The 57,671-nt window shown below is 62.9% G+C and carries 49 protein-coding genes and 2 tRNA genes (2 of these 51 only partly in view); 36 read left to right on the forward strand and 15 right to left on the reverse strand.

Features of this window, described 5'->3' with window-relative positions:
• A protein-coding gene (gene parC / locus BMY68_RS26800) for a DNA topoisomerase IV subunit A (protein WP_009041892.1) crosses the window boundary here: on the forward strand, positions 1-290 show its end. The gene continues 1,969 nt to the left of window position 1, outside the view; 290 of the gene's 2,259 nt are visible here — the last part of the coding sequence; the start codon falls outside the window, past its left edge; its stop codon occupies positions 288-290.
• A gap of 179 nt (positions 291-469) precedes the next feature.
• Complete coding sequence (locus BMY68_RS26805) at positions 470-1,183, forward strand: PqiC family protein (protein ID WP_007921414.1); 714 nt, start codon at positions 470-472, stop codon at positions 1,181-1,183.
• Positions 1,184-1,388: 205 nt separating this feature from the next.
• On the opposite strand, the gene BMY68_RS26810 is transcribed toward BMY68_RS26805, so the two are convergent.
• Complete coding sequence (locus tag BMY68_RS26810) at positions 1,389-2,933, reverse strand: AhpA/YtjB family protein (RefSeq protein ID WP_085533612.1); 1,545 nt, start codon at positions 2,931-2,933, stop codon at positions 1,389-1,391.
• 134 nt (positions 2,934-3,067) lie between these two features.
• On the opposite strand from BMY68_RS26810, the gene serB reads away from it, so the two are divergent.
• Entirely contained in the window at positions 3,068-4,282 is a 1,215-nt protein-coding gene (gene serB, locus BMY68_RS26815; protein ID WP_009041895.1) for a phosphoserine phosphatase SerB, read from the forward strand.
• A 71-nt stretch (positions 4,283-4,353) separates the two neighbouring features.
• Here serB and asd read toward each other — a convergent pair whose 3' ends face one another.
• From asd to BMY68_RS26830, 3 genes are read right to left on the reverse strand one after another with little or no spacing between them, the layout of a single operon-like run.
• The gene (gene asd, locus BMY68_RS26820; protein WP_009041896.1) at positions 4,354-5,214 is read right to left on the reverse strand and encodes an archaetidylserine decarboxylase; all 861 of its coding nucleotides are present in this window, start codon (positions 5,212-5,214) and stop codon (positions 4,354-4,356) included.
• Between the two features lie 17 nt (positions 5,215-5,231).
• A complete protein-coding gene (gene rhdA / locus BMY68_RS26825) occupies positions 5,232-6,047 on the reverse strand; it encodes a thiosulfate sulfurtransferase (protein WP_085533614.1) in 816 nt (271 codons plus the stop codon).
• A gap of 43 nt (positions 6,048-6,090) precedes the next feature.
• Positions 6,091-7,629 (reverse strand): HDOD domain-containing protein, encoded by a 1,539-nt coding sequence (locus BMY68_RS26830; protein ID WP_085533616.1) that lies wholly within the window; start codon positions 7,627-7,629, stop codon positions 6,091-6,093.
• A 166-nt stretch (positions 7,630-7,795) separates the two neighbouring features.
• Here BMY68_RS26830 and motA point away from each other — a divergent pair, with 166 nt between their 5' ends.
• Together motA and motB are read left to right on the forward strand one after the other, a co-directional pair.
• Positions 7,796-8,647 (forward strand): flagellar motor stator protein MotA, encoded by an 852-nt coding sequence (gene motA, locus BMY68_RS26835; protein WP_007921402.1) that lies wholly within the window; start codon positions 7,796-7,798, stop codon positions 8,645-8,647.
• 3 nt (positions 8,648-8,650) lie between these two features.
• The gene (gene motB / locus BMY68_RS26840) at positions 8,651-9,697 is read left to right on the forward strand and encodes a flagellar motor protein MotB (protein ID WP_085533618.1); all 1,047 of its coding nucleotides are present in this window, start codon (positions 8,651-8,653) and stop codon (positions 9,695-9,697) included.
• An 86-nt stretch (positions 9,698-9,783) separates the two neighbouring features.
• Here the strand turns inward: motB and rsgA are convergent, their stop codons facing one another.
• Positions 9,784-10,815: a small ribosomal subunit biogenesis GTPase RsgA gene (gene rsgA, locus BMY68_RS26845; protein ID WP_007921400.1), complete on the reverse strand. Its 1,032-nt coding sequence runs from the start codon at positions 10,813-10,815 to the stop codon at positions 9,784-9,786.
• Between the two features lie 107 nt (positions 10,816-10,922).
• On the opposite strand from rsgA, the gene orn reads away from it, so the two are divergent.
• Positions 10,923-11,465 carry an oligoribonuclease gene (gene orn, locus BMY68_RS26850; protein WP_009041900.1) on the forward strand — a complete coding sequence of 181 codons (543 nt, stop codon included), beginning with the start codon at positions 10,923-10,925 and terminating at the stop codon, positions 11,463-11,465.
• A gap of 170 nt (positions 11,466-11,635) precedes the next feature.
• Complete coding sequence (locus BMY68_RS26855) at positions 11,636-12,250, forward strand: trimeric intracellular cation channel family protein (protein ID WP_169915460.1); 615 nt, start codon at positions 11,636-11,638, stop codon at positions 12,248-12,250.
• Here the strand turns inward: BMY68_RS26855 and queG are convergent.
• On the reverse strand, positions 12,232-13,311 hold the full coding sequence (queG, locus tag BMY68_RS26860; protein WP_009041901.1) for a tRNA epoxyqueuosine(34) reductase QueG: 1,080 nt from the start codon (positions 13,309-13,311) through the stop codon (positions 12,232-12,234). The two genes, BMY68_RS26855 and queG, sit on opposite strands and share 19 nt — an antisense overlap.
• A 63-nt stretch (positions 13,312-13,374) precedes the next feature.
• Between queG and BMY68_RS26865 the strand changes: the two genes are divergently transcribed.
• From BMY68_RS26865 to BMY68_RS26920, 12 genes are all read left to right on the forward strand, one after another.
• Positions 13,375-14,235 carry an NAD(P)H-hydrate dehydratase gene (locus tag BMY68_RS26865; protein ID WP_085533620.1) on the forward strand — a complete coding sequence of 287 codons (861 nt, stop codon included), beginning with the start codon at positions 13,375-13,377 and terminating at the stop codon, positions 14,233-14,235.
• Positions 14,223-14,693, forward strand: a complete 471-nt coding sequence (gene tsaE / locus BMY68_RS26870; RefSeq protein ID WP_009041903.1) for a tRNA (adenosine(37)-N6)-threonylcarbamoyltransferase complex ATPase subunit type 1 TsaE — start codon at positions 14,223-14,225, stop codon at positions 14,691-14,693. The genes BMY68_RS26865 and tsaE overlap by 13 nt, the downstream gene beginning before the upstream one ends.
• A 3-nt stretch (positions 14,694-14,696) precedes the next feature.
• Positions 14,697-16,124, forward strand: coding sequence for an N-acetylmuramoyl-L-alanine amidase (locus BMY68_RS26875; RefSeq protein ID WP_202949036.1), 1,428 nt, complete (start codon positions 14,697-14,699; stop codon positions 16,122-16,124).
• The gene (gene mutL / locus BMY68_RS26880; protein WP_085533622.1) at positions 16,121-18,031 is read left to right on the forward strand and encodes a DNA mismatch repair endonuclease MutL; all 1,911 of its coding nucleotides are present in this window, start codon (positions 16,121-16,123) and stop codon (positions 18,029-18,031) included. The genes BMY68_RS26875 and mutL overlap by 4 nt, the downstream gene beginning before the upstream one ends.
• A complete protein-coding gene (gene miaA / locus BMY68_RS26885) occupies positions 18,031-19,002 on the forward strand; it encodes a tRNA (adenosine(37)-N6)-dimethylallyltransferase MiaA (protein ID WP_009041905.1) in 972 nt (323 codons plus the stop codon). The genes mutL and miaA overlap by 1 nt, the downstream gene beginning before the upstream one ends.
• A 93-nt stretch (positions 19,003-19,095) precedes the next feature.
• Positions 19,096-19,356 (forward strand): RNA chaperone Hfq, encoded by a 261-nt coding sequence (gene hfq, locus BMY68_RS26890; protein ID WP_007921378.1) that lies wholly within the window; start codon positions 19,096-19,098, stop codon positions 19,354-19,356.
• Between the two features lie 12 nt (positions 19,357-19,368).
• Positions 19,369-20,670 (forward strand): ribosome rescue GTPase HflX, encoded by a 1,302-nt coding sequence (hflX, locus tag BMY68_RS26895; protein WP_007921372.1) that lies wholly within the window; start codon positions 19,369-19,371, stop codon positions 20,668-20,670.
• Between the two features lie 96 nt (positions 20,671-20,766).
• Positions 20,767-21,936, forward strand: a complete 1,170-nt coding sequence (gene hflK / locus BMY68_RS26900) for an FtsH protease activity modulator HflK (protein ID WP_007921369.1) — start codon at positions 20,767-20,769, stop codon at positions 21,934-21,936.
• Positions 21,936-22,805 (forward strand): protease modulator HflC, encoded by an 870-nt coding sequence (gene hflC, locus BMY68_RS26905; protein ID WP_007921367.1) that lies wholly within the window; start codon positions 21,936-21,938, stop codon positions 22,803-22,805. Before hflK ends, hflC begins: the two co-directional genes overlap by 1 nt.
• Before the next feature lie 315 nt (positions 22,806-23,120).
• A complete protein-coding gene (locus BMY68_RS26910; protein WP_009046692.1) occupies positions 23,121-24,308 on the forward strand; it encodes an ATP phosphoribosyltransferase regulatory subunit in 1,188 nt (395 codons plus the stop codon).
• Between the two features lie 54 nt (positions 24,309-24,362).
• Positions 24,363-25,655: an adenylosuccinate synthase gene (locus BMY68_RS26915; protein ID WP_009041907.1), complete on the forward strand. Its 1,293-nt coding sequence runs from the start codon at positions 24,363-24,365 to the stop codon at positions 25,653-25,655.
• Between the two features lie 138 nt (positions 25,656-25,793).
• Positions 25,794-27,728: a methyl-accepting chemotaxis protein gene (locus BMY68_RS26920; protein WP_085533624.1), complete on the forward strand. Its 1,935-nt coding sequence runs from the start codon at positions 25,794-25,796 to the stop codon at positions 27,726-27,728.
• A 62-nt stretch (positions 27,729-27,790) separates the two neighbouring features.
• Here the strand turns inward: BMY68_RS26920 and BMY68_RS26925 are convergent, their stop codons facing one another.
• From BMY68_RS26925 to BMY68_RS26940, 4 genes are all read right to left on the reverse strand, one after another.
• Positions 27,791-29,356: an ABC transporter permease gene (locus tag BMY68_RS26925; RefSeq protein ID WP_085533626.1), complete on the reverse strand. Its 1,566-nt coding sequence runs from the start codon at positions 29,354-29,356 to the stop codon at positions 27,791-27,793.
• On the reverse strand, positions 29,356-30,381 hold the full coding sequence (locus tag BMY68_RS26930; RefSeq protein ID WP_085533628.1) for an extracellular solute-binding protein: 1,026 nt from the start codon (positions 30,379-30,381) through the stop codon (positions 29,356-29,358). Before BMY68_RS26930 ends, BMY68_RS26925 begins: the two co-directional genes overlap by 1 nt.
• 204 nt (positions 30,382-30,585) lie before the next feature.
• Positions 30,586-30,672, reverse strand: a tRNA-Leu gene (locus BMY68_RS26935).
• 170 nt (positions 30,673-30,842) lie between these two features.
• Positions 30,843-30,929, reverse strand: a tRNA-Leu gene (locus BMY68_RS26940).
• Between the two features lie 224 nt (positions 30,930-31,153).
• On the opposite strand from BMY68_RS26940, the gene rnr reads away from it, so the two are divergent.
• From rnr to BMY68_RS27005, 13 genes are all read left to right on the forward strand, one after another.
• On the forward strand, positions 31,154-33,760 hold the full coding sequence (gene rnr / locus BMY68_RS26945) for a ribonuclease R (protein WP_009041911.1): 2,607 nt from the start codon (positions 31,154-31,156) through the stop codon (positions 33,758-33,760).
• Positions 33,757-34,524, forward strand: coding sequence for a 23S rRNA (guanosine(2251)-2'-O)-methyltransferase RlmB (gene rlmB, locus BMY68_RS26950; protein ID WP_009041912.1), 768 nt, complete (start codon positions 33,757-33,759; stop codon positions 34,522-34,524). The genes rnr and rlmB overlap by 4 nt, the downstream gene beginning before the upstream one ends.
• 282 nt (positions 34,525-34,806) lie before the next feature.
• Positions 34,807-35,232, forward strand: a complete 426-nt coding sequence (gene rpsF / locus BMY68_RS26955; protein ID WP_007921481.1) for a 30S ribosomal protein S6 — start codon at positions 34,807-34,809, stop codon at positions 35,230-35,232.
• Between the two features lie 28 nt (positions 35,233-35,260).
• Complete coding sequence (rpsR, locus tag BMY68_RS26960; RefSeq protein ID WP_002551829.1) at positions 35,261-35,491, forward strand: 30S ribosomal protein S18; 231 nt, start codon at positions 35,261-35,263, stop codon at positions 35,489-35,491.
• A gap of 36 nt (positions 35,492-35,527) precedes the next feature.
• A complete protein-coding gene (locus tag BMY68_RS26965; RefSeq protein ID WP_009041913.1) occupies positions 35,528-36,427 on the forward strand; it encodes a hypothetical protein in 900 nt (299 codons plus the stop codon).
• 21 nt (positions 36,428-36,448) lie between these two features.
• A complete protein-coding gene (rplI, locus tag BMY68_RS26970) occupies positions 36,449-36,895 on the forward strand; it encodes a 50S ribosomal protein L9 (RefSeq protein ID WP_007921484.1) in 447 nt (148 codons plus the stop codon).
• A gap of 134 nt (positions 36,896-37,029) precedes the next feature.
• A complete protein-coding gene (gene dnaB, locus BMY68_RS26975) occupies positions 37,030-38,427 on the forward strand; it encodes a replicative DNA helicase (RefSeq protein WP_007921486.1) in 1,398 nt (465 codons plus the stop codon).
• A 226-nt stretch (positions 38,428-38,653) separates the two neighbouring features.
• Positions 38,654-40,954 (forward strand): YgiQ family radical SAM protein, encoded by a 2,301-nt coding sequence (locus BMY68_RS26980; RefSeq protein ID WP_007921487.1) that lies wholly within the window; start codon positions 38,654-38,656, stop codon positions 40,952-40,954.
• A 112-nt stretch (positions 40,955-41,066) separates the two neighbouring features.
• Positions 41,067-41,585 carry a hypothetical protein gene (locus BMY68_RS26985; protein WP_085533630.1) on the forward strand — a complete coding sequence of 173 codons (519 nt, stop codon included), beginning with the start codon at positions 41,067-41,069 and terminating at the stop codon, positions 41,583-41,585.
• Positions 41,586-41,758: 173 nt separating this feature from the next.
• Positions 41,759-45,034 (forward strand): transglutaminase family protein, encoded by a 3,276-nt coding sequence (locus BMY68_RS26990; RefSeq protein WP_085533632.1) that lies wholly within the window; start codon positions 41,759-41,761, stop codon positions 45,032-45,034.
• An 87-nt stretch (positions 45,035-45,121) separates the two neighbouring features.
• Positions 45,122-47,608: a circularly permuted type 2 ATP-grasp protein gene (locus BMY68_RS26995; protein WP_085533634.1), complete on the forward strand. Its 2,487-nt coding sequence runs from the start codon at positions 45,122-45,124 to the stop codon at positions 47,606-47,608.
• Complete coding sequence (locus tag BMY68_RS27000) at positions 47,608-48,513, forward strand: transglutaminase family protein (protein ID WP_085533636.1); 906 nt, start codon at positions 47,608-47,610, stop codon at positions 48,511-48,513. Before BMY68_RS26995 ends, BMY68_RS27000 begins: the two co-directional genes overlap by 1 nt.
• Before the next feature lie 116 nt (positions 48,514-48,629).
• A complete protein-coding gene (locus BMY68_RS27005; RefSeq protein ID WP_085533638.1) occupies positions 48,630-49,049 on the forward strand; it encodes an NUDIX hydrolase in 420 nt (139 codons plus the stop codon).
• Positions 49,050-49,073: 24 nt separating this feature from the next.
• On the opposite strand, the gene BMY68_RS27010 is transcribed toward BMY68_RS27005, so the two are convergent.
• Both BMY68_RS27010 and BMY68_RS27015 read right to left on the reverse strand, forming a co-directional pair.
• Entirely contained in the window at positions 49,074-49,259 is a 186-nt protein-coding gene (locus tag BMY68_RS27010) for a hypothetical protein (RefSeq protein WP_085533640.1), read from the reverse strand.
• A gap of 69 nt (positions 49,260-49,328) precedes the next feature.
• Positions 49,329-49,916, reverse strand: coding sequence for an LOG family protein (locus BMY68_RS27015; protein WP_085533642.1), 588 nt, complete (start codon positions 49,914-49,916; stop codon positions 49,329-49,331).
• Between the two features lie 349 nt (positions 49,917-50,265).
• Here BMY68_RS27015 and azu point away from each other — a divergent pair, with 349 nt between their 5' ends.
• A complete protein-coding gene (azu, locus tag BMY68_RS27020) occupies positions 50,266-50,712 on the forward strand; it encodes an azurin (RefSeq protein ID WP_007921507.1) in 447 nt (148 codons plus the stop codon).
• A 226-nt stretch (positions 50,713-50,938) separates the two neighbouring features.
• On the opposite strand, the gene nadE is transcribed toward azu, so the two are convergent.
• The 3 genes from nadE to BMY68_RS27035 all read right to left on the reverse strand — a co-directional run bounded on the left by nadE (position 50,939) and on the right by BMY68_RS27035 (position 54,131).
• Positions 50,939-51,766 (reverse strand): ammonia-dependent NAD(+) synthetase, encoded by an 828-nt coding sequence (gene nadE, locus BMY68_RS27025; protein ID WP_053259437.1) that lies wholly within the window; start codon positions 51,764-51,766, stop codon positions 50,939-50,941.
• 3 nt (positions 51,767-51,769) lie between these two features.
• The gene (pncB, locus tag BMY68_RS27030; RefSeq protein ID WP_007925207.1) at positions 51,770-52,996 is read right to left on the reverse strand and encodes a nicotinate phosphoribosyltransferase; all 1,227 of its coding nucleotides are present in this window, start codon (positions 52,994-52,996) and stop codon (positions 51,770-51,772) included.
• Positions 52,997-53,225: 229 nt separating this feature from the next.
• Positions 53,226-54,131, reverse strand: coding sequence for a LysR family transcriptional regulator (locus BMY68_RS27035; protein ID WP_085533644.1), 906 nt, complete (start codon positions 54,129-54,131; stop codon positions 53,226-53,228).
• A gap of 163 nt (positions 54,132-54,294) precedes the next feature.
• Between BMY68_RS27035 and BMY68_RS27040 the strand changes: the two genes are divergently transcribed.
• From BMY68_RS27040 to BMY68_RS27050, 3 genes are all read left to right on the forward strand, one after another.
• A complete protein-coding gene (locus tag BMY68_RS27040) occupies positions 54,295-55,785 on the forward strand; it encodes an L-piperidine-6-carboxylate dehydrogenase (protein WP_085533646.1) in 1,491 nt (496 codons plus the stop codon).
• Positions 55,786-55,992: 207 nt separating this feature from the next.
• The gene (locus tag BMY68_RS27045) at positions 55,993-57,276 is read left to right on the forward strand and encodes an L-pipecolate oxidase (protein ID WP_085533648.1); all 1,284 of its coding nucleotides are present in this window, start codon (positions 55,993-55,995) and stop codon (positions 57,274-57,276) included.
• 362 nt (positions 57,277-57,638) lie between these two features.
• On the forward strand, positions 57,639-57,671 hold the 5' portion of the coding sequence (locus BMY68_RS27050) for a branched-chain amino acid ABC transporter substrate-binding protein (RefSeq protein WP_007925216.1). The gene runs 1,104 nt beyond the window's last position; only the first 33 of its 1,137 coding nucleotides appear in the window; the start codon lies at positions 57,639-57,641; its stop codon lies off the right edge, out of view.

Consider the following 57,671-nt stretch of genomic DNA (forward strand, 5'->3'; position numbering starts at 1 on the left):
AAGGGCGTTTGCTGGTGTTCAAGATCAGCGACCTGCCGCAGCTGGGCAAAGGCAAGGGCAACAAGATCATCGGGATTCCGGGTGAGCGAGTGGCCAGCCGCGAGGAGTACGTGACCGATATCGCGGTACTGCCGGAAGGCGCGACACTGGTGCTGCAGGCCGGAAAACGCACCCTGTCGCTCAAGGCCGATGACCTCGAACATTACAAGGGCGAGCGCGGTCGCCGGGGGAACAAACTGCCACGGGGCTTCCAGCGAGTGGATGCGTTGTTGGTAGAAACTCTCAATTGATGCGGGTTAGAGCGTCCGATCTGCGATTTAACCGGTAGATCGGCGCTACAACACTGGAGTCATGGCGCATATTCACGGATGATATGCGCTTTCAAGCGCCGGCGTGGCTGAGCGTTATTCAGGGTTATTTTGAGTATTTACACTGTGGCTAGCCTTGTGGCCGCCACCTGGATGGGATGATGACTGCTCTGCGCCTTCCTCTTGTTTTCTTGCTCGCTGGCGTTCTTGGCCTGGCGGGTTGCAGCGTACACCAGCCGGTGTCGCTGTATCAGCTGGACAGCGGAAGTCCAGCTCAACCGGCACAAAGCGCCGGCATGGCCGTATTGCTGGGGCCGGTACTGGTTGCCGACTACCTGCAACGTGAAACCTTGCTGCAACGTCAGAACGACGGCAGCCTGCAGGCTTCGACCGACGGTCGCTGGGCCGGCAGCCTGTCTTCCGATATCGATCAGTTGCTGTTGCGTCAGGTCGCCGGCCAGCTGGACAGCCAGCGTGTAGTGCTGGCGCCGGCGAGCACCGGTTTCACTCCGGATGTGCAGGTGTTGCTGTCGATCACTCGCCTGGATTCGGGCGCCTCGCAACCGGCGGTTCTCGATGCGCAATGGCGCCTGATCGATCGTCGTGGGCAGGTTCGCGACAACCGTATCGTTCATCTGCAGGAGCAGCATGCGGGTACCACCGCGTCCCAGGTCCAGGCCCAGGGTGTATTGCTGCAACGCCTGGCCGAGCAGCTCTCGGGTGCCCTCAAGCCGCTGGCCAACCAGCCTACGGTAGCCGAGGTACCCCGCAAGGCGGCGCCTGCGCCGGCGGCAAAGCCGGCCGAGCAGGAGAAGCAGCCGAAGATTCCAATGGCCACGCCTATCCGCACGGATATGGAAGTGTTCCGCTTCTGAGTGTTGTGCTTCCAGGACAAAGCCCGCTGATCAGCGGGCTTTGTCGTTTCTGGGGGGCAGGTTGAGCCTGAGGTAATGGTGCGCCCTTGATGGAGTATCGCGAGCAAGCTCGCTCCTGCAGAGGGGCGACTGGCTTGCTCGCGACGACTGTGCCGCAGCCACAAAAAAGCCCGCATCGCTGCGGGCTTTTTGTTGGGCGGCTGGCTTACAGCTTGGCGCGGGTCTCGTGCATCCGCGCCAGTTGCCGTTCCAGCATCGATGGGTAGGGCTCCATCAGGCGTTCGACGCAGCAGGCGCCTTCCGGGCTGGCGATCGGACGGATGCGCGCGCGCTGACGAATCAGGGCGTCATCGTTGATCTTGCGCTCGACCAGCAGCAGGTTGCGGCTGTGCTGGGACAGCGCCAGGGCGTCCTGGGCGGTCTCGGTCAGCAGCAGGTCGATCTGGCTCAGGCCGAACAGCTCTTCGCCAAGGGTCAGGCCCAGTTGCAGCTGCAGGGTGATGCCGCTGTCGGCCACTTCGATTTGCAGGGCGTGGCCCAGGGCACGCAGCAACTCGCCACAGCAGATGGCGTTGGTCAGGTAGTCGTCGCCGCTGTCTTCGCTGTGGAACAGCATCAGCGTGCTGCCGTCGTTCAGGGTATGCAGTTCGCTCTGGTATAGCGAGGCGGCCTGGTCGAGGCAGTCGCGATAACGTTCCAGCAATTCCGTCAGGCGGGCGCGTGGCAAGCGGCGCAGTTGCTCCTGGGCGCCCAGTTGCACGGCCAGGACCGCGCTGTGCTGCGGCTGTGCCGGTACCGTGGGTTTCACGATCGGCTTGGCAGCGGTCGCGGTGGCCGAGCTGTCGCGAAGATCGGCGAACGGGTCTTCATCGTCGGCCAGGTCTTCTTCGGCATTGACCACGTGCCGTGGCGCGGGCTTGAGGCCGGCCACCGGAGCACTTTCATCGAAGCTCGGGTCACGCAGGTTGCGCACCTCGAAGGTCGGTTCCGCGTCTTCGCTGTCGTCGTAGTCGGTATCGTCGAGCTCGGCTTGCGGTTCGGGTTCCGGCTCGACCTTCTCTGGCGCGAAGCTGGCGTGCAGCTGGCGCGCCAGGTCGCCGATCTCGTCCTGGCGCTGGGTGGCCGGGGTGTTCTCGTCGATATCCCGCAGCCAGACCCGCAGTTGCATCAGCGGTGTGGAGATGTGCCGTCCCAGGCGCAGGCTCAAGGCCAGGGCCAAAGCCAGCAGGATCGCGCTGAGAATGCCCATGCTCTGCAGGCTGATGGTCATCGGCTGCTGGAATTGTTCCATGTCCAGGCTGATGCGCAGGTTGCCCGCGGTCACGTCCTGGAAGGTGATCTTGGTCTGGTAGACGCCTTCGGTTTCACCCAGCAGGCTGCTTTTCGGGCGCTGACCGGCTTCGGCGAGGATGCGGTTGTCCACGCTGTAGATCGCCGCATGGGCAACCAGCGGGTTCTTGGTCAGGTTATTCAGCAGCACGTTGAGGCTGAGGATGTCGTTGGACACCAACAGCTCGGTGGCCGAGGTCGCGGTCTGGGTGGTCAGGCTCTGACCCAGGGCGTCGGCTTGTTCGTGCATGGCCTGCTTGAACTGCAGGCCCATCACGCAGGCATAGATCACCAGGGCCAGGGCGACCAGGATCACGTTATGGCTGGCAATGCGCAATGCAATCGGTACACGGCGGTGACGCAGTGCACGGAAGATCAGCAGGAAGAAGTTATCGGTTTTAACTGGCGTGGGCCGGTTCACTGAGCTCGGCTCTTTTGTCCGTGAAGTTGAGGCGCAGTATAGCGACAGGCCCTAGACCGGCAAAGCGCTGGCTGTGCCCGATGGTCACTGAAAGTGGGTAGAATGCGTTTTTTTTCCACCTGCGGGGGTGCGCCTTGCGCGAAATCGTCCTGATAAACATCACTGGTGAAGACCGTCCGGGTCTCACTGCGGCCATTACCGGTGTTCTGGCCCAGGGTGGTGTGAACATTCTCGACATCGGTCAGGCGGTGATTCACGACACTCTGTCGTTCGGCATCCTGGTTGAAATTCCGGACAACGAGCAGAGTTCGTCGGTGCTCAAGGACATTCTGTTCACCGCCTATGAGCTGGACCAGCAGGTCCGTTTCACGCCGGTTTCCGAAGAGGATTACCAGCAGTGGGTCGGCGGTCAGGGCAAGAAGCGCCATATCGTCACCTTGCTGACCCGCAAGGTCACGGCCGAGCAGTTGCAGCGCGTCAGTTCGATCACCGCCAAGTACGGCTTGAACATCGACCACATCGATCGCCTCTCCGGGCGCATGCCGCTGGACACCCCGGCCGACAAGGGCAAGGGTTGCATCGAGTTCTCCGTGCGGGGCGAAGCGGCCGATCCGCAGGCATTGCGTGCCGAGTTCCTCAGCGTCGCCCAGGAGCTGAACGTCGATATCGCCTTCCAGGAAGACTCGCTGTTCCGTCGCAACCGCCGCCTGGCGGTGTTCGACATGGACTCGACGCTGATCGAGGCGGAAGTCATCGACGAACTGGCCAAGGCGGCCGGCGTGGGTGACCGCGTGGCGGAAATCACCGAGCGGGCCATGGCCGGCGAGCTGGATTTCCGTGCCAGCTTCAAGGAACGCCTGGCCTTGCTCCAGGGCCTGGACATCAAGGTGCTGGACTCCATCGGCGCATCGCTGCGCCTGACCGAGGGTGCCGAGACCCTGTTCGCCGAACTCAAGCGCCTGGGCTACAAGACTGCGATCCTCTCGGGTGGCTTCACCTACTTCGCCAAGCAACTGCAGGCCAAGCTGGGGATCGACTACGTATTCGCCAACGAGCTGGAAGTGGTCGACGGCAAGGTGACCGGTGTCGCGGTCGAGCCGATTGTCGACGCCCAGCGCAAGGCCGATCTGCTGCGCGAGCTGGCCGCCAAGGAAGGGTTGCGCCTGGAGCAGACCATCGCGGTCGGTGACGGCGCCAACGACCTGCCGATGCTGGCGATTGCCGGCCTGGGCGTGGCCTTCCGCGCCAAGCCGCTGGTCAAGCAGTCGGCCAAGCAGGCGATTTCCACCCTGGGCCTGGATGGGGTGCTTTATCTGCTGGGTTTCCGCGATCGCGACGGCCAGCTCTGAGCCGAATCCAAGGCAAAAAAAACGCCGCGATCCGCGGCGTTTTTTTATGTCCGGCTTTTTATGCCCAAGGCTCAGGACTTGGCCAGGCCGATGCCCTGGCCCATCTGCACCGGCGAGCCGGCCGCCAGTTCTTCGGCCCACTGCACTTGCTCTGGCCCGAACAGCACGATCGCGGTGGAACCCAGCTTGAAACGGCCCAACTCGGCGCCTTTTTCCAGGTGGATCGGCGCGCGGGCGGCTTCGTCGTAGCGCACGGTCTTCAGTTCGCGCTTGGGCGGAGTCACCAGGCCGGCCCAGACGGTTTCGATCGAGGCCACGATCATCGCGCCCACCAATACCACGGCCATCGGGCCGCGCTCGGTATCGAAAACGCATACCACGCGCTCGTTGCGGGCGAACAGTTCCGGCACGTTTTCCGCGGTGGTCTGGTTGACCGAGAAGATCCGTCCCGGCACGTAGACCATTTCCCGCAGGGTGCCGGCCAGTGGCATGTGCACGCGGTGATAGTCCTTCGGCGACAGGTAGATGGTGGCGAAATCGCCGCCCATGAACGGGGCTGCCAGGGCCGAGTCGCCACCCAGCAGTTCCAGCACGCTGAAGCTGTGGCCCTTGGCCTGGAATACCCGACCGTGCTCGATCGGGCCAAGTTGGCTGACCGCGCCGTCGGCTGGGCTGAGGATCGCGCCCGGGGTCTGGTCCAGCGGGCGGGCACCGTCTTTCAACGCGCGGGTGAAGAAGGCGTTGAAGTGCTCATAGGCGGTCAGGTCTTCCACCAGCGCTTGAGACATGTCCACCTGATAACGCTTGGCGAACCAGGCGGTGAAGGCATTCTTGAACCAGCGCACGCGGCACTCGGCAATGCAGCCGGCCAGGCGCGACAGCAGGTGGTGAGGCAGCAGGTACTGGCTGAGGATAAACAAACGCTTTTTCATTAACTGTCCTTAAAACCTTAAATCTCTACGGGCGTGTCAGGGTGGTTGCCCCATTCGCCCCAGGAACCGGCATAGCCTTTGACTCGCGGATAACCGAGCGCCTTGGCCACCAGATAGGTGAAGCCAGAGCGATGGTGAGTCTGGCAGTGGGTGATCACTTCTTTGTCTTTGCTGATGCCGAGCTGTTCGAGGATCTGCGGCATGTCGCTGCGGATCCGCAGGTTGCGCGCCGGGTCCATGCCTGCCGTCCACTCGAAGTTGATCGCGCCGGGAATGTGCCCACCCTTGGCGGCGAGAACTTTCTCCCCCGAGTACTCCAGGGGGCCGCGGGCATCCCAGATCGCCAGGTCGGCCGCGCCAAGACGGCTTTGCAGGTATTCGCGGGTGGCGGTCGGCTCGTCGTGCAGGGTCAGGGCGACAGGGCCGCCGACGGCCGTCGGGACTTCGTTCGAGACCGGCAGGCCGTCTGCCAGCCAGGCCAGCAGCCCGCCGTCCAGGTAGTGGTAACGGGAGTGGCCGATGACATCCAGCAGCCAGATGAACCGTCCGGCCCAGCCGCCGCCTTCGTCGTCGTAGACCACGTAGACCGCGTCCGGGTTATGCCCCAGTTCGCCGAACAGGGCTTCAAGGGCTGCCTGTGGCGGCATCAGCCCTGGCGCCGGTGCCTGACCGAGCTGAGTACGCTTGGGGTCGACGAAGTGCGCGCCGGGGATATGGCCCGCGGCATAGCGGGCGGCGCTGGTCAGGTCCACCAGAATCAGTTCGCGGGCGTCGAGGCGAGGGAGCAGGTCGCTCGGCTCGATCACCAGCGGCAAGCCAGAGAAGTCAGGCATGTGAGGTCTCCAGGGCACAAAGGGAGGGATTGTAGCGCAAGCGTCAGCGGCTGCGGTTGGTAAAGCTGTGCAGGGCCTTTTCGATGCACTGCGCGGTCTTGCCGAACCCCTGTACGGAGATTTCCGAGAAGGGTTGGCCGCCCTGGTCGGCGACGATCAGCATGATCACCCGGCCATTGCTGGGCACCGAGCGCATCAGCAGGTGCTCGCCACGAAACAGCGTGCGCAGGCTGGCGGGCAGGCGGGCGGAGAACTGGGCGTTGTTGGTCGGCGTCAGGCGCACTTGCGCCGGAGCGTCCAGCAGCCTTTGCAGCACGCTGCTCTGGTTGATCGTCAATGCCAGGTTCATGGCGGGCGCAGGCAGCCCGGCGATCTGATGCACGCGCAACTGGGTCCGCGTGCGGTCGACCATCAGCAGCATCACCCGGCGCATGCCGCACGCCACCAGGGCGTCGCGGGCAAAGGTGGTCAGGTGCATGGCATTGCTGAAGCGGCTGGGTTCCACCAGCAATTCGCTGCATTGCTTGCGCCACTTGGCCAGGTCTTCTGCGGTTGGTGCGGGAACCGGGAGCTCGCCGCGATGCACGCGCCGGGCCTCCCAGGGCCAGAGCAGCGCCTCGGCGGGATGCCACAGGTCGGGCATGCGGTGATGCCGGGCACTCTGCGCGGCTTGCTGGTGCAACTGTTGTTGCAGTTCGTCCATTGGCATTTGCAGATACAGGCTGGTCAGGTATTGCCAGCGCATGCAGTGCGGGCCGGTCCAGGACTCTTGCGCCGACAGGGCCAGGGCGTTGGCCAGCAGCACGCTGTTGGCCGGCTGGTTCAGCCAGCGCTGCAGGGCCGGATCGGCATCCAGGCATTGTCGCTGGTGCAACGGGTGGGCGTTGTCCCGGGCGATATGCAGTGCCTTGACCAATTGCTCCTGCTCGTCGATCAGCAGGCGGTAGCCTTGCTGTACCCAGATCGGCAAGTGCCAGACCTCGACCAGGGCCTGGCCCAACTGAAGCAGGCCGACGCCGAACAGTTCCTGCTCGACCTCCTGGGCCGGTTCGGCTTTATGGACGACACGCAGCTCCCACTCTTCGAGCAGTTTTGGATAGGTCAGCGCCAAGGGCCACAGCGGCGAGAGAAACAGCAGGCTGCCCCAGTGAATGTCCTGCCAGAGCCTGGCCAGGCGCCCGGCGAAAAAGCCGTTGGCCTGTTGGGTCGCGTGCTGGCTGATCAGTTGCAACTGGCGCAGTCCGACCGGGATCTCCTCCTCGGGCTGGGCGGGCAGGCGGGCGAGCAACTCTTCGGTGCGCGCGAGGCCCAGGCGGTTGAGGGCGACCTCGAGGTTCTCGGCCGGCTCGCTCATGCTGCCGTGGGTGTGGCGATTGGCTTCGCGAATCACGCTCAAGGCCAGCGCGGGGCTGTCCTGCATCAGGTCGGCAATGTCGCGCAACGAGCTGCGATTGTCCCTGATGGCTTTGCAGACCCGGTCATGGCTGGCCTGCGGTACCGGCAGGCGGACCGCGTCAAGCAGCTTTATCCAGGATTCGAGGGAGTGGGGGGCGGTAGTTGGGACTGTCGTTTCATTAGACATGGCTGGGCGCAATCATCGTCTGCTGTAAACACGCCCAGAGCGGGCCAAACTGGCTTTTCGCCTTAACGGCCTATAGTCTGGCGCAGTTTTGCCGATAAGTAGAAGAAGAGTTTTAAGAACTTCCGAATATGACCTTGAACCCGACTCAGTAAGTACCTTCCTACCTATGGCTAAAATTATCGGCATCATCGTCGTGTTCGCGAGCGTGCTCGGCGGATACGTGCTTTCTCACGGCAAGATTGCCGCCCTGATCCAGCCTTTCGAGGTCTTGATTATCGGCGGCGCCGCGCTGGGGGCGTTCCTGCAGGCGAACCCTGGCTACATGACCATGCACGTGCTCAAGAAGTCCTTGGGGATGTTCGGTTCGCGTTTTTCCCAGACCTTCTACCTGGAAGTGCTGGGCCTGATCTACGAGATCCTCAACAAGAGCCGCCGCGAAGGCATGATGGCGATCGAGGGCGATATTGAAGACGCCGCCGCCAGCCCGATTTTCGCCAAGTACCCATCCGTGCTCAAAGACGAGCGCATGACCGCGTTCATCTGTGACTACCTGCGCATCATGTCCTCCGGCAACATGGCTCCCCACGAGCTGGAAGGCCTGTTCGACATGGAGCTGTTCAGCCTCAAGGAAGACCTCGAACATCCGTCCCATGCGGTCAACGGTATCGCCGACGGCATGCCGGGTTTCGGTATCGTTGCGGCGGTACTGGGTATCGTGGTGACTATGGCATCCCTGGGCGATGGCGACCAGAAGTCCATCGGCTTGCACGTAGGTGCGGCACTGGTCGGTACCTTCTTCGGTATTCTCGCGGCCTATGGCTTCTTCGGCCCGCTGGCCCACTCCCTGGCCCACGACGCCAAGGAAGAGCTGAACGTCTACGAAGCCATCAAGGCCTCCCTGGTGGCCTCGGCTTCCGGCATGCCGCCCTCGCTGGCTGTGGAGTTCGGGCGCAAGGTCCTGTACCCGGCGCACCGTCCGAGCTTCGCCGAGCTGGAACAAGCGGTTCGCGGTCGCTAAGCCATGGAAAACAATCAGCCGATTATCATCAAGCGCGTCAAGCGCTTTGCCGGCGGGCATCACGGCGGGGCATGGAAGATCGCCTTCGCCGACTTCGCCACGGCGATGATGGCGTTCTTCCTGGTGCTGTGGCTGCTGTCCACTGCCACCCCGGAACAGAAGATCGCCATCGCCGGTTACTTCAAGGACCCGATCGGCTTCTCGGAAAGCGGCACGCCCTACATCATCGACCTGGGCGGTTCTCCCGAGCTGGCGCCGGAAAACACGCTCAACCCCGAGATCAAGTCGCAGCCGCAGCCGCAGCCGGACAAGGTCACGGTCGACACCGATCAGGTCGAGAGCATGGCCGAGCAGGTGGAAAGAGAGCGTCTGGAACTGTTGCTTCAAGAGCTGCAGAACAAGGTCGAAGAAAACCCGCAATTGCAGAAGTTCAAGGACCAGATCCTGTTCGAGATCACTCCGGACGGCCTGCGTATCCAGATCATCGATTCGGAAAACCGGCCGATGTTCGACTCCGGCAGTGCGCGCCTGAAGCCGTACTTCGAGGACATCCTGCTGGCCATGGCCGACACCATCAAGGCGGTGCCGAACAAGATCAGCATCAGCGGTCACACCGATGCCAAGCCTTACTCGGGCACCGGCGATTTCGGCAACTGGGAGCTTTCGGCCAACCGTGCCAACGCCGCGCGTCGGGCGCTGGTGGCGGGCAGCTATCCGGACGGCCAGGTGGCTCGCGTAGTGGGGTATGCCTCGTCGTCGCTGTTCGATCGCAAGGACCCGTTCAACCCGATCAACCGGCGTATCGACATCGTGGTGCTGACCAAAAAGGCCCAGCGCGCGATCGAAGGCGAAGTCGCTCCCGAGGCCCCGGCACCGACCCAGGGCCAGGGCGCCCCGGGCGAAGTGCCGGTCGACCCGAATGCCTTGCCGCCAGAGCAGGAGCCGCTGCCGGCCCATGAGCTGCGCGAGCGCCTGAATATCTTCGACGACGCCGCACCGAAGACCGAAGGCGCAGCTGCACCCGCAGCTACGCCTCCAGCCACGCGGTGAGGTAAAAGCAGGCTCTGTATAAAGAGTGCTCGATAAAAAAGGCCGCGATCATCGCGGCCTTTTTTGTTTCAGCGTGGTGCTACCTATTAATAGCTGCTGTCCGGCAGGCTGGCGATGATCGAGCGATAGCTGTTCATCCGCTGCTGCTGGATCCGGCCGTCTTCCAGGGCCTTGAGCAGGGCGCAGCCCGGTTCGCGGTCGTGCTTGCAGTCGCGGAAACGGCAGGTGCCCAGCAGGTCGTTGAACTCGATGAAACCCGCTTCGACATCGGCGCGGCTGACGTGGCCCAGGCCGAATTCGCGAATCCCCGGGGAGTCGATCAGTTCGCCGCCGCCCGGGAAGTGGAACAGGCGCGCGGTGGTGGTGGTGTGGGTGCCCTGGCCGGACAGTTCCGACAAAGGCCCGACGCGGGTTTCGACTTCCGGCAGCAGGCTGTTCACCAGCGACGACTTGCCCACGCCCGACTGGCCGACGAACACGCTGATCCGCCCGTCCAGCTGCGCTTGCAGCTGTTCCATGCCGTCGCCGTGGTGCGCCGAGACTTCCAGCACCGGGTAGCCCAGCTGACGATAGACCGCCAGCAAGGCATTCAGGGCGGGGGCATTCTGCTCGTCGATCAGGTCGAACTTGTTGAGCAGCAGCAGCGGACGGATGCCGGCATGTTCGGCGGCTACCAGGTAGCGGTCGATCAGGTTGGCATGGGGTTCGGGCAGCGGGGCGAAGACGATCACGATCATGTCGACGTTGGCGGCCACCGGCTTGAGCTGGCCGCGGCTGTCGGGACGGCACAGCTCGGTGTGGCGCGGCAGTTGCGCGACGATCACGCCGATACCCTGGTTGCCCGGACGCCAGACCACCTGATCGCCGGTCACCAGCGCCGGCAGGTTGGCCCGCAAGTGGCAGCGGAACACCTGGCCGGCCAGTTCGCCCTCGCGCGCCTCGACCTCGACCTGCACACCGAAGTGGGCGATCACCAGGCCGGTCTGTTCGGGGCCGAGATCGCCGCCTTCCAGTGCTTCCACGGCAGAGGATTCACGTTTGGCGGCGCGGGCGGCGCGTTCGCCTTGAATCTTTTCGATGCGCCAGTTTTGGCGACGATTGAGCTGGCGTTTGGCCATTGGTGTTCCGTGTCGATAATGCGGCGGTTAGGTAAAACGGCCGCGAGTTTAGCACGCCGGCAGGTCCCTCTAGGCTAAACTGCGCAACTACGCCGAGGAGCCCACACATGCAAAACCCGCAGAATCTGATCTGGATCGATCTGGAAATGACCGGTCTGAACCCTGATACCGACGTCATCATCGAGATGGCCACCATCGTCACCGATAGCAATCTCAATACCTTGGCTGAAGGTCCGGTCATCGCCATCCACCAGAGCGATGAAGTTCTCGCCGGCATGGATGAGTGGAACACCCGCCAGCACGGCGGTTCGGGGCTGACCCAGCGCGTGCGTGAAAGCCGCATCAGCATGGCTGAAGCGGAAGCGCAGACCATCGCCTTCCTGGAGCAGTGGGTGCCCAAGGGCAAGTCGCCGATCTGTGGCAACAGCATCTGCCAGGATCGCCGCTTCCTGTACCGCCATATGAAGGCACTGGAAAGCTACTTCCACTACCGCAACCTCGACGTTTCCACCCTCAAGGAACTGGCGGCCCGCTGGGCGCCGGACGTGCGCGACAGCTTCAAGAAAGGCAGTACCCACCTGGCCCTGGACGACATCCGCGAGTCGATCGCCGAGTTGCAGCACTACCGCAAGCACTTCATCAAGCTCTGATGGTGCGCTGGCGTCTGTCTGACGCCATCGTGGGCAAGCCTCGCTCCTACGGGTTCGCGCAAGGCTTGCTCGCGATAGATCGCTCCAGGGACTCCAGCAATTCCAGGCGGTGCCCCCTTTTGGTGCCGACAGCAACTGAGTAGACTGCGCGCCTTCCTGTAAGGACCGCCATCATGCTGCTGATGCTTTACCTGATTGCCATTACCGCCGAAGCCATGACTGGCGCCTTGTCCGCCGGTCGTCGCGGCATGGATTGGTTCGGGGTGGTGTTGATCGCCTGCGTCACTGCCCTGGGTGGCGGTTCGGTGCGTGACGTGCTGCTGGGGCATTACCCGCTGACCTGGGTCAAGCACCCGGAGTACCTGGTGTTGACCTCGGTTGCGGCCCTGGTGACGATCTTCATCGCGCCCTTGATGCGCCACTTGCGTTCGCTGTTCCTGGTGCTCGACGCCGTGGGGCTGGTGGCGTTCACCCTGATCGGTTGCATGACCGCCCTGGAAATGGGCCACGGCATGGTGGTGGCTTCGGTCAGCGGGGTGATTACCGGGGTGTTCGGCGGCATCCTGCGGGACATCTTCTGCAACGATATTCCGCTGATCTTCCGTCGTGAGTTGTATGCCAGCGTCTCGTTCGCCGCGGCCTGGTGCTACATGCTCTGCATCTATCTGCAGTTGCCTGGCGAGCAGTCGATCCTCATCACCCTGTTCGGCGGTTTCCTACTGCGCCTGCTGGCGATCCGTTTTCACTGGGAAATGCCCAAGTTCGTCTACAACGACGAGCAATGACGGCTGGCGTGCTGCTTCAGCGCCCATTCCACGTGTTCGCGCACCAGCTCTGACGGGTAATCCCGCCGGGCTTTCAGGGCTTCCAGCACCGGAATGCTCGACGGCGCGTTACCCAGCCCCACTGCCAGGTTGCGCAGCCAGCGCTCATAGCCGGCGCGGCGCAGCGGCGAGCCTTCGGTGCTGCTGAGAAACTTGTCCTCGTCCCACATGAACAGTTCGGCCAGCTCGGCATTGTCGAGGTTGTGGCGTGGCTTGAAATCGCCTTCGCCGGAAGGGCGGGCGAAGCGGTTCCACGGGCAGACGATCTGGCAATCGTCGCAGCCGAACACCCGGTTGCCGATCAGCGGGCGCAGGTCTTCGGGAATGGCGTTTTTCAGTTCGATGGTCAGGTACGAAATGCAGCGCCGGGCGTCCAGTACATAAGGGCCGACGAAGGCCTTGGTCGGGCAGATGTCCAGGCATGCCGTGCAGCGGCCGCAATGCTCGGTGGCGTGTGGCGCGTCCACCGGCAAGGGCAGGTCGACGAACAGTTCGCTGAGGAAAAAATAGCTGCCGGCCTTGCGGTTGAGTACCAGGGTGTTCTTGCCGATCCAGCCGAGCCCGGCTTGTTCGGCGATGGCTTTTTCCAGCACCGGGGCGCTGTCGACGAAGGCGCGATAGCCGAACGGACCGATTTCTTTCTGGATGCGCTCGGCCAGTTGCTGCACGCGCTTGCGGATCAGCTTGTGATAGTCGCGGCCCAGGGCGTAGCGCGAGACATAGGCCTTTTCCGGCTGGGCCAGGCGCTGCGCCATCTGGGTGTCGCCGGGCAGGTAATCCATGCGCAGGGACACCACGCGCAGGGTGCCGGGCACCAGTTCATCCGGATGGGAGCGTTTGCTGCCGTGGGCGCCCATGTAGTCCATTTCGCCGTGGTAGCCGGCCTCGAGCCAACGTTCCAGGTGCTGCTCATGCTCGGCCAGGTCCAGGCCGCTGATGCCGACTTGCTGAAAGCCCAGCTCGCGGCCCCAATCCTTGATCGATTGGGCGAGGGCGGGCAGATCGGTGGTAATGGCAGGCATGAGGCGAGAGAAACCGGAGCTGAGGTGCGTATAATTCTGCCAGACATCGGAGCCCGAAGACGCATGCCGCAGACAAAACACCCTTTACCCGACATTCAGCCGTTGACGCCCGACACGCTACCGCGGCTGGCTGCCCGTTCGCCAAGCGCCCATAAAGGCCAGTTCGGGCACCTGTTGCTGATCGGCGGCGATCGCGGTTTTGGCGGCGCGGCGCTGCTCTGCGCCGAGAGCGCCCTGCGCAGCGGTGCCGGGATGGTTTCTCTGGCGACCCGCAGCGAGCACGTTGCAGCCGCTCTGGCGCGGGTCCCGGAGGTCATGGCCCTGGGTACCGACTCGGCCAACCAGCTGATGGGCATGCTGGAGCAGGCGTCGGTCATCGTGGCGGGCCCCGGGCTGGGGCAGGCGGCCTGGGGGCGTAGCCTTTTATCTGCCGCCGCCAATGCGCCGCGGCCCCAGGTCTGGGATGCCGATGCGCTCAATCTGCTGGCCAAGGGCGGTTTGACCTTGCCGTCGGGCAGCGTGATCACCCCGCACCCGGGGGAGGCCGCCCGGCTGCTGGGGATTTCCACCGCGCAGGTGCAGGCGGATCGCCCCGCCGCCGTACGGGCACTGAGCAAAAAATACACAGCTGTCGCCATCCTGAAGGGCGCCGGAAGTCTGGTGGCCAGCCCTGATAGCCACCTGGCCCGTTGCGACCGGGGGCATCCGGCCATGGCCACGGCGGGACTGGGGGATGTGCTGGCCGGTCTGGTCGGGGCGCTGCTGGCCCAGGGGATGCCGGCGTTCGATAGCGCTTGCCTGGCGGTCTGGCTGCATGCCGTCGCGGGCGAGCATCAAGGTAAATTGGGCCGGGGGCTGGCGGCCAGCGATCTGATCCCGGTCATTCGTCAGTTGCTGGAGGAGCAATCACCGTGTCTGAAATAACCCTGTATCTGGCAGACGAAGACGCCATGATCGCCTTTGGCGCGCGCCTGGCGCAGGTCACTCAAGGGGTGGGTGTGATCTTTCTGGAAGGCGATCTGGGGGCGGGGAAAACCACATTGTCCCGGGGCCTTATCCGTGGCCTGGGACATGCCGGCGCGGTGAAAAGCCCGACCTTTACCCTGGTCGAGCCTTACGAGATTGGCGATGTGCGGGCCTTCCACTTCGATCTTTATCGCCTGGTCGATCCGGAAGAGCTGGAGTTTCTCGGCATCCGCGATTATCTCGAGGGCGATGCACTGTGTCTGATCGAGTGGCCCCAGCGTGGTGCGGGCTTTTTGCCAAAGCCGGACCTGACCATTACCATTAGCCCGCATAACAGCGGGCGCTCCCTGCATTTGTTGTCGCAAGGCTCGCGTGGCGAGGCCTGGTGTGCCGCTTTGGCGTTGGAATTCAAATAATTGATGGGGTTAGGTATGCGCATTCGCGCGTTGGTTGCTGTCGTAGGACTGTTGCTTACGGCATTGGCCGTCGACGCTCTGGCCGCTACACAGGTCCGCAGCGTTCGCCTGTGGCGGGCACCGGATAACACTCGACTGGTATTTGACCTGTCCGGGCCGGTCCAGCACAGCGTCTTCACCCTGACGGCCCCTGATCGTCTGGTGATCGATATCAACGGTGCGACCCTCGGCGGGCCGCTGAATGTCTCCACGGCGAATACGCCGATTACTGCCATGCGTTCGGCCCAGCGCACGCCTACCGACCTGCGGGTGGTCATCGACCTGAAAAAGGCCGTCACCCCCAAGAGTTTTACCCTGACGCCCAATGCCCAGTACGGCAATCGCCTGGTGGTCGACCTGTTCGACAACCCGGCCGATGCCGCGCCGACTCCGCCACCCGCGCCGAATGTCGCGACTGTGCCGGCGGTCCCGGTAACGCCGACCAAGCCTGAGATCAAGCTGCCACCGGCCCCGGCCGGCAAGCGCGATATCGTCGTGGTCATCGATGCCGGTCACGGTGGCGAGGACCCGGGTGCCTCCGGCTCGCGCGGCCAGCATGAGAAAGACGTGGTGCTGGCCATCGCCCGTGAACTGCAGCGCCAGATCAATGGCCTCAAGGGCTTCCGTGCCGAGCTGACCCGTACCGGCGACTACTTCATCCCGCTGCGCGGCCGCACCGAGATCGCCCGCAAGAAAGGCGCCGACCTGTTCGTCTCGATCCACGCCGACGCGGCACCGTCCCGCGCGGCCTTCGGGGCCTCGGTGTTCGCGCTCTCCGACCGTGGCGCCACGTCCGAGACGGCCCGCTGGCTGGCGGACAGCGAAAACCGTTCCGACCTGATCGGCGGGGCCGGCAACGTCAGCCTCGATGACAAGGACCGGATGCTCGCCGGCGTATTGCTGGACTTGTCCATGACGGCCTCGCTGACTTCCAGCCTCAACGTCGGGCAGAAAGTGCTCAGCAACATCGGCCGGGTCACCCCGCTGCACAAGCAGCGCGTCGAACAGGCCGGGTTCATGGTGCTCAAGTCTCCGGACATTCCGTCGATCCTGGTGGAAACCGGCTTTATCTCCAATGCCAACGAGGCGTCCAAGCTGGCCACGGTCAGCCACCAGCAGGCATTGGCGCGCTCCATCAGCAGCGGTGTGCGGCAGTTCTTCCAGCAGAATCCACCGCCGGGCACCTACATCGCCTGGCTGCGTGATTCCGGGAAGATTGCCCAGGGACCTCGCGACCACCGCGTGAGCCCGGGGGAAACCCTGGCAATGATCGCCGTGCGTTATCAGGTTTCCGCCGCCACCCTGCGCAGCGCCAACAACCTGAGCAGCGATGAGCTGAAAATCGGTCAGACCCTCACCATCCCGGGTACAGAACTGGCGGCCAAGGAATGAATGACGCAGTCATCAGCAGCGCCCGCATCGAGCTGCTCAGCCCGCGACTGGCGAACCAGATTGCCGCCGGTGAGGTGGTCGAACGTCCGGCCTCGGTGATCAAGGAGTTGCTGGAAAACAGCCTCGACTCTGGAGCCAAGCGCATCGATGTGGATGTCGAGCAGGCGGGTGTCAAGCTGCTGCGGGTGCGCGACGACGGCAGCGGCATCTCCGCGGACGATCTGCCGCTGGCCCTGGCGCGCCACGCCACCAGCAAGATTCGCAATCTCGAGGACCTGGAACAGGTCATGAGCCTGGGCTTTCGTGGAGAGGCACTGGCTTCCATCAGCTCGGTCGCGCGCTTGACCCTGACTTCCCGCACCCGCGATGCCGATCAGGCCTGGCAGGTGGAAACCGAAGGCCGCGACATGGCGCCGCGAGTGCAGCCGGCGGCCCATCCGGTCGGTACCTCGGTGGAAGTCCGCGACCTGTTCTTCAATACCCCGGCCCGGCGCAAGTTTCTCAAGGCCGAGAAAACCGAGTTCGATCACCTGCAGGAAGTGATCAAGCGCCTGGCCCTGGCGCGTTTCGACGTGGCCTTTCACCTGCGCCATAACGGCAAAAGCGTCCTCAGCCTGCATGAAGCCAACGATGATGTGGCGCGCGCGCGGCGGGTAGCGGCAGTGTGCGGTTCGGGTTTTCTCGAGCAGGCGCTGCCGATCGAGGTCGAGCGTAACGGCCTGCATCTGTGGGGCTGGGTAGGCTTGCCGACTTTTTCCCGCAGCCAGGCGGACCTGCAGTATTTCTACGTCAACGGCCGCGCGGTGCGCGACAAACTGGTGGCCCACGCGGTGCGCCAGGCTTACCGCGACGTGCTGTTCAACGGTCGGCACCCGACCTTTGTGCTGTTCTTCGAAGTCGACCCGGCGGTGGTCGACGTCAACGTGCACCCGACCAAACACGAAGTGCGCTTCCGTGACGGGCGCATGGTCCATGACTTCCTTTATGGCACCCTGCACCGCGCCCTTGGCGATGTCCGGCCGGAAGACCATCTGGCGGCGCCGGCCGCGGTCGCTGGCATCGTGCGGCCGAGCGGGATCGAGGCTGGCGAGTTCGGCCCCCAGGGCGAAATGCGCCTGGCGGCGAACATGACGCTGGAGCAGCCGCAGGCCCAGCCGGCGTTCAATCCACCGGGGTCTGGCTCGGGTGCGGGTTATCAGTATCAGTACACGCCGCGTCCGCAGCCAGTGTTGCCGGCGGCCGAGGCGCAAAGCGCCTATCGTGAGTTCTTCGCGCCACTGCCGGAATCCGGCGCAGCGTCCTTGCCGGATGCTCAGGGCGATATCCCGCCGCTGGGCTATGCGCTGGCGCAGCTCAAAGGCATCTATATCCTCGCGGAAAACGCCCAGGGCCTGGTGCTGGTGGACATGCACGCGGCCCACGAGCGGATCATGTACGAGCGCCTGAAGGTGGCGATGGCCAGCGAAGGCCTGAGTGGTCAGCCGCTGCTGGTACCGGAATCGATCGCGGTCAGCCAGCGCGAAGCCGACTGTGCCGAGGAGCATGTCAGCTGGTTCCAGCGCCTGGGCTTCGAGTTGCAGCGCCTGGGCCCGGAATCGCTGGCGATCCGGCAGATTCCGGCCTTGCTCAAGCAGGCGGAAGCCAATCGCCTGGTGCATGACGTCCTGGCCGACCTGATGGAATACGGCACCAGCGACCGTATCCAGGCGCACCTCAACGAGTTGCTGGGTACCATGGCTTGCCACGGTGCGATCCGTGCCAATCGCCGCCTGGCCCTGCCGGAAATGAACGGCTTGTTGCGCGACATGGAAAACACCGAGCGCAGCGGTCAATGCAACCATGGCCGACCGACCTGGACCCAGCTGGGCCTGGACGATCTGGACAAACTCTTCTTGCGCGGTCGTTGATGAGCCAGCTTCCTCCAGCGATCTTCCTGATGGGCCCGACTGCCGCTGGCAAGACCGACCTGGCCATCGAACTCACCAAGGTTCTGCCTTGTGAACTGATCAGCGTCGATTCGGCGCTGGTCTACCGTGGCATGGACATAGGCACCGCCAAGCCGTCGAAGGAAATCCTGGCCGAGTTTCCACACCGTCTGATCGATATCCTTGACCCGGCCGAGAGCTATTCGGCGGCGGATTTCCGCACCGATGCGCTGGCCGCCATGGCCGATATCACCGCGCGCGGCAAGATTCCGCTGCTGGTGGGCGGCACGATGCTCTATTACAAGGCTCTGCTCGAAGGCCTGGCAGACATGCCGCCGGCCGACCCACAGGTTCGCGCGGAGCTGGAAGAAGAGGCCGCGCGCCTTGGCTGGCAAGCCTTGCATGACCAACTGGCGATGATCGACCCCGAATCGGCGGCGCGGATTCATCCCAATGATCCGCAGCGCCTGACCCGGGCGCTGGAAGTCTATCGGGTCAGCGGCCTGAGCATGACCGCCCACAGACTGCGACAATCTGCGCAAAGTACTGAAGCAGCCGCTTCGGGACGGGGACAATTGCCCTATACTGTCGCGAACTTGGCCATTGCCCCGGCAAACCGTCAGGTACTGCATGAGCGTATTGCACAAAGATTCACAATTATGTTGGAACAGGGATTCGTCGACGAGGTCGTAGCTCTGCGTTCTAGAAGTGACCTGCATGCCGGGTTGCCGTCTATACGTGCTGTAGGCTACCGACAGGTCTGGGATCATCTGGATGGCAAGCTGACATTCGCCGAGATGCAGGAGCGCGGCATCATTGCCACGCGCCAATTGGCGAAGCGCCAGTTCACCTGGTTACGCAGCTGGGCTGATTTACACTGGCTGGACAGCCTGGATTGCGACAATCTGCCACGCGCCTTGAAATACCTGGGAACGGTCTCCATATTGAGCTGAGTCCTTGCAATTGCCGTCTATCCTTGGGGGTGGGGCGGTTTTAGCCATCTGTTTTCCGATTTTTTATTATTGATCCTTAAAGGAGTGCGGCACATGTCAAAAGGGCATTCGCTACAAGACCCTTACTTGAATACTTTACGTAAAGAGAAAGTTGGGGTTTCCATCTATCTGGTCAACGGGATCAAGCTGCAAGGTACGATCGAGTCTTTCGACCAGTTCGTCATCCTGCTGAAGAACACCGTCAGCCAAATGGTTTACAAGCACGCTATCTCGACAGTGGTGCCGGTTCGTCCAATTCGCCTGCCTAGCGCATCCGAATCCGAACAGGGTGACGCTGAGCCAGGTAACGCCTGATAGGAGTCTCCTTTGTTCTTTGAGCGCCACGGTGGTGGTGAACGTGCAATTCTCGTTCACTTGGATGGTCAGGACCCTGAGGCGCGCGAAGATCCGCAGGAGTTTCAGGAGTTGGCAATATCGGCCGGCGCCGAGACCGTCGCGTTTGTTAACGTGCCGCGTCATCGGCCAACCGCCAAGTACCTGGTTGGCAGCGGCAAGGTCGAAGAATTACGCGACCTGGTCAAAGCCGAACAGGTCGACCTGGTGATTTTCAATCACATCCTCACACCCAGTCAGGAACGTAACCTCGAACGTGCTTTCGAGTGTCGCGTGATTGACCGCACGGGTCTGATTCTCGATATTTTCGCTCAGCGCGCCCGCACTCACGAAGGCAAGCTCCAGGTAGAACTGGCCCAGCTTGAATATATGAGTACCCGTCTGGTTCGCGGCTGGACTCACCTTGAACGGCAGAAGGGCGGTATCGGCCTGCGTGGTCCGGGTGAAACCCAGCTCGAGACCGACCGGCGTCTTCTGCGGGTTCGCCTGCGGCAGATCAAGGCCCGGCTGGAGAAGGTCCGCAGCCAGCGCGAGCAGGCTCGTCGTGGGCGCAAGCGTGCCGACATTCCTTCGGTATCGTTGGTGGGCTACACCAACGCCGGCAAGTCCACCTTGTTCAACTCCGTGACCGAGTCCGATGTGTTTGCGGCCAACCAACTGTTCGCCACCCTCGATCCGACCTTGCGCCGGCTCGAACTGGACGATCTTGGTCCGGTCGTGTTGGCCGACACCGTGGGGTTCATTCGTCATCTGCCGCACAAACTGGTCGAGGCGTTTCGGGCTACGCTCGAAGAGTCGAGCAACTCCGACCTGCTGCTGCATGTGATCGATGCTCATGAGCCGGAGCGCATGGCCCAGATCGAACAGGTCATGGTGGTGCTCGGCGAGATCGGGGCCCAGGACTTGCCGATACTGGAGGTCTATAACAAACTCGATTTGCTCGAGGGGGTCGACCCGCAGATCCAGCGCGATGCCGATGGCAAGCCGCAGCGGGTCTGGTTGTCGGCTCGTGAAGGGCAAGGGCTGGACCTGCTCAAGCAGGCCATTGCCGAGTTGCTCGGCGAGGATTTGTTTGTAGGTACCTTGCGCTTGCCGCAGCGTTTTGCTCGACTGCGAGCGCAGTTCTTCGAGTTGGGCGCAGTGCAGAAAGAAGATCACGACGAGGAAGGTGTCAGCCTGCTGGCTGTCCGCTTGCCGCGAGTCGAGCTGAATCGACTGGTAAGCCGCGAAGGCATGCAGCCGCTGGAGTTCATCGAGCAACACACTTTGCAATAAAAGCCTGAGAAAGCGGTTGTGCCGCTGTAGCAGGCATTCTGTAGCATTGGTCGGCGCGCCGTGGGTGCGTCTTTGCTTTATCAGATGGAGAGCGCTATGGCTTGGAATGAGCCGGGTGGCAACTCGAATAATCAGGATCCTTGGGGTGGTAAGCGCCGCAACAATGGCGACCGCAAGGGGCCACCGGATCTCGACGAGGCCTTCCGCAAGCTGCAGGAAAGCCTGAATGGGTTGTTCGGTGGTGGCAAGAAACGTGGTGACGATGGTGGCAGTTCCGGCAAGGGCGGCGGTCTCGGCCTGCTCGGTATCGGTCTGGTCGTGCTGGCGGCCGTGTGGCTGTACAGCGCGGTGTATGTCGTGGACGAGCAGGAGCAGGCCGTGGTGCTGCGCTTCGGCAAGTACTACGAAACCGTCGGCCCGGGCCTGAACATCTACTTCCCGCCGATCGATCGCAAGTACATGGAAAACGTCACGCGCGAGCGTGCCTATACCAAGCAGGGTCAAATGCTGACTGAAGACGAGAATATCGTCGAAGTGCCGCTGACCGTGCAGTACAAGATCAGCAACCTGCAGGACTTCGTGCTGAACGTCGATCAGCCGGAAATCAGCCTGCAGCACGCCACCGACAGTGCGCTGCGCCACGTAGTGGGTTCCACCGCGATGGACCAGGTGCTGACCGAAGGTCGTGAGTTGATGGCCAGCGAAATCAAGGAGCGTCTGCAACGTTTCCTCGATACCTATCGCACCGGTATCACCGTTACCCAGGTGAACGTACAGAGCGCAGCGGCACCGCGTGAAGTGCAGGAGGCCTTCGATGACGTGATCCGCGCCCGTGAAGACGAGCAGCGTTCGCGCAACCAGGCTGAAACCTACGCCAACGGCGTCGTGCCGGAAGCCCGTGGTCAGGCCCAGCGCATCATCGAGGATGCCAACGGTTACCGTGGCGAAGTGGTTTCCCGCGCCAAGGGTGAGGCCGATCGCTTCACCAAACTGGTGGCCGAATACCGCAAGGCGCCTGAAGTGACCCGTGAGCGTCTGTACCTGGACACCATGCAGGAAGTCTTCAGCAATACCAGCAAGGTTCTCGTGACCGGCAACAAGAACGGCCAGAGCAATCTGCTGTACCTGCCGCTGGACAAAATGGTCGAAAGTGGCCGCAGCACCAGTGCTCCGGTGACCGGCGCAGCAGCCAGCAGCAACGAAGCGAATGCGCGTGCGGCAGCTGATCTGCAGCAACAGCAAGCGCGTACCAGGGAGAGTCGCTGATGAGCAATAAATCGCTGATCGCCCTTATCGTTGGCGTCGTCGTGGCGATCGCTGCCTGGAACTGCTTCTACATCGTCGCTCAGACCGAGCGCGCGGTGTTGCTGCAGTTCGGTCGTGTGGTCCAGGCTGACGTTCAGCCGGGCCTGCATGTGAAAGTGCCCTATGTGAACCAGGTGCGTAAGTTCGACGCTCGCCTGATGACCCTGGATGCACCGACCCAGCGTTTCCTGACGCTGGAAAAGAAAGCCGTGATGGTCGATGCCTATGCCAAATGGCGCGTGAAGGATGCGGAGCGTTTCTATACCGCGACTTCCGGCCTCAAGCAGATCGCCGACGAGCGTCTTTCCCGTCGTCTGGAGTCGGGCCTGCGTGACCAGTTCGGCAAGCGCACCCTGCACGAAGTGGTTTCCGGTGAGCGTGATGCGCTGATGGCGGACATCACGGCTTCGCTCAACAAGATGGCCGAGAAAGAGCTGGGCATCGAAGTGGTCGATGTCCGGGTCAAGACCATCGACTTGCCGAAGGAAGTGAACCGCAGCGTCTTCGAGCGTATGAGCACCGAGCGTGAGCGTGAAGCGCGTGAGCATCGCGCCAAGGGTAACGAGCTGGCGGAAGGTATTCGTGCCGACGCCGATCGTCAGCGCCGCGTACTGCTGGCCGAAGCCTATCGTGAGTCGGAAGAGATTCGCGGTGATGGCGACGCCCAGGCTGCGGCCATCTACTCCAAGGCCTACGGTCAGGATCAGGAGTTCTACGGTTTCTACCGTAGCCTGCGTGCCTATCGTGAAAGCTTCGCGAACAAATCCGACGTCATGGTCCTGGACCCAAGCAGCGACTTTTTCCGTTACCTGGAAAAGGCCAAGCCTTGATGCGACGTTGACCTGAATCGCCCCGCCCGGCGGCTAAAGTGTCTGGCGGGGTGATCCTTTGGGAAAACGAGTGTATGATGCGGCAGCCGGGAAATTCCCGGCTTTTTTGCGTCTGCACGTTTGATTGTGGTTGTTGGTGCAAGACGGCGAGTTGAACGACTCGACAGTTTTTTTCGAGGAAAGTGAGTGGCGAAGCCGGTTTCAGGCTTTTCGCCCCGTCGCCCATGCGCGTGGTTTGCACATGGGCCGATCATTTTCTGCTTCACTCAAGGCCCGCCCATAGGCTGGCCGCCTGGATCACAGGGGAATGGCGTAATGGCAACGGTAGACCGCTGGCTGCTGCCAGATGGCATCGAAGAAGTACTGCCACCTGAGGCGGCGCGCATTGAAGTTGCGCGTCGCCAGGTGTTGGATCTGTTCCAGAGCTGGGGTTACGAGTTCGTCGTGACCCCTCATATCGAGTACCTGGAATCCTTGCTGACTGGCGCGGGCCAGGACCTCGATCTGCGTACCTTCAAGGTCATCGACCCGCAATCGGGTCGGCAGATGGGTTTCCGCGCCGACATTACGCCGCAGGTGGCCCGTATCGATGCGCATACCCTGCGTCGCGAAGGCCCGAGCCGCCTGTGTTACGCCGGTAGCGTGCTGCATGCGCAGCCGCGTGCCTTGTCGTCCTCGCGCAGCCCGATCCAGCTGGGTGCCGAGTTGTATGGCGATGCGAGCCCGAGCAGCGACGTGGAAGTCATCAGCCTGATGCTGGCGATGCTGCAACTGGCCGATGTGCCGGATGTGCACATGGATCTGGGGCATGTCGGTATCTACCGTGGCCTGGCCCGCGCGGCCGGTCTCTCCGGCGAAGTGGAACAGCAACTGTTCGACGCCCTGCAACGCAAGGCCATCGACGAAGTCATTACCTTGACCGAAGGCCTGCCGGCCGACCTGTCCGGCATGCTGCGGGCGCTGGTCGACCTGTGCGGCGGCCGTGAAGTGCTGGCTGCAGCCCGCGAGCGCCTGGCCAATGCGCCGGCGCCGGTGCTGGCGGCCCTGGACGACCTGTTGGCGATTGCCGAGCGTCTTTCCGTGCGTTTCCCTGAATTGCCGCTGTACTTCGACCTGGGCGAGTTGCGTGGCTACCACTACCACACAGGTGTGGTATTCGCGGTGTTCGTGCCGGGCGTTGGCCAGTCCATTGCCCAGGGCGGTCGTTACGACGACATCGGCGCCGACTTCGGTCGCGCCCGTCCGGCAACCGGCTTCTCTACCGATTTGAAAACCCTGGTGACCCTGGGGCGTGCTGAGATCGAGCTACCGTCTGGCGGTATCTGGATGCCGGACAGTACGGATGCAGCCCTCTGGCAGCAGGTTTGCCAGTTGCGCAGTGAGGGTCAGCGCGTGGTTCAGGCCTTGCCTGGACAACCATTGGCCGCCGCCCGTGAAGCGGACTGCGACCGGCAATTGATTCAGCAGAACGGGCTTTGGCAAGTATTGCCGCTGGCTTCTTGAGTTTTCCCGCCGGCCGTTGCCGGCACCAAGTTTGCGCGAATGAGGACAAGTGTTATGGGTAAGAATGTCGTAGTCCTGGGCACCCAGTGGGGTGATGAGGGCAAAGGCAAGATCGTTGATCTGCTGACCGAACATGCTGCCGCCGTAGTGCGCTACCAAGGTGGCCACAACGCTGGCCACACCCTGGTGATCGACGGCGAGAAAACCGTCTTGCACCTGATCCCTTCGGGTGTGCTGCGCGAAGGCGTCCAGTGCCTGATCGGCAACGGCGTGGTGGTTGCGCCGGACGCCTTGCTGCGTGAAATCGTCAAGCTGGAAGAGAAAGGCGTACCGGTGCGTGAGCGCCTGCGTATCAGCCCATCCTGCCCGCTGATCCTGTCCTACCACGTAGCGCTGGACCAGGCGCGTGAAAAGGCCCGCGGCGAGCAGAAGATCGGTACCACCGGTCGCGGCATCGGCCCGGCTTACGAAGACAAGGTCGCTCGTCGCGGCCTGCGTATCGGCGACCTGTTCCACCGCGAGCGTTTCGCCGCGAAGCTGGGCGAGTTGCTGGACTACCACAACTTCGTACTGGTCAATTACTACAAAGAGCCGGCCATCGACTTCCAGAAGACGCTCGACGAGTGCATGGAATACGCCGAGCTGCTCAAGCCGATGATGCTGGACGTGACCGCCGAGCTGCACCAGCTGCGTCGCGCGGGCAAGGACATCATGTTCGAAGGCGCCCAGGGCTCGCTGCTGGACATCGACCACGGTACCTATCCGTACGTCACCAGCTCCAACACCACTGCCGGCGGCATCGCCACCGGTTCGGGCGTTGGCCCGATGTACCTGGACTACATTCTCGGTATCACCAAGGCTTACACCACTCGTGTAGGTTCGGGTCCGTTCCCGACCGAACTGTTCGATGACGTGGGCGCTTTCCTGGCCAAGCGTGGCCATGAGTTCGGTGCAACCACCGGCCGTGCCCGCCGTTGCGGCTGGTTCGATGCCGTCATCCTGCGTCGCGCCATCGACGTCAACAGCATCTCGGGCCTGTGCCTGACCAAGCTGGACGTGCTGGATGGCCTGGAAACCATCAACATCTGCGTGGGCTACAAAAACCAGGATGGCGCAGTCATCGACGCGCCAACCGATGCTGACAGCTACATCGGCCTGGAGCCGGTATACGAGCAGATGCCAGGCTGGAGCGAGTCGACGCTGGGGGCCAAGACCCTGGAAGAGCTGCCGGCCGCTGCCCGTGCCTACATCAAGCGTATCGAAGAGCTGGTCGGCGCGCCGATCGACATTATTTCGACAGGCCCGGACCGCAACGAGACCATCGTTCTGCGTCACCCGTTTGCTTGATAAGTCGTTGATGTAAAAAACAAAGGCCCCTCCTCAGGGGCCTTTGTCGTTTCTGCCTGCCAGGCGGCACGACCCTTGCTGTGATTTGCCCTTCCAGAGTGCCATCAATTTGATGGCGTTGAAGTAGAGGGATTTCCTGTGTCGGCCGTTCTCTCACTGTTACAAAGCCGTTTGTTGCGGCCTGTGTTCGTTACCCTTGGTATCGCTCTTTTGGTGCAGGTGTTGGTTGCCGTTGCCCTGACCCGGAGCACGGTGACGGCGCTGGAGGCGGATCTGGCCATTCGTCTGGGCGTCGATAGCCAGAAGCTGTCCGGCGAACTGGAACAGGCGGCTCGCGAGGTCACTTCGAGCCTGGAAAGCCTTTCCAGCAGCACCCGGCAACGCTTGACCGCCGGGCTCTCCTCGCGCCTGGAAGAGGAGCAGGCGCAATTGCGCACGACGCTGGAGAAGGATCTCAAGGATTCAGCCAATGATATGGCCCAGTTGCTCGCTTCGGTGGCCCCACGCGCCATGTGGGACAGCGACGTTCCGACCCTCTCCGAGTTCGCCCGGCGCGCCCAGCGCAATCCCAACGTGCTGTTCGTGGTGTACGACGACGCCAATGGCGAGCACCTGACCCGCTATCTGAACCGGGAAAACCCGATCAACAAGGCGCTGCTGGAAAAGGGCAAGGGCGACCGTGCCTTGGACAAAGTGCTAGACGCGGCCAAGAACGATCCATCGGTCTACTACCTGGAAGCCTCCATCAGTCCTAACGGCGTGGAGATCGGCAAGGTGCTGATGGGGGTTTCCACGGCGTCGGTCGAGGCGGATGTGGCGGCGCTGGACAAGCGTTTCGAGGCCTTGATCGCCAATAGCGCCCAGCTGGTCGGCGATAGCCTCAAGGGCGCTTCGGCGGGCAGTTCTGCGGCCATGCGTGCGCGCCTGCAGTCGGCGCAGACCAGCGCTTCGGACATGCAGGCCAACACCGCGGGTACCGTGCAGGACGCGGCGGCCACCCTGCGCTGGCGCATCGGCATGGGCCTGGCGTTGGTCGGCTGCGGGGTCTTGCTGTTGCTGGCGGTGGTGCTGGGGCGGCGAGTGGTCAGCAAGCTGCATCTGCTGATCGCCGCGCTAAACGATCTGGCGGCCGGTGAGGGCGATCTGACCAAACGGGTCCAGCTCAACAGCAATGACGAGATCGGCGACATGGCCTCGGCGGTCAATCGCTTTGTCGACAAGTTGCAGCCGATCGTGCGTGAGGCCGGCGATGTGGCGCAGCGTACTGGCGTCGAAATCGGCGCGATGAGCCTGCGTAATGCCGGGGCGGATGCCGCGGCCGAGGCCCAGCGTGACGAGGTGGCGGAGAGTTTGCGGGCGCTGTCGCAGATGGCTGACGAGGCCCAGGCGGAAAGCCAGGCGATGCAGGCGGCCTTGCAGCAGGTGGTGGAGATCCGTCAGGCGACCGACGAAAACACCCGGACCTCGGCCCAGGTGGGCGGTCTGATCGAGGCACTGGCGGGGCAGGTCGACACGGGGGCCAAGGTCATCGAACGCCTGGCGCAGCAGAGCGAACAGATCGAGGTGGTGTTGACGGTGATTCATGGGATTGCCGAGCAGACCAACCTGCTGGCTTTGAATGCGGCCATTGAAGCGGCGCGGGCCGGGGAAACCGGGCGCGGCTTTGCGGTGGTGGCCGATGAGGTCAGGGCGCTGGCGAGCAAGACGCAAAGCTCTACCGGCGATATCCAGGCGCATATCGGTGCGCTGCAGCAGGGCGCGCGCGAGGCGGTGGCGGCGATCGGCCAGGCTGGAAGGCAGGCTAGCGAAGGGTTGCTGGTGTTGCGCGACAGTGCGCGGCTGCAACAATCGGTGCAGTCGTCGGTGGAGCAGGTGCACGCGGCGATTGGCCTGGCGACCCAGGCGGCCGCCCATCAGGCTCAGGGCGCGCAAGCGGTGCGCGGCCGGGTCGAGACCATCCATGCCCAGGCTGAGCGTGCCGCTCAGGCTGTGGTGGAGACCACGGCCAGCGGCAAGGTACTGGATAGCCTGGCAGCCCAACTGAAGGCCAGCCTGGGGCAGTTCCGGGCTTGAGTGTTCACGAGGCTGAATGCTCGGGGCGGGGCTCCTACAGAAGGCTTTCTGTAGGAGTAGGCTCAGCGGCTCAGATACATCCGTGTCGTCAGCAGATAGACCGGTAGTCCCGATACCAGAATCAACAGCGCCGCATAAGGCGCTGCGGCGGCAAACTCCACATTCGCCGTGTGCGCCCAGACTTCCGTTGCCAGTGTATTCAGTCCGGTCGGGCTGAGCAGCAGGGTAGCCGTCAGTTCCTTCATGGCATCCAGGAATACCAGGGCAAAGGCGGCACCCAATGCCGGGAAAATGATCGGCAGGGTCACGCGGCAGAAGGCCGTGAATGAGGAGGCGCCCAGGGTGCGGGCGGCTTCCTCGAGTTGCGGCGCCGCCTTGTTCAGGGCGGTGCGGATCGGCGCCTGCGCCAGGGGCAGGAACAGCAGGGCGTAGGCAATCAGCAGCAGGGCTGAGGTCTGATACAGCGCCGGTACGTAGTGCAGGGCAAAGAACACCAGCGTCAGGGCGATTACCAGGCCTGGCAGGGCGTGCAGCAGGTAAGGCAGGCGTTCGGCCCAGAGTGCCAGGCGACCTTTGTGGCGCACTACCAGCAGTCCGACCGGTACCGCCAGCACCAGGCACAGCGCCGCGCCACCCAACGATAGCGCCAGGGAGGAGAGCAGGGCTTCGCTGATGGCGGCCACCGGGAAAGCGGCTGATGAACCGACGGCCAGCCAGTACGCCAGCATGCCTAGCGGAATGCCGCTGCCGATCAGGGTCAGTAGCGCGCAGTACAGTTGCCCGCCAATCGCCCACTTGCCGAGGCGCACCTGCTCGGCATGTCGCGCCGCGCCTTGGCCGGTTCGTACATGGCGGCCTTTGCCGCGAACCCGCAACTCCAGCCACAGCAGGGCCAGGCACAGCGCTAGCAGCACGGCGGAAAGCATCGCCGCGTTGGCATTGCTGAACTCCAGTTCGAACTGCTGATAGATCGCGGTGGTGAAGGTTTGCAGGCCGATAATCGACAGTGCGCCGAACTCCACCAGCATGTGCAGGGCGATCAGTAGCGAGCCGGCCAGCAGCGACGGCCAGAGCAGGGGCAGGGTGATCCGGAAGAACACGCCCCAGCGATTCTGCCCGAGGGTGCGGGCCGATTCCTCCAGGGAGGGATCGAGATTGCGCAAGGTGGCCGCGACGGGCAGGAATACCAGCGGGTACTTGGACAGGCTCATGACCAGGATGGCCCCGCCCAGGCCTTCGAAGCTGGCGCTGAGGGAGACCCAGGTGAAGCTGCTGACAAAGGCCGGTACGGCAAAGGGCAGGCACAGGATCACGCCCCAGAGGCGTCGCCCCGGCAAGTCGCTGCGTTCCAGCAGCCAGGCCAGGGACAGGCCGACGATGGCGCAGGTAACGGTCACGCCAATGAGCAGTAGCAGGGTGTTGCGCAGCAGGCCGAATACATAGGGTCGCCACAGCAGGTGCAGGGCTTCGGCCCAGCCGGCCTGCCAGGCCTTGAGCCCGACATAGAGCAATGGCAGCAGGCTGAGCCCGACCAGCAACAGGACCGGTAGCAGCAGCCAGATCGATGGTCCCTTGCGCCTCGGTATGTAGTTCGTGCGCGAGGCGGGGGCGGGCAGCGTTGGGCTCATCAGTTCAGGCCGACTTCGCGTTCCAGTTCCAGGGCTTCTTCGGCATTGCCGAGGTCGGCCGGGGTGACTTTCGGCGCTTGCAGCTCACTGAACGGCTTGAGGCCTCGATCCGACTCCAGGCCTTTGCGCAGCGGATATTCTGCGGTGGTCTGGGTGATGACGCGCTGGCCTTCTTCGCTGGCCATATAGGCGAGGAATTGCTGGGCTTCTTTGGGATGTTTGCTGGACTTGAGTACCGCGGCGCTGGATACGGTGATCAATCCGCCGGCATCGCCGCCGGTGAAATAGTGCAGCTTCGAGTCAAGCTGGCCTTTTTCACGTTGCAGGGCGAACCAGTAGTAGTTGTTCACCAGCACGGTGGCGACTTCGCCGTTTTCCACGGCCTTCAAGGCCACCATATTATTGCTGTAGGTCTTGCCGAAGGCGCGCAGGCCGGTCAGCCATTCCTCGGCGGCGTCCATCCCGTGCAGCTTGATGATTGCCACGGCCTGTTCCTGGAATGCGCCGCTGGTAGGAACGAAGCCTACCTTGCCTTGCCATTGTGGCTGGGAGAACTCCATCACCGATGCAGGCAGGTCTTTTTCGTCGATCAGCTTCGGGTTGAACGCCACCACGCGAACTCGGGCGGTAATGCCAATCCAGGTGCCGTTGCCGGCGACATAGTCCTTGGGCAGGACTTCAAGGGTCGCAGCATCGGTCTTGGCCAGCAAGCCTTGCTCGCCGAGTTTGTTCAAGGGTGGCGATTCTTCGGTGTAAATCACATCGGCGGGGGAGCGCTCGCCTTCTTCCACGATCTGGCTGGCTAGCTGGTTGCTGCTACCTTTGCGCACATTGACGTGAATGCCAGTCTTGGCCTCGAAAGCCTTGGCAATGGCGTCGCCGACTTCCTTGTGCTGGCCGTTGTACAGCGTTAGGGAAACCGGATCGGCTGCTTGAGTGAATGGAGATGCCAGGGCCAGGCCCAGCAAAGTGATGGTCAAGCCGCGCAGAAGGGATGTTGGAAGGGGGGTGTTTCTAAACATCATTCGCAGGGTTCCTCACTGTGGTGCCGCAAAAACTTGTAACAATCATAAACGATATTGTTTCTCATGTGCGGCTTGGCGGGCTGGATAGCCCTGGAGGAGGGGGGGCGTTTTGGCGGGGGAAATGATTGTTGTGAGCCAGAAACGCAAAAACCCGCTTTCGCGGGTTTTTGTGAGACTTCACAGCTATGCTACGAAGCTTGAATGTGGTGCCCAGAAGAAGACTCGAACTTCCACGGCCTTGCGGCCACCAGCACCTGAAGCTGGCGTGTCTACCAATTTCACCATCTGGGCAGTATCAGCAGCGTTGCCGCTGTTGATGGGGCGAACTATACGGAGCGCCTTTGAATCTGTAAAGCCCTGTTTTAACTTAGATTCAATAAATCAAACACTTAGAATGCAAAAACCCGCTTTCGCGGGTTTTTGGAGGAGTCTGAAGATTCAAACAATCTGCAGCTCTGAATTGGTGCCCAGAAGAAGACTCGAACTTCCACGGCCTTGCGGCCACCAGCACCTGAAGCTGGCGTGTCTACCAATTTCACCATCTGGGCACTATCGACAGCGTCTCCGTCGTCGATGGCGCGCACTATACGGACCACCTTTTGGGCTGTAAACCCCTGATCTTGAAAATATTGAAAAAAATTCGCCGACGGCTTTTACAGGATGGTTCTGAAGCCACTAAAGGACTTTTCGGAGCCTGTCTTAGCCTGAAATTTCCCGTTTCAATACGTGTATGCCAAACTAACCCGCATATAGACAAGGTGAAATTTATCTAATGGCCGATTGGCAGTCCCTCGATCCCGAGGCCGCTCGTGAAGCGGAAAAATATGAAAACCCTATCCCTAGCCGCGAACTGATCCTTCAGCACCTTGCTGATCGGGGTTCGCCTGCTAACCGCGAACAGTTGGTCGAAGAGTTTGGTCTGACCACAGAAGACCAGATCGAAGCCCTGCGCCGCCGCCTGCGCGCCATGGAGCGCGATGCCCAACTGATCTACACCCGCCGTGGCACATATGCGCCGGTGGACAAGCTCGACCTGATCCTCGGCCGCATCAGCGGTCACCGTGACGGCTTCGGCTTCCTGGTTCCCGATGACGGCAGCGACGACCTGTTCATGAGCCCGGCGCAGATGCGCCTGGTGTTCGATGGCGACCGTGCACTGGCCCGGGTTTCCGGTCTGGATCGCCGCGGTCGCCGCGAAGGCATGATCGTCGAAGTAGTGTCCCGTGCCCACGAGAGCATCGTCGGCCGTTACTTCGAAGAAGGCGGAATCGGTTTTGTGGTGGCGGACAACCCGAAGATCCAGCAGGAAGTGCTGGTGACCCCGGGTCGCAATGCCGGCGCCAAGATCGGCCAGTTCGTCGAGGTGAAGATCACCCACTGGCCGACTCCGCGCTTCCAGCCGCAAGGCGACGTGGTCGAGGTCGTGGGCAACTACATGGCCCCGGGCATGGAAATCGATGTTGCCTTGCGCACCTACGATATTCCTCATGTCTGGCCCGAGGCGGTGCTGAAGGAAGCCGGCAAGCTCAAGCCGGAAGTCGAGGATAAGGACAAAGAGAAGCGCATCGACCTGCGCGATCTACCGTTCGTCACCATCGACGGCGAAGACGCTCGCGACTTCGACGACGCGGTCTATTGCGAAGCCAAGCCCGGCAAGCTGCGCCTGTTCGGCGGTGGCTGGAAGCTGTACGTGGCGATCGCCGACGTTTCCAGTTACGTGAAGATCGGTTCGGCGCTGGATAACGAGGCGCAGGTGCGTGGCAACTCGGTGTACTTCCCCGAGCGCGTGGTGCCAATGCTGCCGGAGCAGCTGTCCAACGGCCTGTGCTCGCTGAACCCGAAAGTCGATCGTTTGGCTATGGTGTGCGAGATGACCATCTCCAAATCCGGCGAGATGACCGACTACCAGTTCTACGAAGCGGTGATCCACTCCAAGGCGCGCCTGACCTACAACAAGGTCAGCACTATCCTCGAACAGCCGAAAACCAGCGAGGCTAAGCAGCTGCGTGGCGAATACGCCGATGTCGTGCCGCACCTCAAGCAGCTTTATGCGCTGTACAAGGTTCTGCTCGGTGCCCGTCATACCCGTGGCGCCATCGACTTCGAGACCCAGGAAACCCGGATCATCTTCGGTTCCGAGCGCAAGATCGCGGAAATTCGTCCGACTACCCGCAACGATGCGCACAAGCTGATCGAGGAATGCATGCTGGCGGCCAACGTGGCCACCGCCGAATTCCTCAAGAAGCACGAAATCCCCGCGCTCTATCGCGTTCACGACGGCCCGCCGCCAGAGCGCCTGGAAAAACTGCGCGCCTTCCTCGGCGAGCTTGGCCTGTCCCTGCATAAAGGCAAGGACGGTCCGACGCCGAAGGACTACCAGGCCTTGCTGGAAAGCATCAAGGATCGTCCGGACTTTCATCTGATCCAGACCGTGATGCTGCGCTCCTTGAGCCAGGCGGTGTACAGCGCTGACAATCAGGGCCACTTTGGCCTGAACTACGAAGCCTATACCCACTTCACTTCGCCGATTCGCCGTTACCCGGACCTGCTGACGCACCGGGCGATTCGCAGTGTCATCCACTCCAAGCAGAACACGCCTCACGTGCGTCGTGCCGGTGCGATGACCATTCCGAAGGCGCGCATCTATCCCTACGACGAGGCGATTCTCGAGCAGCTTGGCGAGCAGTGCTCGATGAGTGAGCGGCGTGCCGACGAAGCGACCCGCGACGTGGTGAACTGGCTCAAGTGCGAATACATGAAAGACCGCGTGGGCGAGGCGTTCCCGGGCGTGATCACTGCAGTGACCGGTTTTGGCCTGTTCGTCGAACTGACCGATATCTATGTCGAAGGTCTGGTGCATGTCACGGCGCTGCCGGGCGACTACTACCACTTCGATCCCGTGCATCACCGCCTCGCCGGTGAGCGCACCGGCCGCAGCTTCCGCTTGGGTGACAGCGTGGAAGTGCGGGTCATGCGCGTCGATCTGGACGAGCGCAAGATCGACTTCGAGATGGCGGAAAAAACCATCAGTGCGCCGATCGGTCGCAAAAAACGTGGCGCAGTCGATGTGCCTCCGGCCAAGACGGCTGCCGAGCCCGCCCCAGCCAAGGCCGGGCGTCGTGGTCCGGCCAAGGAGAAGCCGGTCGAGGCCTACCGCTCCAGCGATGCGGCGGCGAAAAACGCCGAAGTGCGCAAGAGCCGTGAAATGAAGCAGGCGCTGCTGGCCGAAGCCAAGAGCGGCGGTAAAGCGGCGTCTGGGGGAAAGTCTGGCAAGCCGGCTTCCAGCAAGCCGAGCAAACATCGTAAAGGTCCGCCGAAAGCGGGCGCAGGTCCTGCGGCGAAAAGCGGCGGGGCGCGTAAACCCAAGGCCAAGTCATGAGTCAGTTGGAAAAGATCTACGGCGTGCACGCTGTAGAAGCATTGCTGCGTCACCACCCCAAGCGCGTCAAGCAGATCTGGCTGGCCGAAGGCCGCAGCGATCCGCGCGTGCAGGTGCTGGTGGACCTGGCCGGGCAGAATCGCGTGGCGGTCGGTCAGGCCGAGCGTCGCGAAATGGATGCCTGGGTCGAAGGCGTTCACCAGGGCGTCGTGGCTGAAGTGAGCCCAAGCCAGGTCTGGGGCGAAGCGATGCTCGATGAGTTGCTCGACCGTACCGAGGGTGCGCCGCTGCTTCTCGTGCTGGACGGCGTGACCGACCCGCATAACCTTGGCGCCTGCCTGCGCACTGCCGATGCGGCCGGTGCGCTGGCGGTGCTGGTGCCGAAAGACAAATCGGCGACCCTGACCCCGACCGTACGTAAAGTGGCGTGCGGCGCCGCGGAAGTGATTCCGCTGGTAGCCGTGACCAACCTCGCGCGCACCCTGGAAAAGCTTCAGCAGCGCGGCCTGTGGGTCGTCGGCACGGCTGGCGAAGCCGAGCAGGAACTGTATGACCAGGACCTGACCGGGCCGACCATCCTGATCATGGGCGCCGAAGGCAAGGGTATGCGTCGCCTCACCCGCGAGCATTGCGATTTCCTGGTGCGCCTGCCGATGGCCGGTAGCGTCAGCAGTCTCAACGTTTCGGTGGCTACCGGCGTGTGCCTGTTCGAAGCCACGCGCCAGCGTGCGGCCAAAGCCAAGAGCGCAACCAAGAAGGCCTGAGTTTCCTCCCTTCATGCAGGCGCGAGCTTGCTCGCGATAGCGGCCCGACCGAGGCGCCGCAATCGTGAGCAGGCCTGCTTGGCAGGTTTGGCGCGCCCTGGCGACCAGTTGTTCAAATAATCACCAATTGCCTTGCGCCGCTGTTCCCCCTTCTCTACAATTGCGCCCCTTGCCGTTGCGGCAGGCGCATATGTGCCTATCTCTGAGGCAAGACACACAAGTGTCATTCACTCCTTGTCTGACCGCTTTTGAGCGGCAGGCTACAACCCGTAAGGAGCATTCATGCGTCATTACGAAATCATCTTTCTGGTCCACCCTGACCAGAGCGAGCAAGTCGGCGGCATGGTTGAGCGTTACACCAAGCTGATCGAAGAAGACGGCGGCAAAATCCACCGTCTGGAAGACTGGGGCCGTCGTCAACTGGCCTATGCAATCAACAATGTTCACAAGGCTCACTACGTGATGCTGAACGTTGAGTGCACCGGTAAAGCCCTGGCTGAGCTGGAAGACAACTTCCGTTACAACGATGCTGTGATCCGTAACCTGGTCATCCGTCGCGAAGAAGCCATCACTGGCCAATCCGAGATGCTCAAGGCTGAAGAGAACCGCAGTGAGCGCCGTGAGCGTCGTGACCGTCCTGAGCATTCTGACAGCGCCGATGGCGATGACAGCGATAACAGCGACGCCAGCGATAACGCTGACGAGTAATCCACGGACCTTTTGAGGAGCCAATTACATGGCACGTTTCTTCCGTCGTCGTAAATTCTGCCGCTTCACCGCTGAAGACGTGAAAGAGATCGATTACAAAGATCTCAACACTCTGAAAGCCTACGTATCCGAGACCGGCAAAATCGTTCCAAGCCGTATCACCGGTACCAAAGCTCGTTATCAGCGTCAGCTGGCCACCGCTATCAAGCGCGCCCGCTTCCTGGCCCTGCTGGCCTACACCGACAGCCACGGCCGCTGAGACCGGGCAGTCGACAAGTAGTAAGGGATTGAATGCATGCGCGCCTTAGCTGAGTTCATCATGCGCGGCCGTATGCAGGCCACTCTGGTAGTGGCCGGATGTGCGGCATTGCCGTTGTTGTATTGGTTGGGTGCTGCTGCGGGAAGCCTGGTGCTCCTGCGGCGCGGTTTGAGCGACGCCCTTGGTGTCCTCGCCCTGGGATTGCTGCCGGCATTGTTCTGGTGGCTGTATTCCGACGACCCACGCGCACTCATGGTGTTGCTCGGGTCTTCGGGCCTTGCGTTGGTTTTGCGCGCAAGCGAATCCTGGAACCGTGTGCTGCTGGTCAGCATAGCGCTGGGCCTGGTGTTTGCTGGAGTGCTGGGTGTGGCTTACCGCCCCCAGATCGAGATGCTCTCGCAGGAGTTGGTAAAAATCCTGCCGTTGGCCCTCGGTGATCTCTACCAGCAGCTGTCGGTTGAAGAGCGGGCTCGTCTCGCCTCACTGATTGCACCGGTCCTGACCGGCCTGATTGCGGCTTTGTTGCAGGTCGTCAGTGTGCTGAGCCTGATTGTCGGGCGCTACTGGCAGGCGTTGTTGTACAACCCGGGTGGTTTTGGGCGCGAGTTTCGCGCTATCAAGCTCCCGCTGGGACTGGCGATGTTGCTGCTGGCCTGCATGCTGCTGGGACCGAACCTCGGTCCACAGATGGCGATGCTGACGCCGTTGTGCAGCGTACCGCTGGTGTTCGCCGGGCTGGCCCTGATTCACGGGCTGGTGGCGCAAGGGCGACTGGCCAGGTTCTGGCTGGTGGGGTTGTACGTAACGCTGTTGCTGTTTATGCAGCTGATCTATCCGTTGCTCGTGGTGTTGGCCATAGTCGACAGCCTGATTGATTTTCGCGGTCGTTCGGCGCCGAAAGACGCCGATAACGGTCCTGCGAACGGTGAAGGTTAAAAGTTAAGAGGTTATTACCAAATGGAACTGATCCTGCTGGAAAAAATCGCCAACCTGGGCAACCTGGGCGATAAGGTAAACGTTAAGGCTGGTTACGGCCGTAACTACCTGCTGCCTTTCGGCAAAGCCACCGCTGCTACCGCTGCCAACCTGGCTGCGTTCGAAGCGCGTCGTGCCGAGCTGGAAAAACTGGCTGCAGAGAAAAAGGCTTCTGCCGAAACTCGCGCTGCCCAACTGGCTGAGCTGGAAGTGACTATCACTGCCACCGCTGGTGACGAAGGCAAGCTGTTCGGTTCGATCGGCACCCACGACATCGCTGATGCACTGACCGCCTCCGGCGTTGAAGTTGCAAAAAGCGAAGTTCGTCTGCCGAACGGCACCATCCGCAACGTAGGTGAATTCGACGTAGCCGTGCACCTGCACGCTGAAGTTGAAGCCACCGTACGCGTTGTCGTGGTAGCAGCTTAAGCAGTACTTGTCGGCTGGCACCCTCGGGAGCTAGCCGGTAACATCGGGCACGATCCTGTTTACAGGTCGTGCCCTTTGTCTTTCTGTACCCTCAGTTTTTCAAACCCCTGCTTTTCCTAAAAAACCAAGTGGCCATGAACGATATCTCCGCTCCCGAGCAATACGATCTGCAAACCGCTGCCCTGAAGGTGCCGCCACATTCCATCGAGGCCGAACAGGCCGTGCTCGGTGGTCTGATGCTGGACAACAACGCCTGGGAGCGGGTGCTCGATCAAGTCTCCGACGGCGATTTCTATCGACATGACCATCGCCTGATCTTCCGTGCGATCGCCAAGCTGGCCGATCAGAACATGCCGATCGACGTCGTGACCCTGTCCGAACAGCTGGACAAGGAAGGCCAGACGTCCCAGGTCGGCGGCCTGGGTTACCTGGGCGAACTGGCGAAGAACACGCCGTCGGTGGCCAACATCAAGGCCTATGCGCAGATCGTTCGCCAGCGCGCCACCCTGCGCCAGTTGATCGGCATCAGCACCGAGATCGCTGACAGCGCCTTCAACCCCGAAGGCCGCACCGCCGAAGAGATTCTCGACGAAGCCGAACGGCAGATCTTCCAGATCGCCGAAGCGCGTCCGAAGACCGGCGGCCCGGTGGGCGTCAACGAGTTGCTGACCAAGGCCATCGACCGCATCGACACCCTGTTCAACACCGACAACGCCATCACCGGCCTGTCCACCGGCTACACCGACCTCGACGAGAAGACCAGCGGCCTGCAGCCAGCCGACCTGATCATCGTCGCCGGTCGTCCGTCCATGGGTAAGACCACCTTTGCCATGAACCTGGTGGAAAACGCCGTACTGCGCAGTGACAAGGCAGTGCTGGTGTACTCCCTCGAGATGCCAGGCGAATCGCTGATCATGCGTATGCTGTCGTCCCTCGGCCGTATCGACCAGACCAAGGTGCGTTCCGGCCAGCTGGAAGACGACGACTGGCCGCGCCTGACCTCGGCGGTCAACCTGCTCAACGACCGCAAGCTGTTCATCGACGACACCGCCGGTATCAGCCCTTCGGAAATGCGCGCGCGGACCCGCCGCCTGGTGCGTGAGCACGGCGACATCGCCCTGATCATGATCGACTACCTGCAGCTGATGCAGATCCCGGGTTCCAGCGGCGACAACCGGACCAACGAGATTTCCGAGATCTCCCGTTCCCTCAAGGCCCTGGCCAAGGAATTCAACTGCCCGGTAGTGGCCCTGTCTCAGCTCAACCGCTCCCTCGAGCAGCGCCCGAACAAGCGCCCGGTAAACTCCGACTTGCGGGAATCCGGAGCGATCGAGCAGGACGCCGACGTCATCATGTTCGTGTACCGGGACGAGGTGTATCACCCCGAGACCGAGCACAAGGGCATTGCCGAGATCATCATCGGCAAGCAGCGGAACGGCCCCATCGGCTTTATCCGCCTGGCGTTCATCGGCAAGTACACCCGCTTCGAGAACCTCGCGCCGGGCAGCTACAACTTCGACGACGACGAGTAAACAGCCGTAGCCGCTGCCGCAGGCTGCGATAAGGGCCGCAGGAGCTTCGTTCGATGGGTGAGCGTTGCGTCTGCCGCGCAGCCGATCGCAGTCTGCGACAGCGGCTACAGGCCACCGATTTCCGACCATAGTCGTCGGAATTGGTCATTTTTTGTGCTATATTCCGCGCCCGCGAATTTCTCTGTAAATAAACGCGCCCTCATCTACACCTATACCGGTCATCGACATGCAAGCAGCCAAGCCGTTATTTGACTATCCCAAGTACTGGGCCGAATGTTTCGGACCGGCGCCGTTCCTGCCGATGAGCAGGGCGGAAATGGATCAGCTCGGCTGGGATTCCTGCGACATCATCATCGTCACCGGCGATGCCTACGTCGATCACCCGTCGTTCGGCATGGCGATCATCGGCCGGCTGCTGGAGTCCCAGGGCTTCCGCGTCGGGATCATCGCCCAGCCGAACTGGCAGTCCAAAGACGACTTCATGAAGCTCGGCGAGCCGAACCTGTTCTTCGGCGTCGCGGCCGGCAACATGGACTCGATGATCAACCGCTACACCGCGGACAAGAAAATCCGCTCCGACGACGCCTACACCCCGGGTGGCCTGGCGGGCAAGCGTCCGGACCGCGCCAGCCTGGTCTACAGCCAGCGCTGCAAGGAAGCCTACAAGCACGTGCCGATCGTCCTGGGCGGCATCGAAGCCTCCCTGCGCCGCATCGCCCACTACGACTACTGGCAGGACCGGGTGCGCAACTCGATCCTGATCGACGCCAGCGCCGACATCCTGCTCTACGGCAACGCCGAGCGGGCGATTGTCGAAGTCGCTCAGCGCCTGTCCTACGGGCACAAGATCGAAGACATCACCGACGTGCGCGGCACCGCGTTCATTCGCCGTGACACGCCGCAGGGCTGGTACGAAGTGGACTCCACGCGTATCGACCGGCCGGGCAAGATCGACAAGATCATCAATCCGTACGTCAACACCCAGGACACCCAGGCCTGCGCCATCGAGCAGGAAAAAGGCCCGGTCGAAGATCCCCAGGAAGCCAAGGTCGTGCAGATCCTGGCCAGCCCGAAGATGACCCGCGACAAGACCGTGATCCGCCTGCCGTCCATGGAAAAGGTGCGTAACGATCCGGTGCTCTACGCCCACGCCAACCGCGTGCTGCACCTGGAAACCAACCCGGGCAACGCCCGTGCGCTGGTGCAGAAACATGGCGAGATCGATGTCTGGTTCAACCCGCCGCCCATCCCGATGACCACCGAAGAGATGGATTACGTGTTCGGCATGCCGTATCAGCGCATCCCGCACCCGGCGTACGGCAAGGAGAAGATCCCGGCCTACGACATGATTCGGTTCTCGGTGAACATCATGCGTGGTTGCTTTGGCGGCTGCACCTTCTGCTCGATCACCGAGCACGAAGGCCGCATCATCCAGAACCGTTCCGAAGAGTCGATCATTCGCGAGATCGAAGAGATTCGCGACAAGGTTCCAGGTTTTACCGGGGTCATTTCCGACCTCGGCGGCCCGACCGCGAACATGTACCGCATCGCCTGCAAGAGCCCGGAAATCGAATCCGCGTGCCGCAAACCGTCCTGCGTGTTCCCTGGCATCTGCCCGAACCTGAACACCGACCACTCGTCCCTGATCCAGTTGTATCGCAGCGCCCGTGCGTTGCCGGGGGTGAAGAAAATCCTGATCGCTTCCGGCCTGCGCTACGACCTCGCGGTCGAGTCGCCGGAGTACGTCAAGGAACTGGTGACCCACCACGTTGGTGGCTACCTGAAGATCGCCCCGGAACACACCGAGGAAGGTCCGCTCAACCAGATGATGAAACCGGGCATCGGTAGCTACGATCGGTTCAAGCGGATGTTCGAGAAGTACTCCAAGGAAGCGGGCAAGGAGCAGTACCTGATTCCGTACTTCATCGCTGCGCACCCGGGCACCACCGACGAAGACATGATGAACCTGGCCCTGTGGCTCAAGGGCAACGGTTTCCGCGCCGACCAGGTGCAGGCGTTCTACCCGTCGCCGATGGCCACCGCCACCGCGATGTACCACTCGGGCAAGAACCCGCTGCGCAAGGTCACCTACAAGAGTGACGGGGTGACCATCGTCAAGAGCGAGGAGCAGCGTCGCCTGCACAAGGCGTTCCTGCGTTACCACGACCCGAAAGGCTGGCCGATGCTGCGTGAAGCGCTGACCCGTATGGGCCGCGCCGACCTGATCGGGCCGGGCAAGAACCAGTTGATTCCTTTGCATCAGCCGTCGACCGACAGCTACCAGAGCGCTCGTCGCAAGAACTCGACGCCGGCTGGCAGCCACAAAGTGGCCAAGGAAACCACCAAAATTCTCACCCAGCACACCGGCCTGCCTCCACGCGGCAGCGACGGTAGCAACCCGTGGGACAAGCGCGAACAGGCCAAGGCCGCCGCGATGGCCCGCAACAAGCAGGCCGCCAAGGAACGCACGGATGCGGCCAAGGGCAAAGGCAAGAAGCCGGCCCGCAAACCGGTCGTGCCCCGCTAAGGCCACTGCTGTACGGACACAACGCCAACCCCAGGGTTGGCGTTGTGCATTTCGCCGTTCGGGTTTGTTAAGGTGCGCCCCCAGGATTGGCATCAACTCAAGGAAGCGCCGCGTGTTACGTCGCCGCAAAACCCCGCAACAACGGCAGGTCGAAGACCGGCTGCTACGCCTCAAGACCGCCGAATGGCTCGCCTGGCAGCCCTATGTGCGGCGTTTCGGGGTGATTCATATCGCGGTGATGATGACGACGGTCTTCAGCATCTCGCTGACCGCCGCGCAGGTGCCCCATCTGTATTTCCCCCGTGACTTCCAGGTCGCCAACTACGCTGCGATGGCCATGCTGGGCGCTGGGCTGCTGATGAGCCTGTGTTTCCTGCTGGTGATCCGCGGCTACCCGCGCGGCGCCTGGGCCTTGTTCGGCGCGCTGGTGTTCTGCCTGGCATGCGCGCTGCTGGTCCTGCTGGACTCCCGCCAGCGACTGTTCCCGGCCTTTGTCCTGAGCATTCCCCTGGCCGGGCTGTACCTGATGAGCACCCGGCGCTACCAGCGCGGGCTCAAGGTGCTGCAAGTGGCGGCGCGCAAACGCCGGCGCCTGCAGCGACTGGAAGCCGGCCTGAAGCGGGTGCGCTGACCGCCGGTTACATCCTGTCGCCACATTTATGTGCAACCCTGCGCACGCCGAAGCACGCACCGCTCGCTTTTGGTGCTGTACTGCCCACAGCCGTTGGGGAAAGCCCCGGGACTGGTGCTCTGGCATAAGTCTTGCGCGCTTTCGTGTACGTTCAGGTCCGCAGGAGGCACGCCGTGTCGATCCATGTCGCATTGCACCATGTCACGCATTACCGCTACGACCGCGCGGTCGAACTCGGCCCACAGATCGTTCGCCTGCGTCCGGCGGCCCATAGCCGCACGCGGATTCTCTCCTATGCGCTGAAGGTTCAGCCCGAGCAGCACTTCATCAACTGGCAGCAGGACCCCCAGGGCAACTACCTGGCGCGCCTGGTCTTCCCGGAGAAGACCGACGAGCTGCGGATCGAAGTCGATCTGCTGGCGGAGATGGCGGTCTTCAATCCGTTCGATTTCTTCCTCGAGCCCTACGCCGAGAAAATCCCCTTCGCCTATGCCGCCGACGAGCAGCGCGAGCTGGCGCCTTACCTGGAAACCCTGCCACTGACGCCGAAGTTCAAGGCTTACCTCGAGGGCATCGACCGCACGCCGATACCGGCGGTGGATTTCCTGGTGGCCCTGAACCAGCGCCTGAGCGAAGACATCGGCTACCTGATCCGCATGGAGCCCGGTGTGCAGACGCCGGAGCAGACCCTGGACAAGGCTTCCGGCTCCTGCCGCGACTCTGCCTGGCTGCTGGTGCAGCTGCTGCGCAACCTGGGGCTGGCCGCGCGCTTTGTTTCCGGCTATCTGATCCAGCTGACCGCCGACGTCAAATCCCTCGACGGCCCGTCCGGCACCGAGGTCGATTTCACCGACCTGCACGCCTGGTGCGAGGTGTACTTGCCCGGCGCCGGCTGGATCGGCCTGGACGCCACTTCCGGGCTATTTGCCGGGGAAGGCCATATCCCGTTGGCCTGCAGCCCCGATCCGTCCTCGGCGGCACCGATCAGCGGCCTGGTGGAGCCTTGTGAATGCGAGTTCGGCCACGAGATGTCGGTGGAGCGGGTGTGGGAAGCGCCGCGGGTCACCAAGCCCTACACCGAGGAGCAATGGCTGGCGATCCAGGCCCTGGGCCGGCAGATCGATGCCGACCTGTTGGCGGGCGACGTGCGCCTGACCATGGGCGGCGAGCCGACCTTCGTCTCGATCGACGACCCGGATGGCGCCGAATGGAACACCGCGGCCCTCGGGCCGAACAAGCGCCGGTTGTCCGCCGAGCTGTTCCAGCGCATGCGCAACCACTACGCGCCCAAGGGCCTGGTGCACTTTGGCCAGGGCAAGTGGTACCCGGGCGAGCAACTGCCGCGCTGGTCGCTGAACTGTTACTGGCGTCGCGATGGCGTGCCGATCTGGCACAACGCCGCGCTGATTGCCGACGAGCATGAAGACTATGGCGCCGACAGCGAGCTGGCCGGGCGTTTCCTCGCCAGCGTCGCCGAACGCTTGAAGCTGCCCGCGCGCTTTGTATTCCCGGCCTATGAAGACAACTTCTACTACCTGTGGCGCGAAGGCACCTTGCCGCAGAACGTCAGCGCCGAGGATTCGCGGCTGGCGGACGAGCTGGAGCGGGCGCGCCTGCGCAAGGTCTTTAGCCAGGGCCTGGACAAGGTCATCGGCCAGGTCCTGCCGCTGGCCCGTACCGCGAGGGGCGACCAGTGGCAGAGCGGCCGCTGGTACCTGCGCGACACCCATTGCCGGTTGATCCCGGGGGATTCGCCCCTGGGTTATCGCCTGCCGCTGGCGTCCCAGCCCTGGGTGACGGCGGCGGAGTATCCCTATGTGCACCCCACCGACCCGAACCAGGAGCTGCCCGAGCTGCCGGACAGTGCGCAACTGCGCGAACACGGCGAAGCGGCCGCAGCCGATGAGCGGGTGCCGCAGATCGACCAGTCCGCCGACTGGCTGACCCGCACCGCGTTCTGCGCCGAGGCGCGGGGCGGGCGCTTGTACCTGTTCATGCCGCCCCTGGAGCGCCTGGAGGATTACCTGGAGTTGGTCAGCGCCATCGAGGCCACCGCCGAGGAGTTGCATTGCCCGGTGCTGCTGGAGGGCTACGAGCCGCCGAGCGATCCGCGCCTGAGCAACTTCCGCGTCACCCCCGATCCAGGCGTGATCGAGGTCAACGTGCAGCCGTCCGCCAGTTGGGACGAACTGGTGGAGCGCACCGAATTCCTCTACGAGGAGGCCCGGCAGACCCGCCTGACCACCGAGAAATTCATGATCGACGGGCGCCATACCGGCACCGGTGGCGGCAACCACTTCGTACTGGGCGGCGCGACGCCGGCGGATTCGCCGTTCCTGCGCCGGCCGGATCTGTTGCGCAGCCTGATCAGCTACTGGCACAACCACCCGTCGTTGTCCTATCTGTTCTCCGGGCTGTTCATCGGCCCCACCTCCCAGGCACCGCGGGTCGACGAGGCGCGCAACGATGCGTTGTACGAGCTGGAAATCGCCTTCGCGCAGATGCCCGAACCGGGCGAAGAGTGCCCGCCGTGGCTGGTCGACCGGCTGCTGCGTAACCTGTTGATCGATGTCACCGGCAACACCCACCGCGCCGAGTTCTGCATCGACAAGCTGTACTCGCCGGATGGCGCTACAGGCCGCCTGGGCCTGCTGGAACTGCGCGCCTTTGAAATGCCGCCCCATGCGCGCATGAGCATGGCCCAGCAACTGTTGCTCCGGGCCTTGGTCGCGCGCTTCTGGCGCGAGCCCTACGCCCCGGCCAAGCTGGCGCGCTGGGGCACCGAGCTGCACGACCGCTTCCTGTTGCCGCACTTCATCGAGCAGGACTTCGCCGATGTCATAGTCGAGCTCAATGCCGCCGGCTACCCGCTGCGGGCCGAGTGGTTCGCCGCGCACCTGGAGTTCCGTTTCCCCAAGGTCGGCGATTACGCGGTCGGCGGTGTCGAACTGGAGCTGCGCCAGGCCCTGGAGCCTTGGCACGTGTTGGGAGAGGAGGGCTCCGCTGGCGGCACGGTGCGTTATGTCGACTCGTCGCTGGAGCGCTTGCAGGTCAAACTCACCGGGCTGGCGCCGCAGCGCTACCTGTTGACCTGCAACGGCGTCGCGGTGCCGCTGCAGCCCACCGGGCGAGTCGGGGAGTTCGTCGCCGGCGTGCGCTATCGGGCCTGGCAGCCGTTCAACTGCCTGCAACCGACCATCCCGGTGCACGCGCCGCTGGTGTTCGACCTGCTCGATACCTGGATGCAGCGTTCCCTGGGCGGCTGCCAGTACCACGTGGCCCATCCGGGCGGGCGCAACTACGACAGCCTGCCGGTGAATGCCAACGAGGCCGAGAGCCGGCGCATGGCGCGCTTCTTCCGCCTGGGGCATAGCCCCGGCACCTTGTCGGTGCCGAGCCTGACGATCAACGACGAGTTGCCGATGACACTCGATTTGCGACGTTTCTAAAGCAGACGCGACGCCCGGATGTTTCGCATATCCGGGCGTCATGTGTCTGCGTTAATCTGACTTACCTTGCCGTCTGCCGAGCTTTCCATGCCTGACCTGCTTGACCACTACCCGCTGACGGCGGGTACCTACCATGAACTGCTCGACGCCAGCGGCGCGGTGCGCCCGCACTGGCGCCGGCTGTTCGACCAGTTGCAGCGCAGCACGCCGGCGCAGTTGATGCAGCGCCAGGCGCTGCTGACCCGGCAGATCCAGGAAAACGGCGTCACCTACAACGTCTATGCCGACCCCAAGGGCGCCGACCGGCCGTGGGAACTGGACTTGTTGCCCCATGTGATCGCCGCCGATGAATGGCAGCAGCTGTCCGCCGGGATCGCGCAGCGGGCGCGTTTGCTCAATGCGGTACTGGCCGACCTGTACGGGCCCCAGCGGCTGATCCGCGAGGGCCTGCTGCCGGCCGAACTGGTCTTTGGCCATAACAACTTTCTCTGGCCGTGCCAGGGCATCCAGCCGCCGGATGGCGCCTTCCTGCACCTGTACGCGGTCGACCTGGCGCGCACCCCGGACGGGCGCTGGTGGGTCACCGCCGACCGCACCCAGGCGCCGTCCGGTGCCGGCTACGCCCTGGAAAACCGCATGATCGTGTCCCGGGCCTTTCCGGACCTGTACCGCGATCTGCAGGTGCAGCACCTGGCCGGGTTCTTCCGCACCCTGCAGGAAACCCTGGCCCGCCAGGCGCCCCGGGACGACGAAGCGCCACTGATCGTGCTGCTGACCCCGGGACGTTTCAACGAGAGCTATTTCGAACACCTGTACCTGGCGCGCCAGCTCGGTTATCCGCTGGTGGAAGGCGGCGACCTGACGGTGCGCGACGCCACGGTCTACCTCAAGACCCTGAGCGGCCTGCGGCGGGTGCACGCGATCATGCGCCGGCTCGACGACGACTTCTGCGACCCGCTGGAACTGCGTACCGACTCGGCCCTCGGCGTGCCGGGGCTGCTGGAGGCGGTGCGGCGGGGGCGGGTGCTGGTGGCCAATGCCCTGGGCAGCGGCGTGCTGGAGTCGCCAGGTCTGCTGGGTTTCCTGCCGAAGATCAGCGAGCACTTGTTTGGCGAAGAACTGATTCTGCCGTCTGTCGCCACCTGGTGGTGCGGCGAGGCGCCGGTGCTGGCCCAGGCCCTGGAGAAACTCCCGGAACTGCTGATCAAGCCGGCGTTCCCGTCCCAGAGCTTTGCTCCATTGTTCGGTCGCGACCTTTGCGAGAAAGAGCGCCAGGCCCTGGCCGAGCGCATGCGGGCGCGACCTTATGCCTATGTCGCCCAGGAACTGGCGCAACTGTCCCAGGCGCCGGTCTGGCAGGCCGAGGACGGCCAGCTGCAACCGCGGGCTATTGGCATGCGGGTGTATGCCGTGGCCAGCCGCGATGGTTACCGGGTACTGCCGGGCGGCTTGACCCGGGTGGCCGCCGAAGCCGATGCCGAGGTGGTATCGATGCAGCGCGGCGGCGCCAGCAAGGACACCTGGGTGCTGGGCGAACGTGCGCCCAGCGGCGAACAGTGGAAAGGCCAGCGGACCATTGGCGTGCATGAACTGGTGCGGCGCGATCCGTACCTGCCGTCGCGGGTGGTGGAAAACCTGTTCTGGTTCGGCCGTTACTGCGAGCGTTGCGATGGCAGTGCACGGCTGTTGCGAATCATGCTGGCGCGCTATGTCGACGGCGATGACCCGCAGGCCTTGCAGGCGGCGGTCGAGCTGGGCGAAAGCCTGATGTTGCTGCCGGACGAAGGCGAGTTGCCCGAGCGTTTGTTGGCGGCCTTGCAGGGGGATGACTGGTCCTTCAGCCTGCGCTCCAACCTGCAGCGCCTGCAGTGGGCGGCGTCCCAGGTGCGCGGCAAGCTTTCGCGGGAGAACTGGCAGGCGCTGGTGGAATTGCAGCGCGAAGCCTTGGCGCTGGAAGCCCGCGAGCCGGATTTCGGCGAGCTGCTGGACTTCCTCAACCGCCTGGTGATGTCCCTGGCGGCGCTGTCGGGCTTCGCCCTGGACGACATGACCCGCGACGAAGGCTGGCGCTTCTTGATGATTGGCCGACGCATCGAGCGCCTGCAGTTTCTCAGCAGCAGCCTGGCGGCCTTCCTGCGCAGCGCCACCGCGTTCGACCAGGCCGGGCTGGAGTGGCTGCTGGAACTGGGCAACAGCAGCATCACCTACCGTTCCCGCTACCTGGCGGTGGCGCAGTTGATCCCGGTGCTCGACCTGTTGCTGCTCGACGAACAGAACCCCCATGCGGTGCTGTTCCAGCTGAAGCTGGTGACCCGGACCCTCAATCGCTTGAACGACGAGTTCGGCGTACCGCGCGAGGGCGGTTTGCCCAAGCTGGTGGGGCGCCTGGGGCGCTTCGACCTGGGCTGCCTGGAAAACCCGCTGTTCGGCGAGGCCAGCGTGCGGGCGGCGCTCGAAGGCCTGGCCGACCTGTTGCAGGAAATCGCCGATGCCAGCGGGCAGGTCTCCGACCGCCTGGCGCTGCGGCATTTCGCCCATGTCGACGATGTCAGCCAACGAACGGTATCCGTCTGATGAGCGCTCATTACCAGATATTCCACGATACCCATTACCACTACGACAGTCCGGTTTCCCTGGCCCAGCAGCTGGCGCACCTGTGGCCGCGTGCCTGCGCCTGGCAGCATTGCAGCCAACAGGAACTGCTGATCAGCCCCGACCCCACCAGCCGTCGCGACGAGCTGGACGTGTTCGGCAACCCGCTGACCCGGCTAGCGTTCGAGCGGCCCCATGACGAACTGCTGGTCAATGCGCAGCTGACGGTGGAGGTGCTGGCCAGGCCCGCGCTGGACTTCACCCGTTCATTGCCCTGGGACGCCACTCGCAGTGCGCTGACCTACAGCAGCCGGCCGTTGTCCGTGGCCTTGATGGAGGCGTGTCGTTACCGCTTCGAGTCGCCTTATGTGCACTTGAAGAAAAGCTTCGTCGAGTTCTCCGAAAGCTGTTTCCCCGCCGGGCGTCCGTTGTTGCTGGGGGTGCAAGCGTTGATGGAAAAGATCTTCAGCGAGTTCACCTTCGATGCCGAAGCCACCCAGGTGGCGACGCCGCTGGTGGAAGTGCTGGAGCGGCGGCGCGGGGTCTGCCAGGACTTCGCCCACCTGATGCTCGCGTGTTTGCGTTCCCGCGGCCTGGCGGCGCGTTATGTCAGCGGCTACCTGCTGACCCAGCCGCCACCGGGGCAGCCACGCCTGATCGGCGCGGATGCTTCCCATGCCTGGGTTTCGGTGTTCTGCCCGGTGCTCGGCTGGGTGGATTTCGACCCGACCAACAACGTGCAGCCGGCACTGGAGCACATCACCCTGGCCTGGGGCCGGGATTTTTCCGATGTCTCGCCGTTGCGCGGGGTGATTCTCGGCGGCGGCAGCCACGACCCGGAAGTGCGGGTGACGGTGATGCCGCTGAATGAACGGATCTCTCTGTAGCCGCTGCCGCAGGCTGCGATAAGGTTCGCAGAACCTTCCAGCGGTCTAAAAAACACGGCCGCTACGCGCCCGAGCGCAGCCTTCGGCAGCGGCTACAGGCTTTACAGGAGTTACTTATGTTCCCGGTATCGATCAAGGGCGTGTTGCAATCCCCCGAGGGGTTGGTGGTGCTGATGCTCAACGAGCGTGACGAGTGGGAGCTGCCCGGCGGGCGCATCGAGCTGGGGGAGACGGCGCCGCAATGCCTGGCGCGGGAGATCGAGGAAGAGCTGGACGTGCGGGTAGCGGTGGGCGAGCCGTTGGATTCGTACCTGTTCGAGGTCATCCCCGGCAAGCAGGTGTTTATCTCGACCTATCGCTGCCGGCTCCTGGGCGGTTTTGTCCCGACCATCAGCCACGAGCACAAGGAAATCGGCCTGTTCGCGCCGGACCAGCTACCGGCCAACTTGCCACAGGGTTATCGCGATTCGATTGTCAAAGCGTTGGGTATCCGAGGGTCGGCAACGGATGGCCGACCCCAGATCCCGAGGGCCTGATAGAGGTATCGGGCCTGGCGGGTCTCAGGCCTTGGGGGCCTGATCGTCTACTGCATCGGCGTCGTCGACGACCACTTCGTCTTCTGTATCCGGGCTTGGTGCGCCGGCTTCTTCAGCGGCCGCTTTCTTGCGTTGCAGCTTTTCCTCTTTCTTCTGCTCCTTTGCCAGGTCTCGCTGACGTTTGGCGAAGGAGTAATTGGGTTTAGCCATGGGCGATCCTCTGGGGTCGAAGGTGAGGTTTGAGCGGCGCGTATTCTGCCCTGTATCGGGGCCCGGCGGTTAATCGGGTTTCTGCTCGGCCCATTTGGGGGCTACCGTGGGTTGCCAGGCTTCCAGCGCCTCCAGCAGTTTGCGCGGCGATGCGCTCACTTGCAGCATGTCACGGTGCGGGGTGCGAACGAAGCCTTCGCCGACGATATGATCGAGAAAACCCGTGAGCTTCTCGTAGAAACCATTCACTTCCAGCAGCCCCAGGGGCTTGGCGTGATAGCCCAATTGCCCCCAGGTCCAGACTTCGAACAACTCCTCCAGGGTACCCAGGCCGCCAGGCAGCGCGATAAAGGCGTCGCTCAGCTCGGCCATGCGTGCCTTGCGGGCGTGCATGCCGTCGACCACCTCCAGGCGCGTCAGGCCCGGATGGCCGATTTCCTTGTCCTTGAGGCTCTGGGGAATGATGCCGATGACTTCGCCGCCAGCCGCCAGGGCCGCGTCGGCGACTATGCCCATCAGGCCGACGGCGCCACCGCCATAGACCAGGGTCAGCTTGCGTTCGGCCAGTTGGCGCCCGAGGGCTTCGGCGGCCTCGCGGTAGGCCGGGTTGGTGCCGGTGCTGGCACCGCAGAACACGCATACAGACGCTAAAGACATGCCTTACTCCATGGTCGGTGAGGGCCACAGAGTAATGGCTGGCCGGCCGCGCTCCAAGGGTCAATCCTCGCGGCGGGGGCTTTCATAGGTGCCGCTGGCGCCACAGGCATAGGCGGCGAGCAGGCTGCGGAACAGGCTGTTGAGGTGCATGGCGGACACTCCGATAGTGATGTGCGCCGAGCATAGGCCCGGGGCCGATGGCTGGCTGTTTGATTCTCTCGATCAGGCCGATAGCGCAAAGTTGTATACAATTTCTTGATGTAAATCATAGGAACTTGTGAAAAACTCAGGCAGTCTTCACCTTCATGGATTCAGATGGATTTTGTTAACCCTGCCTTGGAGATTCACCATGTTTGCCAAACTCGTTGCGGTATCCCTGTTGACACTGGCCAGCAGCCAGCTGATGGCCGCCGAATGTAAGGTCGATGTCGACTCCACCGACCAGATGTCCTTCAACACGAAGGAAATCACCATCGACAAGAGCTGCAAGACCTTCACCGTGAACCTGACCCACTCCGGCAGCCTGCCGAAGAACGTCATGGGCCATAACTGGGTATTGAGCAAAAGCGCGGACATGGCCGGTATCGCTACCGACGGCATGGCCGCCGGCATCGACAAGAACTACCTGAAAGAAGGCGACAGCCGCGTCATCGCCCACACCAAGATCATCGGCTCCGGCGAAAAAGACTCGGTGACCTTCGACGTGTCGAAGCTGACCGCTGGCGAAAGCTACGAGTTCTTCTGCTCGTTCCCGGGCCACAACTCGATGATGAAAGGCGCCGTGGTGCTGAAGTGATCGGTTGATTCCGTGTAATAAAAAAGCGCCCTGCGGGGCGCTTTTTTTGTGCCTGGAACTGCGTATACAGACTTGTAGCCGCTGCCGAGCCTGCGAGGCTGCGTACGAGGACGCAGTCCTCGCAAAACCTGCCCACGCGGTCCATCGAACCTACCGCGGCGCCTGGTTTGGCGACCGCTCTGCGGCCGTGCGCAGCCTCGCAGGCTCGGCAGCGGCTACGGGCTGTTTATGGCGCGAACGGCATCACGCGTTTGTGATGGGTCTTGTTGTAGGTGTTGCAGATGATCTTGAACGCCTCTTCGCGCACCGGCTGGCCATGGAGGAAGGCGTCGATCTCGGCGTAGGTCACGCCGTGGGACGCTTCGTCCGGCTTGCCGGGAGACAGGTCTTCCAGGTCGGCGGTAGGGATCTTTTCCACCAGCGACTCCGGCGCGCCGAAATGCCGGGCAATGGCCCGCACCTGGTTCTTCACCAGTCCGCTCAGCGGGGCCAGGTCGCAGGCGCCGTCACCGAACTTGGTGAAGAAACCCATCACCGCTTCGGCGGCGTGGTCGGTGCCGATCACCAGGCCATGGGCGGCGCCGGCGATGGTGTACTGCGCGACCATGCGCATGCGTGCCTTGGTGTTGCCAAGGACGAAGTCCCGGCTTACCGCCTGATGACCTTCGAAGGCCGCTACTTCATTGGCCAGGGACTTGACCGCCGGCCCGATGTTCACGGTGTGGCGCTCGTCGGGTTCGATGAAGTCCACCGAGGCCTGGGCATCGTGTTCGTCGAACTGCACGTCGTACGGCAGGCGCACGGCGATGAAACGATAGCCCTGGTCGCCACTGCTGGCGCGCAGTTCGCGCATCGCCCGCTGGGCCAGCAGGCCCGCGGTCAGGGAGTCGACGCCACCACTGATGCCCAGCACCAGGGCCTTGAGCCCGGAATTGAGCAGGCATTGCTGGATGAACGCGACCCGCCGGGCGACTTCTGCCTCGAGATCGGCCTGGTCCTTGAAAGGGGGTTGGACCTTGAGCTGTTCAGCAATCTCACGCTGTACGGCTTGCATGATTCACTCCTTGCTTGATGTGCCAGAAAGGGCGGCAGGTACTTGGAAAACGTGGCGCAAATAAGCGACGAAGTTGGGATCCTTGCAATGGGTCTTGCCCGCTTCGTCGGAGATCTTGGCGACGGGCTGGCCATTGCAGGCGGCCATTTTAAGCACGATGCTCATCGGCTCGACACCGGGAATATCGCACGTCAGGTTAGTGCCGATACCGAAGCTGACATTGATCCGACCGCGCAACGCACGAAAAATCTCCAGGGACTTGGGCAGCGTCAGGCTGTCGGAGAACACCAGGGTCTTGCTCATCGGCTCGATGCCCAGTTTCAGGTAATGGGCGATGGCTTTTTCCGCCCAGGCGATCGGGTCGCCCGAGTCGTGGCGCAAACCGTCGAACAGCTTGGCGAAGTACAGATCGAAATCGTTGAGGAAGGCGTCGGTGGTGATGCAGTCGGTCAGGGCGATCCCCAGCAGGCCGCGGTACTCGCGGACCCAGCAGTCGAGGGCGGCGATCTGGCTGTCGATCAGCCGCGGCCCCAGTTGCTGGTGGGCCATGATCCACTCATGGGCCATGGTACCCAGGGGTTTCATGTCCAGCTCGCGGGACAGGTGCACGTTGCTGGTGCCGACGAAACGCCCGGGGAAGTCGTGCTTGAGCACGTTCACCACTTCTTCCTGGACCCGGTACGAGAAGCGCCGGCGGGTGCCGAAGTCGGCCACCTGCAGGTGCGACAGTTCATCGGCGCTGGCGTTGGCGCTCAGCCAGTCGAACTTGCGATACAGCTGTTCGCGCGCCTGTTCCAGGACGACTTCGCGGTAGCGATAGCGGTTACGCACCTCGCTGACGATCGCCAGCATCGGCACTTCGAACAGGATCACATGCAGCCAGGGCCCGCGCAGGCGGATGAACAGCTCGCCGTTCTCGATACCGGTATGCACATACCGCAGGTTGAAGCGGAACAGCCCGAGAAAACGCAGGAAGTCCGGTTTCAGGAAGCTGATGCGCTCAAGAAAACTCAACTGGTCGGCGCTCAGGCTCAGGTCGGCCAGGCGCTCGAACTGATAGCGGATCTCCGCCAGATAGGGGCGCAGGTCCTCGCTGTTGCGGCAGCGGAATTCCCATTCGACTTCCACATTGGGGTAGTTGTGCAGCACCGCCTGCATCATGGTCAGTTTGTAGAAGTCGGTGTCGAGCAGGTTCTGCACGATGCGATCGGCAAACACACTCTCGCTCATAACGGGAATCTCCATGCTGGCCGCGATGAAGGGCGCGGCTTTCCAGCTTGTTCAATGAAGGCAGTAGTGGCGCATATCCGCCGTGGGTTTTGCCAGTGTTTTTTGCTTGGGGACGATGTCGAGGCTGATGGCCTCATCGCAGGCAAGCCTCGTTCCTACAGGTACGCGCTGCTCTTGTAGGAGCGAGCTTGCTCGCGATGGCGTCCATCCGTCTGGCCCCCATCCCGGATCAGGCCGGCGTCGGGCTGTCGATCTGTTCCAGCATCCAGCGTACGAAGTCCCGCACCTTGGGCACTTCGGCCGCATGTTCGGGGTAGGCCAGGTAATAGGCATCGTGGCTGGGCATGGCGTAGTCCCAGGCCAGCACCAGCTTGCCCTCGGCCAGCTCTTCTTCCACCAGGAACCGCGGCAGCAGAGCCACGCCGCAGCCGACCTGGGCGGCCCGGATGCACATGTAGAAGGTTTCGAAGCGCGGGCCGTGATAGCTGTGCTCGGTGTGGAAGCCCTGGCTGTCGAACCAGTCATGCCAGGCCTGCGGCCGCGAGGCCAGTTGCAGCAGCACCAGCTCGGCCAGCTGCGTCGGGTCGGTGAACGGCTTGTCCGGCAGGCTGCCGGGGGCGCAGACCGCCACCAGCTCTTCGCCGAACAGTTTCAGGCACTCGGTGCCGGGGCGCGAACCCTGGCCAAAGTAGAACGCCATGTCGCTGCGGCCCTGCAGCAGGTCGTCGGCTTCCTGCTCGTTGCACAGGTCCAGGTGGATCTGCGGGTGGCGCAGGCGCCAGCCCTTGAGGCGCGGCACCAGCCAGCGCGCACCGAAGGTCGATGGGGTGGACACCCGCAGGACTTCGGTTTCGCCGCCGTAGGAGCGCAGGTAATGGGTCGACATCTCGATCTGCGAGAGGATCTTGCGCACCTCCACCAGGTACAGGTCGCCGGCCGGGGTCAATTGCAGGCGCCGGCGTACCCGGCGAAACAGCAGGTGTTGCAGGAGTTCTTCCAGCTGCGCGACCTGCTTGCTGACCGCGCTCTGGGTCAGGTTCAGCTCCTCGGCGGCGCGGGTGAAGCTCAGGTGCCGGGTGACGGCCTCGAAACACTGCAGGGCGGTGATCGAGGGCAGGTAGCGTTTGTTCAGCATCGAGGGTTCCTTGTTCGTGTCCCGGCCACGCAGCATGAATAAACGGAATGATATCTCGCCTAATCGTCGTTTGTTGGCAAGTCTCGGGCCGGCTACAACTACAGTCCTGAATAGCTGTGTCAACGGCTACGACTTTTTGCTTTCCATTTGTAAGGAGTGACCCATGGTTGCCGCATTGCTTGATCGTCTTGGTGTGAACCCGGCCCTGTATCAATCGGGCAAGCAGCCCGTGCATTCGCCGATCGACGGCAGCCGCATCGCCTCGGTGAACTGGCAGGGCGCGGCCGAGGTGGAGCAGCAGGTCAGTCGCGCGGAGCATGCCTTCGAGTTGTGGCGCAAGGTGCCGGCGCCGCGGCGTGGCGAGCTGGTGCGCCAGTTCGGCGAAGTGCTGCGCGAATACAAGGCCGACCTCGGTGAGCTGGTGTCCTGGGAAGCCGGCAAGATCACCCAGGAAGGCCTGGGCGAAGTGCAGGAAATGATCGACATCTGCGACTTCGCGGTCGGCCTGTCACGCCAGCTGTACGGCCTGACCATCGCCTCCGAGCGCCCGGGCCACCACATGCGCGAAACCTGGCACCCGCTGGGCATTGTCGGGGTGATCAGCGCGTTCAACTTCCCGGTCGCGGTCTGGGCCTGGAACACCACCCTGGCGCTGGTCTGCGGCAACCCGGTGATCTGGAAACCCTCGGAAAAGACCCCGTTGACCGCCCTGGCCTGCCAGGCGCTGTTCGAACGCGTGCTGAAGAACTTCAGCGATGCCCCCGAGTACCTGAGCCAGGTGGTCATCGGCGGGCGTGACGCCGGCGAAGCGCTGGTAGACGACCCGCGCGTGGCCCTGATCAGCGCCACCGGCAGCACCCGCATGGGCCGCGAAGTGGCGCCGAAAGTCGCCGCGCGTTTCGCCCGCAGCATCCTCGAGCTGGGCGGCAACAACGCGATGATCCTGGGGCCGAGCGCCGATCTGGACATGGCCGTGCGCGCCATCCTGTTCAGTGCCGTCGGCACCGCTGGCCAGCGCTGCACGACGTTGCGCCGGCTGATTGCCCATGAATCGGTGAAGGAAGAAATCGTCACCCGCCTCAAGGCCGCCTATTCCAAGGTGCGCATCGGCCATCCGCTGCAAGGCAACCTGGTCGGCCCGCTGATCGACAAGCACAGCTTCGACAACATGCAGGATGCGCTGGAGCAGGCCCTGAGCGAGGGTGGCCGGGTGTTCGGCGGCAAGCGCCAGCTGGAAGACCAGTTCCCCAACGCCTATTACGTGTCGCCGGCGATCGTCGAGATGCCGGAGCAGAGCGACGTGGTGTGCAGCGAAACCTTCGCGCCGATCCTCTACGTGGTGGGCTACAGCGATTTCGCCGAAGCGCTGCGCCTGAACAACGCCGTGCCGCAAGGCCTGTCGTCCTGCATCTTCACCACCGATGTGCGTGAGGCCGAGCAGTTCATGTCGGCGGTGGGCAGCGACTGCGGCATCGCCAACGTCAACATCGGCCCGAGCGGCGCGGAAATCGGCGGCGCCTTCGGTGGCGAGAAAGAAACCGGCGGCGGCCGCGAGTCCGGCTCCGATGCCTGGCGCGCCTATATGCGCCGGCAGACCAACACCGTGAACTACTCGCTGGAGTTGCCATTGGCGCAGGGTATTACCTTCGACTGATCGACCCCGATCGCGCCCGCCTGCCGGGCGCTGTAGCCGCTGCCGAAGGCTGCGATAAGCTCCGAAGGAGCTTGGTTCTCGATCTCCTGTCGGGCCTGCGGCGGCCTTCAGTTCGCCGCGACCGTACCGGTCGATCGCAGCCTGCGGCAGCGGCTACAGGGAGGTGCTGGTTCATGGTCTGTGGTTCGTTGATTTCGGAGTCTGGCAATGTCGTTACGCGAAGAATGCCTGTGGGAAAAACTGACGCCGCAAAGGCCTGACAATGCTGCGCTCAAGGGCGAGGTCAGGGTGGATGTCTGCGTGATCGGCGCGGGCTTTACCGGCCTGTCGGCCGCCGTGCACCTGCTGGAGCAGGGCAAAAGGGTTTGTGTACTGGAAGCCCATCGCACCGGTCACGGTGGTTCGGGACGCAACGTGGGGTTGGTGAATGCCGGGATGTGGATCCCGCCGGACGAGATCGAGGCCGGTTTCGGCGAGGCGGTCGGCAGCCAGCTCAACCGCATGCTGGGGGCGGCGCCGGCCCTGGTGTTCAGCCTGATCGACAAATACCGCATCGATTGCCAGCTGCGCCGCGAAGGCACCCTGCACATGGCGCACAACGCCCGGGGCGAGGCCGACCTGCGCAGCCGGGAAGCCCAGTGGAAACGCCGGGGTGCGCCGGTCGAACTGTTGACCGGCGCGGCCTGTGAAACCGCCACCGGCACCAGGAAGATCGCCGCCGCTTTGCTCGATCGCCGGGCCGGTACGGTCAATCCGATGGCCTATGTCAGTGGCCTGGCCAAGGCCGCGGTCGACCTGGGTGGCCAACTGTTCGACCATTCGCCGGTGACCCGTCTCGAACGCCAGGGCCAGCGCTGGTCGGTGCAGACCGCCCAGGGCTCGGTGCTGGCCGAGCAGGTGGTGATTGCCTCCAATGCCTACACCGAGGGCGACTGGACCGAATTGCGGCGCAATTTTTTCCCCGGTTACTACTATCAGGTCGCCTCCAGGCCGCTGACCGAGGAAGCCGCGCAGCGGATCCTGCCGGGTGGCCAGGGTTCCTGGGATACCCGCCAGGTGCTCAGCAGCATTCGCCGGGACGCCGACGGTCGCCTGTTGCTGGGCAGCCTGGGCAATGGCAACCAGAAGCCGGCCTGGTTCCTCAAGGCCTGGGCCGACCGGGTACAGCAGCACTATTTCCCTTACCTGAAAACGGTGGAGTGGGAGTGCACCTGGACCGGTTGCATCGCCTTTACCCCCGATCACCTGATGCGTCTGTTCGAGCCGGCGCCCGGTCTGGTGGCGGTCACCGGCTACAACGGCCGGGGCGTGACCACCGGCACCGTGGTCGGCAAGGCGTTCGCCGATTACCTGTGTAACGGAAATCCTCAGGCCTTGCCGATTCCCTTCGCCCCCATGCAGCCCCTGGCCGGCGTGGGCTTGCGCAGTTGCCTGTACGAGGCCGGGTTCTCCCTGTATCACGCGGGCCAGTGCCTGCGGATCGTTATCTGACAAAGGAAATATGTTGCCGGGTGCGGCGCTTTTCGGCGCAGCGACTAGCCTGTAGTGGTGCGGGGCGTAGCAGTCCTGCACCAGTAGTGTGCAGTTCGGTTACGCAGGCTGTTACAGGCTGGTTGCACGTTGATTTGCGCTGCGGTTGCAATGATGGCGCAGGCGGGTTGCGCCTGATGTTTTGTAAGGTTTTACCTTCCGCGGTTTAGACGGTTGCACGCCCAATAAAAAAGGGCTCGAAACAGTCGAAATAACAATAAAAGAGCGACTTTTTTCAGAATAAAAAACCAATGGCACGGCCCTTGCTCTGAGCATTCGGTGAAGTCGCAGTGCCAACTAAAAAAACCTTGGAGCACCACCTCATGTCCCAGACGTTTTACAAGAAAGGCTTTCTG

The organism is Pseudomonas sp. NFACC41-3 (assembly GCF_900109505.1).
Classification (GTDB): Bacteria; Pseudomonadota; Gammaproteobacteria; order Pseudomonadales; family Pseudomonadaceae; genus Aquipseudomonas; species Aquipseudomonas chlororaphis.

Excerpts from the sequence above, each read along its gene's own strand:
- rpsR (WP_002551829.1), top strand. The coding sequence starts at position 35,261 with ATGGCACGTTTCTTCCGTCGTCGTAAATTCTGCCGCTTCACCGCTGAA.
- BMY68_RS26915 (WP_009041907.1), top strand. The coding sequence starts at position 24,363 with ATGGGTAAGAATGTCGTAGTCCTGGGCACCCAGTGGGGTGATGAGGGC.
- azu (WP_007921507.1), top strand. The coding sequence starts at position 50,266 with ATGTTTGCCAAACTCGTTGCGGTATCCCTGTTGACACTGGCCAGCAGC.
- rplI (WP_007921484.1), top strand. The coding sequence starts at position 36,449 with ATGGAACTGATCCTGCTGGAAAAAATCGCCAACCTGGGCAACCTGGGC.
- BMY68_RS26980 (WP_007921487.1), top strand. The coding sequence starts at position 38,654 with ATGCAAGCAGCCAAGCCGTTATTTGACTATCCCAAGTACTGGGCCGAA.
- BMY68_RS26875 (WP_202949036.1), top strand. The coding sequence starts at position 14,697 with ATGGGGTTAGGTATGCGCATTCGCGCGTTGGTTGCTGTCGTAGGACTG.
- queG (WP_009041901.1), bottom strand. The coding sequence starts at position 13,311 with ATGCCTGCCATTACCACCGATCTGCCCGCCCTCGCCCAATCGATCAAG.
- mutL (WP_085533622.1), top strand. The coding sequence starts at position 16,121 with ATGAATGACGCAGTCATCAGCAGCGCCCGCATCGAGCTGCTCAGCCCG.
- BMY68_RS26930 (WP_085533628.1), bottom strand. The coding sequence starts at position 30,381 with ATGATGTTTAGAAACACCCCCCTTCCAACATCCCTTCTGCGCGGCTTG.
- BMY68_RS26925 (WP_085533626.1), bottom strand. The coding sequence starts at position 29,356 with ATGAGCCCAACGCTGCCCGCCCCCGCCTCGCGCACGAACTACATACCG.
- BMY68_RS26965 (WP_009041913.1), top strand. The coding sequence starts at position 35,528 with ATGCGCGCCTTAGCTGAGTTCATCATGCGCGGCCGTATGCAGGCCACT.
- dnaB (WP_007921486.1), top strand. The coding sequence starts at position 37,030 with ATGAACGATATCTCCGCTCCCGAGCAATACGATCTGCAAACCGCTGCC.
- miaA (WP_009041905.1), top strand. The coding sequence starts at position 18,031 with ATGAGCCAGCTTCCTCCAGCGATCTTCCTGATGGGCCCGACTGCCGCT.
- rsgA (WP_007921400.1), bottom strand. The coding sequence starts at position 10,815 with ATGGCCAAACGCCAGCTCAATCGTCGCCAAAACTGGCGCATCGAAAAG.
- BMY68_RS27015 (WP_085533642.1), bottom strand. The coding sequence starts at position 49,916 with ATGTCTTTAGCGTCTGTATGCGTGTTCTGCGGTGCCAGCACCGGCACC.
- BMY68_RS27010 (WP_085533640.1), bottom strand. The coding sequence starts at position 49,259 with ATGGCTAAACCCAATTACTCCTTCGCCAAACGTCAGCGAGACCTGGCA.
- hflK (WP_007921369.1), top strand. The coding sequence starts at position 20,767 with ATGGCTTGGAATGAGCCGGGTGGCAACTCGAATAATCAGGATCCTTGG.
- BMY68_RS27040 (WP_085533646.1), top strand. The coding sequence starts at position 54,295 with ATGGTTGCCGCATTGCTTGATCGTCTTGGTGTGAACCCGGCCCTGTAT.
- motA (WP_007921402.1), top strand. The coding sequence starts at position 7,796 with ATGGCTAAAATTATCGGCATCATCGTCGTGTTCGCGAGCGTGCTCGGC.
- nadE (WP_053259437.1), bottom strand. The coding sequence starts at position 51,766 with ATGCAAGCCGTACAGCGTGAGATTGCTGAACAGCTCAAGGTCCAACCC.
- BMY68_RS26995 (WP_085533634.1), top strand. The coding sequence starts at position 45,122 with ATGCCTGACCTGCTTGACCACTACCCGCTGACGGCGGGTACCTACCAT.
- hflC (WP_007921367.1), top strand. The coding sequence starts at position 21,936 with ATGAGCAATAAATCGCTGATCGCCCTTATCGTTGGCGTCGTCGTGGCG.
- BMY68_RS26865 (WP_085533620.1), top strand. The coding sequence starts at position 13,375 with ATGCCGCAGACAAAACACCCTTTACCCGACATTCAGCCGTTGACGCCC.
- hfq (WP_007921378.1), top strand. The coding sequence starts at position 19,096 with ATGTCAAAAGGGCATTCGCTACAAGACCCTTACTTGAATACTTTACGT.
- BMY68_RS27035 (WP_085533644.1), bottom strand. The coding sequence starts at position 54,131 with ATGCTGAACAAACGCTACCTGCCCTCGATCACCGCCCTGCAGTGTTTC.
- BMY68_RS27000 (WP_085533636.1), top strand. The coding sequence starts at position 47,608 with ATGAGCGCTCATTACCAGATATTCCACGATACCCATTACCACTACGAC.
- BMY68_RS26910 (WP_009046692.1), top strand. The coding sequence starts at position 23,121 with ATGGCAACGGTAGACCGCTGGCTGCTGCCAGATGGCATCGAAGAAGTA.
- pncB (WP_007925207.1), bottom strand. The coding sequence starts at position 52,996 with ATGAGCGAGAGTGTGTTTGCCGATCGCATCGTGCAGAACCTGCTCGAC.
- motB (WP_085533618.1), top strand. The coding sequence starts at position 8,651 with ATGGAAAACAATCAGCCGATTATCATCAAGCGCGTCAAGCGCTTTGCC.
- rpsF (WP_007921481.1), top strand. The coding sequence starts at position 34,807 with ATGCGTCATTACGAAATCATCTTTCTGGTCCACCCTGACCAGAGCGAG.
- rlmB (WP_009041912.1), top strand. The coding sequence starts at position 33,757 with ATGAGTCAGTTGGAAAAGATCTACGGCGTGCACGCTGTAGAAGCATTG.
- BMY68_RS27005 (WP_085533638.1), top strand. The coding sequence starts at position 48,630 with ATGTTCCCGGTATCGATCAAGGGCGTGTTGCAATCCCCCGAGGGGTTG.
- orn (WP_009041900.1), top strand. The coding sequence starts at position 10,923 with ATGCAAAACCCGCAGAATCTGATCTGGATCGATCTGGAAATGACCGGT.
- BMY68_RS27045 (WP_085533648.1), top strand. The coding sequence starts at position 55,993 with ATGTCGTTACGCGAAGAATGCCTGTGGGAAAAACTGACGCCGCAAAGG.
- BMY68_RS26805 (WP_007921414.1), top strand. The coding sequence starts at position 470 with ATGACTGCTCTGCGCCTTCCTCTTGTTTTCTTGCTCGCTGGCGTTCTT.
- BMY68_RS26830 (WP_085533616.1), bottom strand. The coding sequence starts at position 7,629 with ATGTCTAATGAAACGACAGTCCCAACTACCGCCCCCCACTCCCTCGAA.
- asd (WP_009041896.1), bottom strand. The coding sequence starts at position 5,214 with ATGAAAAAGCGTTTGTTTATCCTCAGCCAGTACCTGCTGCCTCACCAC.
- rhdA (WP_085533614.1), bottom strand. The coding sequence starts at position 6,047 with ATGCCTGACTTCTCTGGCTTGCCGCTGGTGATCGAGCCGAGCGACCTG.
- rnr (WP_009041911.1), top strand. The coding sequence starts at position 31,154 with ATGGCCGATTGGCAGTCCCTCGATCCCGAGGCCGCTCGTGAAGCGGAA.